Source organism: Pseudomonas rustica (assembly GCF_018336155.1).
Classification (GTDB): Bacteria; Pseudomonadota; Gammaproteobacteria; order Pseudomonadales; family Pseudomonadaceae; genus Aquipseudomonas; species Aquipseudomonas rustica.
Window position 1 is genome coordinate 340632 of sequence record NZ_JAGYHF010000004.1, and the last position, 54060, is coordinate 394691.

Annotated in this window: 56 protein-coding genes (2 of these 56 running past the window's edge); 25 read left to right on the forward strand and 31 right to left on the reverse strand. The window is 59.2% G+C overall.

The window, feature by feature from the left end; all coding sequences use genetic code 11:
* Both KFS80_RS09500 and KFS80_RS09505 read right to left on the reverse strand, forming a co-directional pair.
* Positions 1-410: the start of a putative DNA modification/repair radical SAM protein gene (locus KFS80_RS09500; protein WP_212544641.1), read on the reverse strand. Its footprint begins 811 nt before the window's first position; the window shows 410 of its 1221 coding nt (coding positions 1-410); it begins with the start codon at positions 408-410; its stop codon lies off the left edge, out of view.
* 142 nt (positions 411-552) lie between these two features.
* Positions 553-1314: an ArsR/SmtB family transcription factor gene (locus KFS80_RS09505; protein ID WP_212544642.1), complete on the reverse strand. Its 762-nt coding sequence runs from the start codon at positions 1312-1314 to the stop codon at positions 553-555.
* Positions 1315-1392: 78 nt separating this feature from the next.
* Between KFS80_RS09505 and KFS80_RS09510 the strand changes: the two genes are divergently transcribed.
* The 3 genes from KFS80_RS09510 (at position 1393) to KFS80_RS09520 (ending at position 3822) form a co-directional block, all read left to right on the forward strand.
* Positions 1393-2496, forward strand: coding sequence for a cytochrome P450 (locus tag KFS80_RS09510; protein ID WP_212544643.1), 1104 nt, complete (start codon positions 1393-1395; stop codon positions 2494-2496).
* Between the two features lie 434 nt (positions 2497-2930).
* Positions 2931-3308, forward strand: coding sequence for a DUF6124 family protein (locus KFS80_RS09515; RefSeq protein ID WP_159814693.1), 378 nt, complete (start codon positions 2931-2933; stop codon positions 3306-3308).
* A 202-nt stretch (positions 3309-3510) separates the two neighbouring features.
* Positions 3511-3822, forward strand: coding sequence for a helix-turn-helix domain-containing protein (locus KFS80_RS09520; RefSeq protein WP_212544644.1), 312 nt, complete (start codon positions 3511-3513; stop codon positions 3820-3822).
* Positions 3823-3998: 176 nt separating this feature from the next.
* Here KFS80_RS09520 and KFS80_RS09525 read toward each other — a convergent pair whose 3' ends face one another.
* Positions 3999-4337, reverse strand: a complete 339-nt coding sequence (locus KFS80_RS09525; RefSeq protein WP_053121462.1) for an FKBP-type peptidyl-prolyl cis-trans isomerase — start codon at positions 4335-4337, stop codon at positions 3999-4001.
* Positions 4338-4500: 163 nt separating this feature from the next.
* Here KFS80_RS09525 and KFS80_RS09530 point away from each other — a divergent pair, with 163 nt between their 5' ends.
* Positions 4501-5580: a sensor domain-containing diguanylate cyclase gene (locus tag KFS80_RS09530; protein ID WP_212544645.1), complete on the forward strand. Its 1080-nt coding sequence runs from the start codon at positions 4501-4503 to the stop codon at positions 5578-5580.
* Between the two features lie 8 nt (positions 5581-5588).
* On the opposite strand, the gene KFS80_RS09535 is transcribed toward KFS80_RS09530, so the two are convergent.
* Entirely contained in the window at positions 5589-5894 is a 306-nt protein-coding gene (locus tag KFS80_RS09535; RefSeq protein WP_053121466.1) for an RcnB family protein, read from the reverse strand.
* Positions 5895-6217: 323 nt separating this feature from the next.
* On the opposite strand from KFS80_RS09535, the gene KFS80_RS09540 reads away from it, so the two are divergent.
* From KFS80_RS09540 to KFS80_RS09555, 4 genes are all read left to right on the forward strand, one after another.
* Positions 6218-6820 (forward strand): LemA family protein, encoded by a 603-nt coding sequence (locus tag KFS80_RS09540; protein WP_338109592.1) that lies wholly within the window; start codon positions 6218-6220, stop codon positions 6818-6820.
* Positions 6821-6844: 24 nt separating this feature from the next.
* The gene (locus tag KFS80_RS09545) at positions 6845-8707 is read left to right on the forward strand and encodes a M48 family metallopeptidase (RefSeq protein WP_212544647.1); all 1863 of its coding nucleotides are present in this window, start codon (positions 6845-6847) and stop codon (positions 8705-8707) included.
* A 325-nt stretch (positions 8708-9032) separates the two neighbouring features.
* Positions 9033-10325: an MFS transporter gene (gene tcuC / locus KFS80_RS09550; RefSeq protein ID WP_212544648.1), complete on the forward strand. Its 1293-nt coding sequence runs from the start codon at positions 9033-9035 to the stop codon at positions 10323-10325.
* A 12-nt stretch (positions 10326-10337) separates the two neighbouring features.
* On the forward strand, positions 10338-11105 hold the full coding sequence (locus tag KFS80_RS09555) for a substrate-binding domain-containing protein (RefSeq protein WP_212544649.1): 768 nt from the start codon (positions 10338-10340) through the stop codon (positions 11103-11105).
* Here the strand turns inward: KFS80_RS09555 and KFS80_RS09560 are convergent.
* Positions 11095-12009, reverse strand: coding sequence for a LysR family transcriptional regulator (locus tag KFS80_RS09560; RefSeq protein WP_212544650.1), 915 nt, complete (start codon positions 12007-12009; stop codon positions 11095-11097). The two genes, KFS80_RS09555 and KFS80_RS09560, sit on opposite strands and share 11 nt — an antisense overlap.
* Before the next feature lie 271 nt (positions 12010-12280).
* Between KFS80_RS09560 and KFS80_RS09565 the strand changes: the two genes are divergently transcribed.
* Entirely contained in the window at positions 12281-14089 is a 1809-nt protein-coding gene (locus KFS80_RS09565) for a monovalent cation:proton antiporter-2 (CPA2) family protein (RefSeq protein ID WP_212544651.1), read from the forward strand.
* A 126-nt stretch (positions 14090-14215) separates the two neighbouring features.
* On the opposite strand, the gene hcnC is transcribed toward KFS80_RS09565, so the two are convergent.
* The 4 genes from hcnC to KFS80_RS09585 form a co-directional block, all read right to left on the reverse strand.
* On the reverse strand, positions 14216-15475 hold the full coding sequence (gene hcnC, locus KFS80_RS09570) for an NAD(P)/FAD-dependent oxidoreductase (RefSeq protein WP_212544652.1): 1260 nt from the start codon (positions 15473-15475) through the stop codon (positions 14216-14218).
* Positions 15472-16878 carry an FAD/NAD(P)-dependent oxidoreductase gene (gene hcnB, locus KFS80_RS09575; protein ID WP_212544653.1) on the reverse strand — a complete coding sequence of 469 codons (1407 nt, stop codon included), beginning with the start codon at positions 16876-16878 and terminating at the stop codon, positions 15472-15474. The genes hcnC and hcnB overlap by 4 nt, the downstream gene beginning before the upstream one ends.
* Positions 16875-17189, reverse strand: coding sequence for a cyanide-forming glycine dehydrogenase subunit HcnA (gene hcnA / locus KFS80_RS09580; protein WP_159814701.1), 315 nt, complete (start codon positions 17187-17189; stop codon positions 16875-16877). Before hcnA ends, hcnB begins: the two co-directional genes overlap by 4 nt.
* 381 nt (positions 17190-17570) lie before the next feature.
* The gene (locus KFS80_RS09585) at positions 17571-18503 is read right to left on the reverse strand and encodes a hypothetical protein (RefSeq protein WP_053121485.1); all 933 of its coding nucleotides are present in this window, start codon (positions 18501-18503) and stop codon (positions 17571-17573) included.
* Between the two features lie 309 nt (positions 18504-18812).
* Between KFS80_RS09585 and KFS80_RS09590 the strand changes: the two genes are divergently transcribed.
* Together KFS80_RS09590 and KFS80_RS09595 are read left to right on the forward strand one after the other, a co-directional pair.
* Positions 18813-19496, forward strand: a complete 684-nt coding sequence (locus tag KFS80_RS09590) for a response regulator transcription factor (protein ID WP_212544654.1) — start codon at positions 18813-18815, stop codon at positions 19494-19496.
* A complete protein-coding gene (locus KFS80_RS09595; protein ID WP_212544655.1) occupies positions 19474-20868 on the forward strand; it encodes a sensor histidine kinase in 1395 nt (464 codons plus the stop codon). Before KFS80_RS09590 ends, KFS80_RS09595 begins: the two co-directional genes overlap by 23 nt.
* Positions 20869-22250: 1382 nt before the next feature.
* Here the strand turns inward: KFS80_RS09595 and KFS80_RS09600 are convergent.
* The 3 genes from KFS80_RS09600 to KFS80_RS09610 are packed head-to-tail and all read right to left on the reverse strand — an operon-like array spanning position 22251 to position 24501.
* Entirely contained in the window at positions 22251-22661 is a 411-nt protein-coding gene (locus KFS80_RS09600; RefSeq protein WP_159814704.1) for an SRPBCC family protein, read from the reverse strand.
* A gap of 23 nt (positions 22662-22684) precedes the next feature.
* On the reverse strand, positions 22685-23482 hold the full coding sequence (locus KFS80_RS09605; RefSeq protein ID WP_212544656.1) for an SDR family NAD(P)-dependent oxidoreductase: 798 nt from the start codon (positions 23480-23482) through the stop codon (positions 22685-22687).
* Entirely contained in the window at positions 23479-24501 is a 1023-nt protein-coding gene (locus KFS80_RS09610) for an aldo/keto reductase (RefSeq protein WP_212544657.1), read from the reverse strand. The genes KFS80_RS09605 and KFS80_RS09610 overlap by 4 nt, the downstream gene beginning before the upstream one ends.
* Positions 24502-24613: 112 nt before the next feature.
* Between KFS80_RS09610 and KFS80_RS09615 the strand changes: the two genes are divergently transcribed.
* Both KFS80_RS09615 and KFS80_RS09620 read left to right on the forward strand, forming a co-directional pair.
* Complete coding sequence (locus KFS80_RS09615; protein WP_212544658.1) at positions 24614-25510, forward strand: LysR substrate-binding domain-containing protein; 897 nt, start codon at positions 24614-24616, stop codon at positions 25508-25510.
* A 205-nt stretch (positions 25511-25715) separates the two neighbouring features.
* Positions 25716-26375, forward strand: coding sequence for a methyltransferase family protein (locus KFS80_RS09620; RefSeq protein WP_212544659.1), 660 nt, complete (start codon positions 25716-25718; stop codon positions 26373-26375).
* 106 nt (positions 26376-26481) lie between these two features.
* Here the strand turns inward: KFS80_RS09620 and KFS80_RS09625 are convergent, their stop codons facing one another.
* Both KFS80_RS09625 and KFS80_RS09630 read right to left on the reverse strand, forming a co-directional pair.
* On the reverse strand, positions 26482-27147 hold the full coding sequence (locus KFS80_RS09625) for an HAD family hydrolase (protein ID WP_212544660.1): 666 nt from the start codon (positions 27145-27147) through the stop codon (positions 26482-26484).
* 56 nt (positions 27148-27203) lie between these two features.
* A complete protein-coding gene (locus tag KFS80_RS09630) occupies positions 27204-27617 on the reverse strand; it encodes a response regulator (RefSeq protein WP_053121513.1) in 414 nt (137 codons plus the stop codon).
* A gap of 199 nt (positions 27618-27816) precedes the next feature.
* On the opposite strand from KFS80_RS09630, the gene KFS80_RS09635 reads away from it, so the two are divergent.
* A complete protein-coding gene (locus KFS80_RS09635; protein WP_212544661.1) occupies positions 27817-28758 on the forward strand; it encodes a class I SAM-dependent methyltransferase in 942 nt (313 codons plus the stop codon).
* Between the two features lie 114 nt (positions 28759-28872).
* Here the strand turns inward: KFS80_RS09635 and KFS80_RS09640 are convergent, their stop codons facing one another.
* Positions 28873-29646 (reverse strand): helix-turn-helix transcriptional regulator, encoded by a 774-nt coding sequence (locus KFS80_RS09640; RefSeq protein WP_212544662.1) that lies wholly within the window; start codon positions 29644-29646, stop codon positions 28873-28875.
* Positions 29647-29939: 293 nt separating this feature from the next.
* Between KFS80_RS09640 and KFS80_RS09645 the strand changes: the two genes are divergently transcribed.
* Positions 29940-31058: a DmpA family aminopeptidase gene (locus tag KFS80_RS09645; RefSeq protein ID WP_212544663.1), complete on the forward strand. Its 1119-nt coding sequence runs from the start codon at positions 29940-29942 to the stop codon at positions 31056-31058.
* A 96-nt stretch (positions 31059-31154) separates the two neighbouring features.
* Here KFS80_RS09645 and KFS80_RS09650 read toward each other — a convergent pair whose 3' ends face one another.
* Positions 31155-31742: an NAD(P)H-dependent oxidoreductase gene (locus KFS80_RS09650; RefSeq protein WP_212544664.1), complete on the reverse strand. Its 588-nt coding sequence runs from the start codon at positions 31740-31742 to the stop codon at positions 31155-31157.
* 85 nt (positions 31743-31827) lie between these two features.
* Here KFS80_RS09650 and KFS80_RS09655 point away from each other — a divergent pair, with 85 nt between their 5' ends.
* Entirely contained in the window at positions 31828-32454 is a 627-nt protein-coding gene (locus KFS80_RS09655; RefSeq protein WP_212544665.1) for a TetR/AcrR family transcriptional regulator, read from the forward strand.
* Here KFS80_RS09655 and KFS80_RS09660 read toward each other — a convergent pair.
* From KFS80_RS09660 to KFS80_RS09670, 3 genes are all read right to left on the reverse strand, one after another.
* Positions 32451-33137: a GNAT family N-acetyltransferase gene (locus KFS80_RS09660; protein ID WP_053121525.1), complete on the reverse strand. Its 687-nt coding sequence runs from the start codon at positions 33135-33137 to the stop codon at positions 32451-32453. The two genes, KFS80_RS09655 and KFS80_RS09660, sit on opposite strands and share 4 nt — an antisense overlap.
* Positions 33138-33296: 159 nt before the next feature.
* Complete coding sequence (locus KFS80_RS09665) at positions 33297-33854, reverse strand: YceI family protein (protein WP_212544666.1); 558 nt, start codon at positions 33852-33854, stop codon at positions 33297-33299.
* Between the two features lie 91 nt (positions 33855-33945).
* On the reverse strand, positions 33946-35304 hold the full coding sequence (locus KFS80_RS09670) for an MATE family efflux transporter (protein ID WP_053121529.1): 1359 nt from the start codon (positions 35302-35304) through the stop codon (positions 33946-33948).
* A 170-nt stretch (positions 35305-35474) separates the two neighbouring features.
* Here KFS80_RS09670 and KFS80_RS09675 point away from each other — a divergent pair, with 170 nt between their 5' ends.
* Both KFS80_RS09675 and KFS80_RS09680 read left to right on the forward strand, forming a co-directional pair.
* Entirely contained in the window at positions 35475-36041 is a 567-nt protein-coding gene (locus KFS80_RS09675) for a chorismate mutase (protein ID WP_212544667.1), read from the forward strand.
* 144 nt (positions 36042-36185) lie between these two features.
* The gene (locus KFS80_RS09680; RefSeq protein ID WP_212544668.1) at positions 36186-37829 is read left to right on the forward strand and encodes a sensor domain-containing diguanylate cyclase; all 1644 of its coding nucleotides are present in this window, start codon (positions 36186-36188) and stop codon (positions 37827-37829) included.
* Here KFS80_RS09680 and KFS80_RS09685 read toward each other — a convergent pair whose 3' ends face one another.
* The 3 genes from KFS80_RS09685 to KFS80_RS09695 form a co-directional block, all read right to left on the reverse strand.
* On the reverse strand, positions 37830-38123 hold the full coding sequence (locus KFS80_RS09685; RefSeq protein WP_212544669.1) for a hypothetical protein: 294 nt from the start codon (positions 38121-38123) through the stop codon (positions 37830-37832).
* A gap of 94 nt (positions 38124-38217) precedes the next feature.
* Entirely contained in the window at positions 38218-39306 is a 1089-nt protein-coding gene (locus KFS80_RS09690; RefSeq protein WP_212544670.1) for a polyamine ABC transporter substrate-binding protein, read from the reverse strand.
* A 52-nt stretch (positions 39307-39358) separates the two neighbouring features.
* On the reverse strand, positions 39359-40660 hold the full coding sequence (locus KFS80_RS09695; protein WP_212544671.1) for an NAD(P)/FAD-dependent oxidoreductase: 1302 nt from the start codon (positions 40658-40660) through the stop codon (positions 39359-39361).
* A gap of 160 nt (positions 40661-40820) precedes the next feature.
* Between KFS80_RS09695 and KFS80_RS09700 the strand changes: the two genes are divergently transcribed.
* Positions 40821-41711 carry a LysR family transcriptional regulator gene (locus tag KFS80_RS09700; protein WP_212544672.1) on the forward strand — a complete coding sequence of 297 codons (891 nt, stop codon included), beginning with the start codon at positions 40821-40823 and terminating at the stop codon, positions 41709-41711.
* 75 nt (positions 41712-41786) lie between these two features.
* Here the strand turns inward: KFS80_RS09700 and KFS80_RS09705 are convergent, their stop codons facing one another.
* Together KFS80_RS09705 and KFS80_RS09710 are read right to left on the reverse strand one after the other, a co-directional pair.
* A complete protein-coding gene (locus tag KFS80_RS09705) occupies positions 41787-42173 on the reverse strand; it encodes a c-type cytochrome (protein WP_053121541.1) in 387 nt (128 codons plus the stop codon).
* Between the two features lie 65 nt (positions 42174-42238).
* Positions 42239-43570: an aminotransferase-like domain-containing protein gene (locus KFS80_RS09710; RefSeq protein ID WP_212544673.1), complete on the reverse strand. Its 1332-nt coding sequence runs from the start codon at positions 43568-43570 to the stop codon at positions 42239-42241.
* A 90-nt stretch (positions 43571-43660) separates the two neighbouring features.
* On the opposite strand from KFS80_RS09710, the gene KFS80_RS09715 reads away from it, so the two are divergent.
* On the forward strand, positions 43661-44554 hold the full coding sequence (locus KFS80_RS09715) for a DMT family transporter (RefSeq protein WP_212544674.1): 894 nt from the start codon (positions 43661-43663) through the stop codon (positions 44552-44554).
* Positions 44555-44557: 3 nt separating this feature from the next.
* Here the strand turns inward: KFS80_RS09715 and KFS80_RS09720 are convergent, their stop codons facing one another.
* Positions 44558-45373 (reverse strand): AraC family transcriptional regulator, encoded by an 816-nt coding sequence (locus KFS80_RS09720; protein WP_212544675.1) that lies wholly within the window; start codon positions 45371-45373, stop codon positions 44558-44560.
* A 133-nt stretch (positions 45374-45506) separates the two neighbouring features.
* On the opposite strand from KFS80_RS09720, the gene KFS80_RS09725 reads away from it, so the two are divergent.
* Positions 45507-46022, forward strand: coding sequence for a carboxymuconolactone decarboxylase family protein (locus KFS80_RS09725; RefSeq protein WP_212544676.1), 516 nt, complete (start codon positions 45507-45509; stop codon positions 46020-46022).
* A 141-nt stretch (positions 46023-46163) separates the two neighbouring features.
* Here KFS80_RS09725 and KFS80_RS09730 read toward each other — a convergent pair whose 3' ends face one another.
* On the reverse strand, positions 46164-47609 hold the full coding sequence (locus KFS80_RS09730) for a SulP family inorganic anion transporter (RefSeq protein ID WP_212544677.1): 1446 nt from the start codon (positions 47607-47609) through the stop codon (positions 46164-46166).
* A gap of 157 nt (positions 47610-47766) precedes the next feature.
* Between KFS80_RS09730 and KFS80_RS09735 the strand changes: the two genes are divergently transcribed.
* Together KFS80_RS09735 and KFS80_RS09740 are read left to right on the forward strand one after the other, a co-directional pair.
* Entirely contained in the window at positions 47767-48084 is a 318-nt protein-coding gene (locus KFS80_RS09735; protein WP_212544678.1) for a DUF7693 family protein, read from the forward strand.
* 51 nt (positions 48085-48135) lie between these two features.
* The gene (locus KFS80_RS09740) at positions 48136-48681 is read left to right on the forward strand and encodes a hypothetical protein (protein ID WP_159815208.1); all 546 of its coding nucleotides are present in this window, start codon (positions 48136-48138) and stop codon (positions 48679-48681) included.
* Positions 48682-48724: 43 nt separating this feature from the next.
* Here KFS80_RS09740 and KFS80_RS09745 read toward each other — a convergent pair whose 3' ends face one another.
* A complete protein-coding gene (locus KFS80_RS09745) occupies positions 48725-49360 on the reverse strand; it encodes a hypothetical protein (protein WP_159815207.1) in 636 nt (211 codons plus the stop codon).
* Between the two features lie 127 nt (positions 49361-49487).
* Positions 49488-49946 (reverse strand): GNAT family N-acetyltransferase, encoded by a 459-nt coding sequence (locus tag KFS80_RS09750; protein WP_212544679.1) that lies wholly within the window; start codon positions 49944-49946, stop codon positions 49488-49490.
* 142 nt (positions 49947-50088) lie between these two features.
* On the opposite strand from KFS80_RS09750, the gene KFS80_RS09755 reads away from it, so the two are divergent.
* Positions 50089-50730, forward strand: a complete 642-nt coding sequence (locus KFS80_RS09755) for a TetR/AcrR family transcriptional regulator (protein WP_212544680.1) — start codon at positions 50089-50091, stop codon at positions 50728-50730.
* A 162-nt stretch (positions 50731-50892) separates the two neighbouring features.
* On the opposite strand, the gene KFS80_RS09760 is transcribed toward KFS80_RS09755, so the two are convergent.
* Both KFS80_RS09760 and ggt read right to left on the reverse strand, forming a co-directional pair.
* Positions 50893-51429 (reverse strand): cysteine hydrolase family protein, encoded by a 537-nt coding sequence (locus KFS80_RS09760; protein ID WP_212544681.1) that lies wholly within the window; start codon positions 51427-51429, stop codon positions 50893-50895.
* A gap of 66 nt (positions 51430-51495) precedes the next feature.
* Entirely contained in the window at positions 51496-53223 is a 1728-nt protein-coding gene (gene ggt, locus KFS80_RS09765; protein ID WP_212544682.1) for a gamma-glutamyltransferase, read from the reverse strand.
* Positions 53224-53374: 151 nt separating this feature from the next.
* Between ggt and KFS80_RS09770 the strand changes: the two genes are divergently transcribed.
* Entirely contained in the window at positions 53375-53911 is a 537-nt protein-coding gene (locus KFS80_RS09770) for a methylated-DNA--[protein]-cysteine S-methyltransferase (protein ID WP_246541794.1), read from the forward strand.
* 37 nt (positions 53912-53948) lie between these two features.
* On the opposite strand, the gene KFS80_RS09775 is transcribed toward KFS80_RS09770, so the two are convergent.
* Positions 53949-54060, reverse strand: partial view of a hemerythrin domain-containing protein gene (locus tag KFS80_RS09775; protein WP_159815203.1) — the 3' portion only. It continues 332 nt past the right edge of the window; 112 of the gene's 444 nt are visible here — the last part of the coding sequence; the start codon falls outside the window, past its right edge — the gene reads right to left on this strand; the stop codon is at positions 53949-53951.

Below are 54060 nucleotides of genomic sequence, written 5' to 3' on the forward strand. Positions count from 1 at the left end.
AATTCATGTTCTTCGCGCAGCAGCTTCGCGACGCGCACCAGTTGCTCCATGGTGTAGTCCGCCGAGCGGATGATTCCGGAGCTGAGGAACAAGCCGCTGACACAGTTGCGCCGGTAGAAATCCATGGTCAGCGCCACCACTTCTTCCGGCGTGAAACGTGCGCGGGGGACGTCACTGGAACGGCGATTGACGCAGTATTGGCAATCGTAAAGGCAGAAATTGGTCAGCAAAATTTTCAACAACGACACGCAGCGACCGTCCGGCGTGTAGCTGTGGCAAATGCCCATGCCATCGGTCGAGCCCAGGCCACTCTTGCCCTCGGAGCTGCGTTTGGGCGCACCGCTGCTCGCACATGACGCGTCGTACTTGGCGGCGTCGGCGAGAATGCTCAGCTTGTCGATGATTTGCATGGCGCGGGCTCTTTACTGTTTGGATATACAGTATAGCGTCGCGAGCTTGCGCACAAGGTTGGGCACGACCCCTCGTCGGCTTGGAGCGAAGATGAAAAGATCGCAGCGTTCCGCAGCTCCTACGTAGATTCGGGATCGGGGTTCATCGGGTGTACACACCTCCTGTAGGAGCTGCCGAAGGCTGCGATCTTTTGATCTGGCCTTTATCAATCGCCACCTCAACACCAAACCGCACACTGATTTCCTTGCGCCCTACGGCCGTCAACGCCAACGCCCGACTGTCCAGATCCTGCGTCACCCACTTACGCCGCAACGCCGCTTGCAACAACGCCGCCCCTAACGAGCCACCCAGATGCGGCCGACGCATGCTCCAGTCCAGACAAGGACAAGCAAACTTGCGGCGCAACGTGCTCAAATCCTGAACCTCGATACCCAGACCTTCAAACAGCGCCGCGCCACTGTCACTCAAGCGATACGCCTGCTCGTCCGTCTCCACCAGCCATCCCGCCTCGATAAAACGGTCATGCAGCCACACCGCCAGCGTCCCCGCCATATGGTCATAGCAAGTCCGGGCGAATTGCAGACGATCCGGCGTGTGCGGCTTGAACGTCGGCGCGGCGCTTTGGCCAATCACCATCAAGGCTTCCAACGCCTGGGCGACGCGCTGATCGGCGAGGCTGTAATAACGATGACGGCCCTGCACATGCAGACGCACCAGCGCGAGATCCTTGAGTTTGGCCAGGTGCGCACTGGCCGTGGAGGCGCTGACCTCGGCGATGGCCGCCAGCTCCGTAGGGGTGCGGGCGTGGCCGTCCATCAGCGAGCAGAGCATTTTCGTACGCGCCGGTTCCGCGATGGCGGCGGCCACTTGCGAAACGCCGATGTCTTGATGTTCTGCGTGCATATTTCGCTCCCGGACGAATCGTCGCCGCTGACGACTGACGATACTCGCAACACTTTCCTGACGACAAGGCTGCGAACCATGGATCCGATCAACGCTGCGACTCATACCGATCCCTATCCTTATTACGCATCGCTGCGTGCTCAAGGAGGCTTGGTGTTTCATCAGGAACTGAAATTGTGGGTCGCCAGCAGTGCCCGTGTGGTGTGCGCGGTGTTGGCGCATGCCGATTGCCGCGTGCGTCCTGCACAGGAACCGGTGCCGAAAGCGATTGCCGGCGGCATGGCCGGCAAAGTGTTCGGCCAGTTGATGCGGATGAATGATGGCGAGCGTCAGCGTTGCCCGCGTTCGGCAATCGAGCCTGCGCTTGAGCTGATCAATAAAGCCGAGGTTCGCGCATTGGTGGCTGCACGGTTAATAAACGTGGACGCCGACGGCTTATATAAAGCCATGTTTCGCGGGCCTGTTTGCGTGGTCGCGGCGCTGCTTGGTTTTACCCCGGCGCAGGGCCGGGCGATCAGTGCGCTGACGGCGGATTTCGTCGCCTGTCTCTCGCCGTTGAGCAATGACCTTCAATTGGCGGCGGCGCATGCGGCGGCTGAGCAGTTGCGCGGGTATTTCATCGAGTTGCTGGCTGAGGCGGACAGCGCTTTGCTGACGGAAATTCAGCGGCGTTTTGAAGGGGATGAAGAAGCGCTGATCGCCAATTTGATCGGGCTGTGTTCACAGACTTATGAAGCCACTGCCGGGTTGATTGGCAATGCTTTGGTGGCGCTAAAGAGTCGGCCCGATTTGCGTGAGGCGTCGATGGAAGCGGTGTTGGCGGAAGTGCAGCGTTTTGATCCGTCAGTGCAGAACACGCGACGGTTTGTGGCGCAGTCCTGCGAGATTGATGGGGTGCGCGTTGAGGCTGGAGATGTGATTCTGCTGTTGTTGGCCTCGGCCAATCGGGATCCGGCGTTGAACGAGCATCCTGACCAGTTTTTGCCGGATCGCCCGAACCGGCGCAGTTTCAGTTTTGGCAGCGGACGGCACCAGTGTCCCGGGCAAATACTGGCGATGGAAATTGCCAGTGCGACTGTCAGAGAAATCCTCGATCACGGTGTGAATCTGGAGCGACTGGCCTGGCATTACCGGCCTTCGCTGAATGGGCGGATGCCGATGTTCAGTTTCGTGGGTGACTGATAGGCCGCCTTCGCGAGCAAGCTCGGCTCCTACAAGGATTTGCGCGTCGCCGATCAACTGTAGGAGCAAAGCTTGCTCGCGAAAGCCCCGGAAAAACGCAGCATCATTTCGGCATCATCCACAAGGCTACAGCGCCTTGCGCCTTTGCCTACAACTACGCCAGAATCCGCCGGCTTGTGCGGTTTGGGGGCTGCCGGTAACTTGGTTCGCGTCACTGAATGTTCAGTGATCGGGTTTAGTCGCTCGGTAATCCACTCAATCTGTACAACGTTCCAGACAGTGGGTATTTCGATACCTCACTCAATGGTAGCTGTGCGCAGGGCGCCTTCGGGTGCGCCGGTTTGGGTGGGTTTTCCGGTCGACTAACCTGCGTATAGCTGCCACCTCTCGTTTAGTCGCGAAGTGGTGTCAGCATCACTTTGGAAACCTCCGCAATGTTCAAAGTAACGCCGAATCCACCGGAAACAGATGCCATACCCGAATCAGATCCAACCTCCCCCTACTCCGCCCCCAATTCCAGAAAACTCCACGAAGCTGCCGAACGCGCCCTCGACCATTACCTCAAACCGCACCTCCCGTCCGAACGAAAACCCAGCACCATGTTCATCGTCGCGCCGGACATGGAAACCGAATCCCTGTTAGCCCACGCCTGCGAATCCATGGCCTCCGCCAGCATCATGCTCAGCGACTTCGCCGGCCTGCTCGAAACGCCCTACCGCAACACCCTGCTCGGCATCCAGCAAGTCGTCATGCTCGGCGAACTCGCCGTCAACCGCGCCCTCGACAACCTCGAACCGCCCACCCGAAACTGAGACTGAAAACTGTGGCGAGGGAGCTTGTCGAATCGTCGCACCGTCCCGCTCGGCTGCGAAACAGTCGCAAAACCGGTATCTGCGGTGTATCTGAATTACCCGGATCGAATGGTTTTAGGGTCGCTACGCAACCCAGCGGGAGCAAGTTCCCTCGCCACAAAAAAGCAGGCCGTCTGAAACCAAGGAAACAGGCTATGGACCCATGAAGGATCATCCAGACCACAATCAATGCTTTTCAAGTATTTGGGATGCACTGGAAGACACCCCGCAGCACGCAGCCGATATGCGTCGGCGAGCCAAACTGATGCGTACGCTTTGCGAGACCATTCGCGCCTGGGAGCTTCCTCAGAAGGACGCAGCGAAACGGTTGGGCATCACTCAACCACGCCTCAATGATGTACTCAACGGTAAAATCGACAAGTTCTCGCTGGATGCATTGGTCAATCTGTCCGCCGCTGCGAAATTAGAAGTAGATATCTGCTTTCTCTTGGCTCCGCCACTGCAATGGGCCTGATATCAGCTATCGCCTAAAGGCACTTCAACCCAACCACCGCTAGAAGTCCGCAAAGTTAGAATGCGCAGGCTTTTTGGATAACCTCAACATCATCCAGTGAGGGCAACGCTTCGCTGGATGATAGAGGCGCATTCCTTGTGTTCACGGCTCAAATAAAAACACCTAAGCCACCCACCTCAATCCTCCCGCGTCAAAACCTCCAACAACTCAATCTCAAACACCAGATTCGAATTCGGCGGAATCTTGCCCATCGTCCGTTCGCCATAACCCAAATGCGCCGGCACCAGCAATTTACGCTTACCGCCCACCTGCATCCCCATCAGCCCTTGATCCCAGCCCTTAATCACACGACCGGTGCCAATCACGCACTGAAAAGGTTTGCCACGGCTGTAGGAAGAATCGAACTCGCTGCCGTCTTCCAGCCAGCCTGTGTATTGGGTGGTGATCAGCGCGCCTTTGACGGCGGCTTTGCCCTCGCCTACCTGAAGATCGATTACCTGCAGTTCATCATTCATAACATTCGCTCTATTGTTCAGCAGGCCGCCGTTTTCCCAGAATTGCTGGCTGTTGGCAACCCGAACACGCAGATCAACGCTGTATCCGAATCGAGTGATGACGAATTAAGATAGCCAACCGCCACTACTTCACGGATCGATTCGCCATGCCGGCAGCGCCCGAATGACCCAGCTCTGGATCGGCCTCGCCGTTGGCGTGATTTTGCTGGCCGTGATAGCCGTGCTGTTCTGGCGCGAACGTGAATTGCGTCGGCAACTCGCCGATTACCGAGAGCTGCTGACCCGCGCAGCCGATGGCCAGAACATCCATCAGGACGGCGATGCCGAGCGCTTTAAACGTAGCCAATATTTCGCGCGAATTGGCACTTGGGATTGGGAGGTCGATACCGATCGGTTGTACTGGTCGGACGCCATCTACGGCATGTTCGGTTTCAAGATCGGTGACATCACCCCGTCCTACGCCCTCTTCTGCTCCTGCGTACACCCGGATGACCGCGTGCGGGTGCGCGAAGGTGAGTTGCGTTGCCTGGAAACCGGGGAAAACCATGACGAGGAATACCGCGTGGTCTGGCCCGACGGCACGATTCGCTGGCTGCGCGAGACCGGCAACGTAGTGCGCAACGACCATGATGCGGTGATCAAAATGATGGGCGTGGTGCGCGACATCACTGAAGAAAAGGCCTCGGCCAGCTACCTCCAGCACCTCGCCCACTTCGATCCGCTGACCGGTTTGCCCAATCGTCTGGTGCTGGAGCAACGGCTGTCCGAAGCACTGGATCAGGCGCGACAAACTGAAACCCGCGTCGCGCTGGTGTTCGTCGACCTCAACGGTTTCAAAAACATCAACGACCTCTACGGCCATGCCGCCGGCGACCGCGTTTTGATCACCACCGCCACCCGCCTGAAACGCATCCTGCGCAGCACCGACACCGTCGCGCGGATTGGCGGTGACGAATTCGTGGTCATCCTGCAGGGCCTGTCACCAAGCCTCAACCTGCAGGACGAAGCCCGCAGCATCTGTCAGAAAATTTTCATCGAACTGTCGCCACCGATCAGCATCGGCAACAACCAGCGCCACATCGGCACCAGCCTTGGGGTGGCAGTGTTTCCGGATCATGCGACGGCGATGGATCGGCTGCTGCACATTGCCGATCTGGCGATGTATGAGGCTAAGCGCAGTGGGAATAATCAGTATCGATTGGGCGGGGAAAGCCCTGCGCGAGTGCATGCGCAGGGCTTTTGAATCTCAACTTAACGCGGAACCGGTTTCATCTCGACAATCGTCCCGTTGGTAATCATCACCATGACGTACTGATCATTGATCTGCACCCATTGCGCCTGCTCAACCGGTTTTTTCAGGCCTTTGGCTTTCCAGTCGATGGCTTTTTCGCTGCGTTGATAGATATCCGGGGCGCGGTCGTTGACCTTCAATTCGCGGTCGCTGACCGGGGATTGAACGGAGGGATCGCTTGAGGTTTGCGCCGCTTGAACAAGTGGACTGATCCCGGCAATGCCGGCGACGAGGGCCAGGCTGGCGATTAGGGTTTTGCTGTTCATCGGTGAACCTCTATTGATGTGTGATACCTGAACTCCGACTGCGGGGCGCGGGAATCATTCCGTGTTTTTGCTATGGCTGGCCGGGAAATTGTAGTCGCCGGTCATGCCGCCTTCGCTGGCAAGCCAGGCTCCCACAGGATTTTCATGTGTCCGTAAATTTCGTGAACACAGCAAAACCTGTGGGAGCGGGCTTGCTCGCGAATGCGGTAGCCCAGGCAATATATCTAGCGACTGACACACCGCTTTCGCGAGCAAGCCCGCTCCCACAGGAGTGATGTTTTTGCGCTACCATGCCGCGCAATTTCCCGCCGAGTGAAAAGGACATCACCGTGAACACCTATCTCGTCGTCAATCTGGTTTTGCTGGCGCTGTGCGCCCTCTACGCCATGCGCGTGTTCAACTCGCTGGTGGCGCGGCGCAACGAAATCAAGAACGCCTTCGCGCAAGTCGAAGTGCAGCTCAAACGTCGTTATGACCTGATCCCCAATCTGGTGGCCATCGCCAAAGGTGCGATGGCCAACGAACGCGAAACCCTCGAAGCCGTGATCGTCGCGCGCAATGCCGCAGTGGCGGTGCTTGCAGCCGCACAGTCGCAACCGGGCAAGGCGCAAAACATCGAACAATTGGGTCAGGCCGACAGCGCGCTCAACGGCGCCGTGGATCGTTTGACCGTGACGCTCGAGGCTTATCCGGATCTGAAAGCTTCGCAGAACATGCTGCAACTGAGTGAAGAGTTGAGCAGCACCGAGAACAGAGTGAGTTTCGCGCGCCAGGCTTACAACGATGCGGTGATGGCTTACAACACGCTCAAACAGAGTTTTCCGGCGGTGCTGCTGGCGACCAGTTTTGGCCACGGCACCGATGCCGCTCCCCTTAAATTCGCTGACACATTGGCCATCAAGGTCGCTCCAAAAGTGTCGTTCTGATCCTCTTTGCCAACGGATGGCTTCATGAATTTTTTTGAACAACAGCGTCAGGCTCGACATCAGACTGCGCGGCTGATCTTGCTGATGGTCATGGCAGTTGCCTGCCTGATTCTGCTAACCAGCCTGCCCTTCGTCATCGGCGCCTTTGATCGCCGACACAACAGCGACATGGGCGCCGCCTGGCGTGCGTTGGCGTTCACCGCAACATGGGTGTCGGGCATTGTGCTGGCGGGCAGTCTGTACAAATTCTTTCAACTGCGCGGTGGCGGCAAAGTCGTTGCGCAGACGCTTGGCGGGCGCTCTGTTAACGAAGACGTGCGCACGCTGGAAGAGCGCCAGTTAATGAATGTAGTCGAGGAAATGGCGCTGGCCTCTGGTGTCCCTGTACCGGCGGTTTACCTGCTGCCGGATGAGAGCATCAACGCTTTCGCCGCCGGATTCACGACCGAAGATGCAGCGATCGGTGTGACTCAGGGTGCAATAACACTGCTGACTCGCGATGAGTTGCAAGGCGTCATCGCTCATGAGTTCAGCCATATCTACAACGGCGATATGCGCCTCAACACGCGGTTGGTGGCAGTGGTTCACGGAATACTGGTGCTGGGTTTGGCAGGCGCTTCCTTACTCGCAGGGCTAGCCAATACCGGCAAGGGTGAAAAGCGTGATGGCCGGTTGGTTTTCGTACTGGCTTGTCTCGGACTGATACTGTGCGCGGCCGGTTTTGCCGGTAGTTACTTTGGCAATCTGATCAAGGCAGCGGTCAGTCGCCAACGCGAGTTTTTGGCGGATGCCAGTGCCGTGCAATTTACGCGCAACCCCCAGGGCCTTGCCGGTGCGCTGAAAAAGATTGCCAGTCAAGGTTCGTCCTTGAGTTCACCACGAGCCCAGCAGTTCAGTCATCTGTACTTCAGCGACGGCTCAGCAAAGCCGTTGAAAAACCAGCTAGCCACTCACCCTGATATTGGCGAGCGCATTCGGCGGATTGATCCTCTTTGGGATGGCAGTTTTACCAATATCCCGGGATCAATCCAAGCGCGAACCGAGCCTCGAACCTTTCCGCATCTGTCTGACGTCTTCAGCATGGTTCCTGATTCAGCCATGGCTGTGCTTTACGAGATGAATGCGGATCAGGCTCCCATTTCTACCATCGGCGTCATCCCCCAAACTCTTAAAGATGCCGCTCACAGCACCGGTGGCGCACAGGCCATCGTCTATGGATTGCTAATTTCCCGCTCGCCTTCACTCTCGGCAATTCAACTCGATGCACTGCGAGATGATATCGACACCACAATATTCGACACCCTCAACCAGCTACATGAACCGTTATCGACGCTCAATCCCGGACTGCACCTACCGCTTCTGGATCTCGCTATCCCCAGCCTCAAGCACCTGGACAAGAAGCCCTTCGCGGCGATGAAGCAAACCATGAACCGGCTGATAAATGCCGACAACGAAACCGAGCTACTGGAGTGGACACTGCTGCGCATCGTCGAACGCAATGTCGAGGGCGCGCCTGCGGTTCAGTTCAAGTTCGGTTTGTTCCAATGCGCGGAACAATTGCTGGTTTTGCTCAACGCCATGGCCCGCGCCGGGCAGCAGAATCAACAGGCAGCCTTGCAGGCGCTGCATTTTGCCTGGGAAGGACTGACGTTCGAACCGCCGGAAGAACTGCCGATTGAACTGGAAGAACTGGCAGGACTGGAAGCGGCGATCAAGCGTCTGCGCCATCTTATGCCGGAAGAGCGGCCCGCCCTGCTCAACGCGATGACTCGTTGTGTGATGCATGACGGCGTAATCACCGTGGCTGAGGCGGAAATTTTCCGCGCGGTGGCTGATTTGCTCGATTGTCCGTTGCCACCGTTTCTGGTCGCAACTGCTGACGCGTAGACCGCCATCGCTGGCAAGCCAGAATGCCACAGGATTGCGGGGTGCTCGCAAAATCTGTGGTCACCCCGATCAACTGTGGGAGCGGGCTTGCTCGCGAATGCGGTAGCCCAGGCAATATATCTAGCGACTGACACACCGCTTTCGCGAGCAAGCCCGCTCCCACAGGGTTGTGCGATGTCGTTAAGGGTATTGATCCGCTTTACACATCAATGCATGCCAACAATGCAATTAACATATTGTTACACCTGCGCCACCATCCGCCCCAATAACATCCGTGCGCAGACTCTCCGTGGCGCACGTCATAAAAGCGGTGGAGTACTTTGCTATGACAGCCACAATCCCTCACGGCGGCTCGCGGGCCGGCGCCATTTTCCGGGTGACCTCGGGCAACTTCCTCGAACAGTTCGACTTCTTTCTGTTCGGCTTCTATGCCACACAAATCGCGTCGGTGTTCTTCCCGGCGAGCAGTGAATTCGCGTCCCTGATGATGACCTTCGCGGTGTTCGGCGCAGGCTTTTTGATGCGTCCGCTGGGGGCAATCGTGCTCGGTGCGTACATCGATGACGTCGGTCGCCGTAAGGGTTTGATCGTCACGTTGTCGATCATGGCCAGCGCCACGATATTGATTGTGTTGGTGCCCGGATACGAAACCATCGGCCTGTTTGCGCCGGCGCTGGTGCTGATCGGGCGTCTGTTACAAGGCTTCTCCGCCGGTGCGGAATTGGGCGGGGTTTCGGTGTATTTGTCCGAAATCGCTACGCCGGGCCGCAAGGGCTTTTTCACCGCGTGGCAGTCGGCCAGTCAGCAAGTAGCGATCATCGTTGCCGCTGCGTTGGGCTTCGCGCTGAACGCATGGATGGCGCCGGACGTGATTGCCGATTGGGGCTGGCGCATTCCGTTTTTCATCGGTTGCATGATCGTGCCGTTCATCTTTCTGTTGCGTCGTAATCTGGCGGAAACCGAAGAGTTCGCCTCGCGCAAACACCGTCCAAAAATGGGCGAAGTGTTCCGCACCCTTGGCCAGAACTGGGTGGTGGTGCTCGGCGGGATGTTGATGGTCGCCCTGACCACCACCGCGTTTTACCTGATCACCGTGTACGCGCCGACCTTCGGCAAAACCGTGCTGCACCTGAGCACCTCGGACGCGCTGCTGGTGACTTTGCTGGTCGGCGTGTCGAACTTCTTCTGGCTGCCGATCGGCGGCATGTTGTCGGATCGCATCGGCCGTCGTCCGGTGCTGATCGCGATGTCGCTGCTGGCACTGGCCACGACTTATCCGGCGCTGTCGTATCTGGTGCAGGCGCCAAGCTTCAGCCACATGTTGCTGTCGCTGTTGTGGCTGTCGTTTATCTACGGCATGTACAACGGCGCGATGATTCCGGCGCTGACCGAGATCATGCCGGTCGAAGTGCGTGTGGCCGGATTCTCTCTGGCGTATAGCCTGGCGACCGCGATTTTCGGCGGTTTCACCCCGGCCATGTCGACCTTCCTGATTCAGTACACCGGCGACAAAGCCGCGCCGGGTTACTGGATGAGCATCGGCGCGCTGTGCGCATTGTGCGCGACGCTGTACCTCTATCGCCGCGCGGGCGGCCGTCTGCAACCGGTTGCCGCATAAGGAATAATGACCATGAAAAAACTCTTCAACCTCACCGCCCTCGCCCTCTTCGCGTTCAGCGCTCTGGCACACGCCGAACAACTGAACGTGATGACGTCGGGGGGCTTCACCGCTGCCTACAAAATCCTCGGCCCGAAATTCGCTGCCGCCACCGGTAACACCCTCGACACCCAACTCGGCCCGTCGATGGGCAAGGCACCGGAAGCGATCCCCAATCGCCTCGCGCGCGGTGAACACGCCGACGTGGTGATCATGGTCGGCTACGCCCTCGATGACTTGATCAAACAAGGCAAGGTCGACCCGGCTTCCCGCGTTGAACTGGCAGACTCGCGGATCGGCCTGGTGGTACGCGAAGGCGCGGCGAAACCGGACATCAGCAACGTCGACGCTCTTAAGAAAACCCTGCTCGACGCACAGTCGGTGGCCTACTCCGACAGCGCCAGCGGCGTGTACATCGAGCAGCAGTTGTTCAAGAAACTCGGCATCGAGGATCAACTGAAACCGAAAGCTAAGATGATCCCGAAAGTCCCGGTGGGTTCGGTGGTGGCCACCGGCGACTATCAACTGGGCTTTCAGCAAGTCAGCGAATTGCTGCCGGTGCCGGGGGTGAGTTTTGTCGCGAAGATTCCAGAATCGGTGCAGTCGGTGACGCGTTTTGCTGCCGGTATTCCGGTGAACGCAGAACACCCGGCCGAGGCGAAAGCCTTGCTCGCTTATCTCGCCGCGCCCGCCGCCCAGGCTGACGTGCAAGCGACCGGGCTGGATTCGGTCAAGCGCTGACGGTCGGCGACACGACTTTCATTTCCACCACCAGCCGCTCCAGTTCCAATGCTGCCGGGGTCAACGTACGATCCCGGCGCTTGATGATGCCGACACTGCGCATCACCTGCGGATCGGTCAACGGCACCCGCGTCAGAATCGGATGATCCGGCCCCGGCATCGCCATCAACGGCACCGCCGCCACGCCCAACCCGGCCTCCACCAAACCGATCATCGTCGTCACATGCAGGGTTTCGCAGATACTTTGACGCTGCGGCACCACCCGGCTCAACGCTTGATCTAGCAAAAAGCGATTGCCCGAGGTCTTGTCCAGCGAGATGTAATCCTGCTGATAAAACTCGTCCCACGTCACGCTGCTGCGCCCGGCCAGCGGGTGATCGCGGCGACAAGCGACCACGTAGCACTCCTGCACAAGCGGTTCGAAATCGACTTTGGCATCCTGCGTGCCCATAAAACTCAAACCGAAATCCGCCTCGCCGTTGACCACGGCGGTAAGGACATCGTGGGCGCTGGAGTCGAGGACTTTGACTTTGATTCGCGGAAATTGCTGGTGATAGCGGGCGACCACGCGCGGCATGAAGAAGTAGGCCGCAGACGGCACGCAGGCGACGGTGACATGACCCAATCGGGTCGAGGCGACTTCGCTGATGCCGAGCAGCGCAACATCCAGATCATCCAGCAAACGCTCGACGCTGGGCAGAAACCCGCGCCCGGCCTGAGTCAGGCTGACTTTGCGCGTGGTGCGCTCGAACAGCTTTACCCCGAGCGCGTCTTCGAGCTTTTCGATACGTCGGCTCAACGCCGGTTGCGACAGCCGCACGGTGTCGGCGGCCTTGCGAAAACTGCCCTGCTCGACCACCGCCCGAAAGGCTTGCAGGTCGTTGAGGTCGAAGTTGATGGCCATGGCGGACTCGCAGGGATTGATACGCAGGGGTTATAAATGTAACCAATTGATGCAAATTATTACAGAGCACATCTGGATCCCTGTAGGAGCTGCCGAAGGCTGCGATCTTTTGATCTTTCATTTTTGGAGGCAAAACAAAGATCAAAAGATCGCAGCCTTCGGCAGCTCCTACAGGGTGTGTCCAAGGGATGCGATGCGCGGCTTTGTGGTGCATCGCGAGGCCAGCCCTTATCCTTGCCGCATTCGCCGTACCGTTGTCAGGAGTAAACCCATGCCCCATGAAGGCAATTTGTTACAAGCCATCGTCGTCTTTCTATTGGCGGCGGTGCTTATCGTGCCTTTGGCCAAGCGTCTGCAATTGGGCGCTGTGCTCGGTTATCTGTTTGCCGGGGTGATCATCGGCCCGTCCGTGCTGGGGCTGATCGGTAACCCGCAAAGCGTCAGCCATATTTCTGAATTGGGCGTGGTGTTGCTGCTGTTCATCATTGGCCTTGAGCTGTCGCCGCGACGGTTGTGGGTGATGCGTAAATCGGTGTTCGGCGTTGGCCTGGCGCAGGTGCTGCTGACGGCGTCGGTGATCGGTGTGTTGGCGTTGTTCGCTTTCGGCCAACCGCTCAACAGCGCGATTGTGCTCGGCCTCGGTCTGGCCTTGTCGTCAACGGCGTTCGGCCTGCAAAGCCTGGCCGAGCGCAAAGAGCTGACCAGCCCTCACGGTCGGCTGGCGTTTGCGATTTTGCTGTTTCAGGACATTGCGGCGATCCCGTTGATTGCGCTGGTGCCAATGCTGGCCGGCGGCGATCACACCACCAGCGCCGCTCAAGACCTGAACCACGGTTTACAGGTGCTGGGCAGTATTGCCGTGGTCGTGGTCGGCGGCCGTTATCTGTTGCGCCCGGTGTTTCGTATTGTCGCGAAAACCGGCCTGCCGGAAGTCTCGACCGCCACCGCGTTGCTGGTGGTGATCGGCACGGCGTGGCTGATGGATCTGGTCGGCGTGTCGATGGCGCTGGGCGCGTTTCTCGCCGGCCTGCTGTTGGCGGATTCGGAATATCGCCATGAGCTGGAAGCGCAGATCGAACCGTTCAAAGGCTTGCTGCTCGGCCTGTTTTTCATCAGCGTCGGCATGGGCGCCAACCTCAGTTTGCTGCTCAGTGCGCCAATTACTGTACTGGGGCTGACGCTGCTGTTGATTGGTCTGAAACTGCCACTGTTGTTTGTCGTGGGACGCCTGGCCGGCGGGCTGAACAAGGTCAGCGCAATTCGTCTCGGTATCGTGTTGGCGGCCGGCGGTGAGTTTGCCTTTGTGGTGTTCAAGATCGGTCGCGACCAAAACCTGTTCGATCCGCGCCTGTACGATTTGCTGGTGCTGACCATCACCCTGTCGATGGCGGTGACGCCGTTGCTGTTGTTGATCTGCGCCAAAATGGTCAGCCCGAAAGTGCAGCCGGTGGAAGTGCCGGAGAAATTCCGCGAGATCGATACCGACAGCCCGCGCGTGGTGATCGCTGGCATGGGACGGATGGGTCAGATCGTCGCGCGCATTTTGCGTGCGCAGAACATCAAGTTTGTCGCCCTCGACACGTCGGTGGAAACCATCGAACTGTCGCGCAGCTTCGGCGGTGTGCCGGTGTTCTACGGCGACCCGATGCGCGCGGAAATTCTCAACGCGGCGAAGGTCGGCGAGGCGGAATACTTCGTGATTGCCACGGACGATCCGGAGACCAACATCAAGACCGCCGAAGTGGTGCGCAAACTGTATCCGCACATGAAAATCATCGCTCGCGCGCGTAACCGTCAGCATGTTCACCGTTTGGTGGATGTCGGCGCTGAGGCGATTCGTGAAACGTACTACTCAAGTCTGGAAATGAGCCGGCGCACGTTGGTGGGGCTTGGGTTGACGCAAGCGCAGGCTGATGCGCGGATCAAACGCTTCAAGCATCACGACGAACAGGTGCTGGAAGCGCAACATGCGGTTTATGACGATATGGCCAAGGTGCTGCAAACCGCCCAGGAAGCCAGGGCCGAGCTGGCGCGGCTGTTTGAGTCGGATCAGCTGGAAGAGGAATCGCGTAAGGTTTAAACCTCTGCACAGATCCAAATGTGGGAGCGGGCTTGCTCGCGAATGTGGTGTGCCAGATGCAGATAGGTGCACTGACACTCCCTTTTCGCGAGCAAGCCCGCTCCCACATTTTGGATTGGTGTTGGCTTAAGCCAACTCCAGTTCCTGTACTTGCTTGACCGGCACGGCTTCAAAGCGATCCGCCAGAAACGGCGTGATGTCCAACGGCAACGGTTCATCATTGACCAGTTTGTCCAGCAATACGCCGGTAATCGCCGAGGTCAGAATCCCGGTGCGGAAGTGCCCGCAGGCATTCAAATACCCTTGCACGCCGCGCATCGGCCCCAGAATCGGCAACTCATCCGGCGAACCCGGGCGCAATCCCGCCCACGTGCGTTTCAGATTCACATCCTTGAGCTCTGGCAAACAGCGCACCGCGCCCTGCACCAGCCCGGCAATTTCCGGATAGGTGGTGGTGACGTCGAAGCCTTTGTCTTCGGTGGTGCTGCCAATCAGGATTTCACCGTTGTCCTTTTGCGCCACGTAGCAATCACTGGTGGTCAGGCAGCCGTTGAGGATTTTCGGCAGGCGTTCGGTCAGCAGAATCTGGCCCTTCACCGGTTTTACCGGAATACGGATGCCGGTCGCCCACTCGCTCAAATCTGCCGCCCAGGCACCGCCCGCGTTGATCAGGGTTTTGCAGTGGAACACGCCTTCTTCCGCCGTTTGCACGCCGGTCACCCGCGAACCGTGATGCAACACACCGGTCACGTTAGTGTTGACGTAGATATCGACGCCGTTCTGCCGCGCACCTTCGGTGTAGGCATCGGCGAGACGGAACGGGCTGACCTGATGGTCGCAGAGGAATTCAAGCGCTCCGCGTGCTTCGTGACTGACGCTCGGTTCAGCTGCGCGCAACTCAGCTTGATCGAGCCAGCGCACTTGATCGGCCAGATGCGGAATGCAGCCAACAATGTGCTCGGCGTACAACCGATCCTCGTCGTCATAGATAACGAATTTCAACCCGGTTTTTTCGAACTTGAAATCCATCCCGTGGTTGTCCTTCAACTCACGGTGCAGCGCCGGGTACAGCGCGTTGGATTGCAGGGCAAAGTCGAAGAATGACGGCGGCAGAATGTGCGGCGTGCTCGAGTCGACTGCAACAGCGGCGCCTTGGGTTTCGCGCTTGCGGTTGGCCGACATCATGCGAAAAAAGATCACCCCGCAACCGAGGCCGACCGACTCGCCAATCGCCCACAAACCACCGGCGGAAGCACGGGTGGCGTTGCCCGGGCGCTTGGCGTCGATCAGCGCGACTTTAAGATTTTTGCGTTTTGATAATTGATAGGCGCAGGACGCGCCGATCACGCCACCACCGGCGATGATCACGTCGTAGAACTTACTCATGGGAAACGGCCTCCGTGCCGACGGCACTGAAACGCGGAAAAGGGAATCGGATCAATCGGGAAACGCGGGCGCAGCCAGCCGACATCCTTACGTCCGGTGGCCTGGCGCAAACGGTCGCTGCAATAGCCGACGCACATGCGCCCCTGACAATCGCCCATGCTCACGCGGGTGCGCATTTTCAGACTGGCGATGTCTTGCACGCCTTGCTCCAGCGCCAGATCGATGTCGGCACGGGTGGCGTGTTCGCAGCGGCAGATAACCGTGTCGGCCGCGGGCAATGCCGTCTGGCCAGCCCCGCGTTCGGTGTAGCGATCGACCGCCGCGCGAAACCGCACAATGGCTTTGAGTTTGCTCAGAAAGCGGTCGCGGCGAATCTGCGCCAGTTCCTCTTCGAAGACGCCGCGTTGCAAGAGGATCGACGTGGCGGCAATTTTGCCGGCGAGCATCGCCGCTTCACCGCCGCGAATCCCGCCCATGTCACCGGCCAGATGCACGTGAGGCTGATTGCTTTGCTGCCAGATATTCGAATGGGCACGCAGATAACCGTCGTCACTGAAACCGTGATCCAGGCCCATTTGCTGACTGAGCTGCGTACGCGGGATAAAGCCGTAACCGACGGCCAATGTCTGCGCTTCAAAACGCTCGACGCGGGCCATGTCCGGTTCCCACGTGGCCGAATACGGCGCGACGCTGACGCTTTTCAGCCCACCCTCGCCGTGGGCTTCGACCACGCCCCAGCCGTAGTGCATCGCAATGCCGTGCAATTTGAGATAGGCCAGCATGCTCAACCCGTCGAGAAAAAGCTGTGGTTTGTTTAGCAGCGCCAGACTCTCCCGGGCGATCTTGCCGAACGCACAGGCCTCATAAACGCCAGACACCTTGACGCCGGACGCATGCAGTTGCGTCGCCACCAACGGCAGCAGGGGCCCGGTGCCGGCAATGATCACGGGGCTTTGGGGTTTGACCACGCCACTTTTAATCTGCAACTGCAGGCCGCCGAGCATGATCACGCCCGGTAGCGTCCAGCCAGGAAACGGCACGCTGCGTTCGTGGCAACCGGCCGCCAGCAACAGCTGCGGGTATTCGATTTCGTGGAGTTGTTCATCACCATCAAGCACCACCAGCGCGCGAGTACCTTCGGCACCGACCACGCGATGGTTGAGCCGGACGTCAATCAGTTCGGCATGCTGCTGAAATTCACCGTGCAATTTGCCCAGCGCTTCCGCGTACTGCGGCCCGAGGTAATCCAGTTGCACGCCATCGCGCAATGGCCCGCGATAGACCACACCGCCCAGACGCGAAGCCTCTTCCAGCAGCGTGCAACGCACGCCGTGGCGAGCCAGTTCGATGGCCGCTGCCATGCCTGCCGGTCCACCGCCGACAATCACCGGATGCCTGTTCATACGACCTCCTGCTCGGTGATGCGGTTGACGCCGGTTTCGATCTGCATGCCGTCGCGCACCACCGTCTGGCAGGCGCGGCGCTTATGCCGACCATCGATTCTCACCAGACAGCACTGGCACACGCCCATGCCGCAGTAGGCACCGCTGATCTGGTCATGATCGTTACGTGCAATCTGGCGCAAGCCGAGGGATTGAATGACGCTGAGAACGGTTTCGCCAATGGCGGCGTCGACCGACTGGCCGTTGATATGGACAGTCATATCCGCCTGCGCCAAGGGCTGGATATCGAAGGTTCTTTCTAGGCAGTGCATTGCAATTCATCCGTGAAAATTTCAGGGGAGTTGTGCGTCAGCTCCTTGCTGCACTACAGCGTGTCGACGTGTTTACTTCATCTGATTCGTGCGTCGTTTCGGCTACTACGTCAGCGCAGTATTTGCGCCTGATTCACTGTAGCTCACGCCCAGCCAGGGTCTGGATCAAATACGTTAGTGAATATTCCAGACGGAAATATTGATCCAGATCGGTAACCGATCATTCAGGCAGAAACGAAAAAGCCGCTTGCACCCGAAGGTGCAAGCGGCCGAGGCATAAGCCCCAATAGATCAGTGTACGAAAAGGGCGATCAGAATAATGATCGGGATCGGTACGCCGAGAAAAAACAGTAGAAGTGAGCGCATGGTGATGCTCCTTGTTTAACGGACTGGAGTGGTCGTGGTGTAGGTATCGACTTCAACGTACTCGACTGCATCGCGACGACGACCGCCAAAGGTGGCCGCGAGGCTGGCGAAGAAGGCACCGGCCAGCAGCGCGATGAACATCCACAGCGAAGTCCAGGCAGCGACTTTCGCAGCGGTGTCAGCCGCTTGTTGAGCTTTGACTTTGGCGTCGGCGATGGCTTTCTGAGTGCGGGCATAGACTTCATCTACGCGGCGCTCGGCATCAGCCTGCGACAAGTTAGTACGTTGAGCGACCAACTGCGCCAGGTAGGTACGATCCTCGGCACTCAGCTGACCGTTGGCCAGGCTTTGCGCAAAGATGCGGGCCACGGCGCCGTGGGCAGCGTCATCGCTGACCGAAGCCGGGCGATCATCACGGAACAGGCTGTCGATGAAGTAACCGTACTGGTTGCTGTCGGTGTTCGCCGCAGCGGTACCGGCCGCCTGGGTCATGGCACTGGCTGCACCGCCCGCCACGCTGGCACCGGCCTGCACACCGCCGCTGACAATGCTGCTGACCGAGCCGACCACCAATGTTGCGGTGACCAACGTTGCCACACACCAGGCGAGGAAACCGTGCGCGGTGTCGCGGAAGTACACCTCGTCACCGTGCATGTTCGCCCACTTGACGCGCAGACGCCCGGCCACATAACCGCCCATGCCGGAAGCGATAATCTGCGTCGCCGCCAGCCACACGATCGTTGAAATACCCAGGCCCTTGGCACTCACGCCCTCCCCGGCCCACGGTGAAACAGCGGAGAAACCCAAACCGAAACCGAGCAGTACAAGGATCAACGACAATGCCGCAGCCGCCGCCGCGCCAGCGAAGATCGCGCCCCAGGACACCCCTGAGACGTTGCTCGAATCTCCTTCAAAGGCAGGATAAAACCCATCAGAGGATCTATTCATTGTTGTTCTGCTCCAGGCATGAAAAATGGTGTTACAACTCGTTCGAGAGAGGAATTGCAGCGACCGTGCCAGATGCAGAGATTAAATAAATCGTTTATTTTCAATCAGTTATAAAGAATGAACTTCCTAAGACCATGCAAATTGCAACAAGCTGTGAATTACAGCGGGTTTTATGCATTAGTCTGCATTGACCCGCAGCAAGCGAATCTGCGTTTCTGACAGCCCTTACATGAAAGTTAATTTAAAGCGTCAGGCAAAAATCTTGGCAAAATGCTGCCATTCCGTTTCAACCGATCAGCAGGCCTGCCCATGACTCGCATTTTGACCATCGAAGACGACGCCGTGACCGCCCGGGAAATCGTTGCCGAACTGAGCAGCCATGGCCTCGACGTGGATTGGGTCGACAATGGCCGAGAAGGCCTGGATCGTGCCGTCAGCGGCAACTACGACCTGATCACTCTTGATCGCATGCTGCCCGAACTGGATGGCCTGGCCATCGTCACAACGCTGCGCACCATGGGCGTATCGACACCGATTCTGATGATCAGCGCCCTCTCCGATGTTGATGAACGCGTGCGCGGTTTGCGCGCCGGTGGTGATGACTATCTGACCAAACCGTTCGCCACCGATGAGATGGCCGCGCGGGTTGAAGTGCTGTTGCGCCGCCAAAGCAGCGCCGATACGCCACCGACCACGTTGCAAGTCGCCGACCTTGAGCTGGATTTGATCAGCCACGAAGCACGCCGCGCCGAGCAAGTGCTGACGCTGCTGCCGACCGAATATAAATTGCTCGAATTTCTGATGCGCAACAGCGGCCAGATTCTGTCGCGGATGATGATTTTCGAGGAAGTCTGGGGCTATCACTTCGACCCGGGCACCAACCTGATCGACGTGCACATCGGCCGCTTGCGCAAGAAAATCGACGCGGTGGGCAATGTTCCACTGATCCGCACGGTACGGGGCTCCGGTTATGTCATTGCCGAACCCGTCTGACGGTTGGCGCTCTTCCAGCAGCCGCTTGCTGGCGCTGTACAGCTCGTTGTTCGTGGCCTGGAGCGCGATCCTCATGGGGGTCATGTATTACGAGGTGTCCAGCTACCTCGATAACCTCGCCAAGCATTCGCTGATGCAACGTCAGCATCTGTTCTCGCACTTTCGCGGCGAACAATTGGAAGACGCCCTCGCCGCGAGCATGACTTTCGACATTCGTGGCATCGACGCTTATGGCCTGTTCGACGTCGAAGGCCGCTACCTTGGCGGCGCCCTGCAACAAATCCCCGAAGGTCTGCCGCTGGACGGCAAGATTCACATGCTCGCCGACTGCGCGGGCTCCGATGATCCGACCCTGCCCAACGACAGTTGCGACGCCGTCGCCACGCAAACCCGTGACGGCCGCTGGCTGGTGCTGCTGCGCGATAACGGTTCGCTGTTCGCGGTGACGCGGATCATTCTGCATGCGTTGTTCTGGGGGGTGTCATTCACGATTCTGCCGGGGATCGCCGGTTGGCACTTGCTGCGACGCCGACCTTTGCGGCGGATCAGAGCGATTCAGGACAGCGCTCAGGCGATCGTCGCGGGCGACTTGACCCATCGCCTGCCGCTGTCCAACCGCCGCGATGAACTGGACATGCTCGCCGCCATCGTCAATGCCATGCTTGAACGCATCGAACGTTTGATGAACGAGGTCAAGGGGGTTTGCGACAACATCGCCCATGACTTGCGCACACCGTTGACCCGCTTGCGCGCGCAGTTGTATCGCATGCAGCAACAGGCGGGTGAAGGCTCGCAGGAAGCAGCGCAACTGGATTTGGTGTTGGCTGAGGCGGACACGCTGATGGCGCGGTTTCGAGGGTTGTTGCGGATTTCCGAACTGGAAGATCGCCAGCGCCGCTCCGGTTTTGTCGAGCTGGATCCGGTGCAATTGCTGCAGGAACTGCATGAGTTTTATCTGCCGCTGGCTGAAGAAGATGAGCTGCATTTCGAACTGAACATGCCGGAAACATTGCCGGCGCTGAATGGCGACCGGGCGTTGTTGTTTGAGGCGCTGGCGAACCTGTTGAGCAACTCGATCAAGTTCACGCCGGCGGGCGGAACTGTGATTTTGCGCGGTGTGAATGTCGATGGGCAGACGCGCATCGAAGTGCACGATTCGGGGCCGGGGATTGCCGAGTCCGAGCGGGAGGCGGTGTTTCAACGCTTCTATCGCACCGAGGGTGGACAGCCGCAGAGCGGGTTCGGATTGGGGCTGTCGATCGTTGCGGCGATTGTCAGCTTGCACGGCTTCAACCTTGAAGTCGGCACCAGCGACCTCAGCGGCGCGAAACTGGTGCTCGACTGCCGGCAGAGCCTGATCACCCATTCTTGAAGTTCATGTGGAATGCAATCCCTGTGGGAGCGGGCGCACCACAAATCAGTGTAGGAGCTGAGCTTGCTCGCGAAAGCGCTGTGTCAGGCAACAAATGTATCGACTGACCCACCGCATTCGCGGGCAAGCCCGGCTCCCACAGGGTCCTCGGCTATACACAAAATCCCGGGCACACCACAAATCAGTGTAGGAGCTGAGCTTGCTCGCGATGGCGGTGTGTCAGGCAACAAATGTATCGTCTGATCCACCGCTTTCGCGAGCAAGCTCGGCTCCTACAGGGTTCTTAGTCGCACAAAAAATCCCGTGCACACCACAAATTAGAGTAGGAGCTGAGCTTGCTCGCGAAAGCGGTGTGCCAGGCAACAAATGTATCGTCTGATCCTCCGCTTTCGCGAGCAAGCTCGGCTCCTACAGGGTTCTTAGTCGCACAAAAAATCCCGTGCACACCACAAATCAGTGCAGGAGCTGAGCTTGCTCGCGATGGCGGTGGGTCAGGCAATAAATGTATCGTCTGATCCACCGCTATCGCGAGCAAGCCCGGCTCCCACAGGGTTCTTAGTCGCACAAAAAATCCCGTGCACACCACAAATCAGTGTAGGAGCTGAGCTTGCTCGCGAAGGCGGTGTGTCAGGCAACAAATGTATCGTCTGATCCTCCGCTTTCGCGAGCAAGCTCGGCTCCTACAGGGTTCTTAGTCGCACAAAAAATCCCGTGCACACCACAAATCAGAGTAGGAGCTGAGCTTGCTCGCGATGGCGGTGGGTCAGGCAATAAATGTATCGTCTGATCCACCGCTTTCGCGAGCAAGCTCGGCTCCTACAGGGTTCTTAGTCGCACAAAAAATCCCGTGCACACCACAAATCAGTGTAGGAGCTGAGCTTGCTCGCGAAGGCGGTGTGTCAGGCAACAAATGTATCGTCTGATCCACCGCTTTCGCGAGCAAGCTCGGCTCTTACAGGGTTCTTAGTCGCACAAAAAATCCCGTGCACACCACAAATCAGTGTAGGAGCTGAGCTTGCTCGCGAAGGCGGTGGGTCAGGCAATAAATGTATCGTCTGATCCACCGCTTTCGCGAGCAAGCTCGGCTCCTACAGGGTTCTTAGTCGCACAAAAAATCCCGTGCACACCACAAATCAGAGTAGGAGCTGAGCTTGCTCGCGATGGCGGTGGGTCAGGCAATAAATGTATCGTCTGATCCACCGCTTTCGCGAGCAAGCTCGGCTCCTACAGGGTTCTTAGTCGCACAAAAAATCCCGTGCACACCACAAATCAGTGTAGGAGCTGAGCTTGCTCGCGAAGGCGGTGTGTCAGGCAACAAATGTATCGTCTGATCCTCCGCTTTCGCGAGCAAGCTCGGCTCCTACAAGGGATTTTGCGGTGGCTTAGGTTGGGTAGTTGGCCCGCAGGGCTTCGAGGCCGCCTTGATAGATGCCGGTGAACAGCGCCACCACTTCTTCATCGCTCACGCCTTTGGCGGTGAAGCGCCCTGACCACGTCACCCGTGCGCCCTGCCCCTGAGCTTCAACCTTGATCGTCGCCAGATAATCCGTTGCCGGAAACGGTGCCTGCTCGATCGAGTAACTGTAGGTCTTGGCGGCGTTATCGAACGCTTGCAGGCGTTCGATGACCACGGCGCCGTCAGCGGTTTGCAAGGTGCGAACACGGCCGCCGTCGCTCAGTTCACTCTTGGGAATGAACGGCAGCCAGTCCGGCAGCGTGTTGAAGCCGCCGATCAATTGCCAGACCTGATCGGCCGAGGCCGGGATGTCGATATGTGCAGATGCAGATGCCATGGATAAACGTCTCTCTCAAGAATTCAAATAGTCAGGCTGTCGACCACGCCGCCATCGACGCGCAACGCAGCGCCCGTGGTAGCCGAGGACAGCGGCGAAGCAATGTAAGTCACCAGGTGCGCGACTTCTTCAACATCCGCAACACGCTGGATGATCGAGGTCGGGCGGGCCTTGAGCACAAAGGCGTCGGCCTCATCGCGCAAGTTGCGGCCAGACTCGGCGGCGGCATCCTTGAGCATGTCTTGCAGGCCATCGGTGAACGTCGGCCCCGGCAAAATCGCGTTCACCGTCACACCAGTGCCCGCCAAGCGCTTGGCCAAACCGTGGGACACCGCGAGGTTGGCGCTTTTGGTCACGCCATAATTGATCATGTCGGCCGGCGTCGCCACCCCGGATTCCGAGGACAGAAAGATCACCCGTCCCCAGCCCTGCTCGACCATCGCCGGCACGTAATGCCGCGCCAGGCGCACACCGGAAATCACGTTGACCTCATAGAAACGCGTCCACTCGCTGTCCGGCGCATCGAAGAAATCGACGGCGTCGAAGATGCCAAGGTTATTCACCAGAATGTCCGCGCGCGGTTCGGCGGCGAACAGTGTCTGCGCGCCCTCCGCCGTGCCGAGGTCGGCCGCCAGACCGCGTAATTGCGCGCCCGGCACTTTCTCGCGAATGCTCGCCAACGCCTGCTCGACCTTGCCGTTGTCGCGGCCGATCACCACCACCGTGGCGCCGGCTTCGGCCAGCGACTGGCTGATGCCCAGACCGATCCCAGCGGTGCTGCCGCTGACGATGGCCAGTTTTCCACTCAGATCAATCTTCATGCTTTCACCTCATCGATGGGTAATGGTGCACGTTCAGAAACCAGTTTTGCCTCACGCATGGCCTGCCAGAACCCGGCAGGAATCACCGCCGACAACGCCGCGACATCTTCAGCGATGCGGTCGGGTTTGCTCGCGCCGGGAATCACCGCAGCAACGGCAGGATTTGCCAACGAAAATTGCAGCGCGGCAGCTTTCACATCAACGTTGTAAGCGGCGGCGATGCGTTTGATCTGTTCAACTTTGGCGATCACTTCCGGGCTGGCCTTCTGGTATTCGAAGTGCGAACCACCGGCCAGAATGCCCGAGCTGTAAGGGCCGCCGACGACGATTTCAACGTTCTGCGCCCGCGCCGAGTCCATCAAACGTTGCAACGGACGTTCGTGATCAAGCAGCGTGTAGCGCCCGGCCAGCAGGAAGCCATCAGGCTGCGCTTCGGTCAGATCGAGGGTCAACTCGCACGGTTCGACTTTGTTCACGCCCAGGCCCCAGCCCTTGATCACGCCTTCTTCGCGCAAACGGGTCAGCACTTTGAACGCGCCAGTGCGGGCCTGATTGAAGTATTCCAGCCATTGATCGCCGTAAAAATCCTGAGCGATGTCGTGTACCCAGACGATGTCGAGACGATCGGTTTGCAGACGCTTGAGGCTGTCTTCGATCGAGCGCAGGGTCGCGTCGGCGCTGTAGTCGTTGACGATTTTGTTCGGGCGGCCGTGTTCGAACACGCCGCTTTTTTCGCCGAGATCGCGGGCTGCAGCGTCTTCGACTTCATCGAGAATCACCCGGCCAACCTTGCTGCTCAGCACATAGTCGTCGCGCTTGTATTGCTTCAAGGCTTCGCCGAGGCGAATTTCCGACAGGCCCGAGCCGTAAAACGGTGCGGTGTCGAAGTAACGCACGCCGGCATCCCACGCAGCATGCACAGTGGCCTGCGCTTCTGCTTCGGGAATGGCGCGGAACATGTTGCCCAGTGGCGCGGTGCCGAAGCCCAGTTGGCCGGGCAGTTTGTCTTTCAAGCTCATCGGATTGTCCTCATTCGTTGGTGGTCTGCGTGACCGTTGAGCAGATCCTAGATTGCGACACCGAGACCGTCCAAGACATAATGCGCAGCACTTGAGTCCCTATAGGTCTGACATGATCGACTTCCGCCAATTGCGCTACTTCGTCGCCGTCGCCGAGGAAGAACACGTCGGCCGCGCCGCCGAACGGCTGCATATTTCCCAGTCGCCACTGAGCCGGCAGATCGCTCAGCTTGAAGAGCGCCTCGGCCTGACGCTGTTCGAACGCAGCCAGCAGCGCATTCGCCTGACCCGCGATGGCCAGACCTTTCTCGCCGAAACCCGCGCACTGCTCACGCACGCCAATCGCCTCGAATCCCTCGGTAAACGCTTGGGTCGTGGCGAAGAAGGCGGTTTGTGCATCGGCTATATCGAGAACGCCATGCACGCCGGGGTTTTGCCCAATGCCTTGCGTGTGTTGCGGGTCGATCGGCCGAATGTTCACGTCGCGCTGTACAACTTGAGTTCCTCCGAGCAACTCGAAGGCCTGCGTCAGCGTAGTCTCGATATCGCATTGGTGAGTGAGCCGCCGACCGATGACGACCCGGATCTGCTGGGTTTTCAGGTGCTGGATGACCCGATGCTGCTGGCGCTGCCGGAACAGCATCCGCTGGCGCAGCAGGCGGTGTTGAGCCCGCAGGATCTGGCGGATCAGGAATGGATCGGCGTGCAGCCACGGCAGGACGCGAGTGATGAGTTTGTCAGCGCGTGCATCAGAGCGGGTTTCACGCCGGATGTGCGCATGCAGGCGACTGAGCCGTTCACCGCGCTGGGGCTGGTGGCGTCGGGGCTGGGGATTGCGATGATTCAGAAAGGCCTGAGCCATAACGCACCGCCCGGAGTGGTGCTACGCGAGGTGCCCTGGCTGGCGTTTACTACGCCGTTGTGGGCGGCGTGGCACCGGATTAATTTGCGGCCGTTGGTGGAAACCTTCCGCACGGTTTTGACAGGCAATGAGATTTGCGCTGACTGAGCGGGCCTCTTCGCGAGCAAGCCCGCTCCCATAGGGGTTGGTGGCGTACGCAAATTCTGTGTGCACCGCAATTACCTGTAGGAGCTGCCGAAGGCTGCGATCTTTTGATCTTGTTTTTAAAAGAACAGGATCAAAAGATCGCAGCCTTCGGCAGCTCCTACGGGGATCTACACTGCAAGAGTGTGTATGCCGCCGCGAGAACGCCATGAGAATGTCAGCGCAAATGACCGTAGTCGCCGTGCTCGCCACCCTCGCCTATCTAGGCCTGGCGGTGTGGGGCATTGGTGGCGTGGGGATGTTCTTTTCCCACGGCTCGCTGGTGGTGGTGGCGCTGGCCACCGTGGCGATGGTGATCGCGTCGTTGTTTACCGAGGTCAACCTGAGTTCCGGCGAACGCGAGGATCGCGCCAATCGCTGGGTGCTTCCGGCGTTTGGCGTGATTGGTTTGCTCAGCGGTTTTCTGCCGGCTTACTGCGACCGGATCAATTTCTGGACGTTTGGCGGCGAAGGTGTGCGCTGGCTTGGCGCATTGTTGTTCATCATTGGCGGGGCGCTGCGCTTGTGGCCGGTGTTTGTCTTGGGCCACCGATTCAGCGGGTTGGTGGCGATTCAGCCGGGGCATCGGTTGGTCACGGATGGGATTTATCAACACCTGCGCAACCCGAGTTATCTGGGGTTGGTGGTGAATGCGCTGGGATGGGCGCTGGCGTTTCGCTCGAGTGTCGGGTTGTTGCTGGCGGCGCTGACGTTGATCCCGCTGATTGCGCGTATTCATTCTGAAGAGGCGCTGCTGCGCGGTCAGTTTGGCGCCGAGTATGACGCCTACTGCGCCCGCAGCTGGCGCTTGTTACCGGGTGTCTACTAACGCCGCACCCCCTGTAGGAGCTGCCGAAGGCTGCGATCTTTTGATCTTGGTCTTTTAAAAACAAGATCAAAAGATCGCAGCCTTCGGCAGCTCCTACAGGGACAGCTCAGGCCGGTTGTAGGTGCAGGCCGTCGTTGTCGATTTGGACGCGGATCGCGTCGTAACTGGCCAGTGTCGCGTGCTCGGTTTCAAGCGGATGTTGATGCGTCGTGGTGATGATCATCAACGACGCGCCCGCCGCTTCAGCGGCTTGAATCCCAACGGTTGCATCCTCAAAAATCAGACAATCCGCCGGCTCCAGCCCCAAGCGTTGAGCCGCCAGCAGATAACCCGCCGGATCCGGCTTGCCCGCCTTCACATCCTCAGCCGTAATCATCACCGCAGGCTCGGGAATCCCCGCCGCCGCCATCCGCCGCAATGCCAGATCGCGCGGCGCCGACGTCACCATGGCCCAACGATCCTTTGGCAATTGATTGAGAAACGCCGCCGCCCCCGGAATCTCGACAATGCCTTCAACATCCTCGATCTCCGCTGCGGTAATAAACGCCGCTTGTGCCTCCGCGTCCACGCCCGGCAGGTTCAGGCGATTGATCGTGTCGATCGCCCGCGCGCCATGAATGGTCGGCAGAAACGCCTCGACATCGACGCCATGGCGCACGGCCCAGGCTGACCAGATCCGCTCGGCGGCGGCGATGGAGTTGAGGACGGTGCCGTCCATGTCGAACAGGAACGCGCCGAACGCGCGGTCGAAAAGATCATTGTGAGCAGACAAAGGGTCGCATCCTCTGGCAAGGGGCCGGGCAAATTTGCCCGGCAATGTAGCACTTGTCAGTGCAGACGCGGAGCCTTGGACTTGAAGGCACTCTCGACGCAATCGAGCAACTGGCCGATCGCCCAGGGTTTCTTGATGAACGCGACCGAGTGCTTGACCCCAGACGTCTCCGGCGTTTCATAACCGGACATGACCATCACCGGTTTGTCCGGCCAGCGATCGCCGACCAGGTTGGCCAGATCGGCGCCGTTGAGGGTGCCGGGCATGGTGATGTCGGTCAGCAATAGATTCACTTCCGGCGCGTGCTCGTCCAGATATAACTTGGCTGCGTCGGCGCTGCTATGCGGCTCGACCTTGAAACCTTCCTCCTGAAGAATTTCGCAAAGAAACTCCAGAATCAACGGATCATCCTCAACTACCAGAATCAACCCGCCAGGAAGGTGCGCGTCCGCCGTTGGTGATGGGCACATGAAACTGCACTCCCTGAATAGCATTAACGATTTAGCGGCTTGAATCCGCTGCTTATCTGGTATGAGCAGCGCGTTCTGTAGAAATTCATTTTTGATACAGGAGTTTTCCAAATGGTCGGATTGGCAATCCTGAGACAAACGTTCGAAGTGGCGTAATTGTGGTTAAAATGCCGGCCCATTTGCTTGCCGACCGTGACCGATGAACCCTGAAGCCCTCGCCACCCTCCACGCTCATTTGCTGCCGGCGCTCGCCAGCGCACCGGGCGAAACCCGTCGCTTGTTTCATGGGCGCGGGCGTTGCTGGCCGGGTCTGGAACAGGTCACGGTGGACTGGCTGCAAGGCGTGGTGCTGGTGTCGCTGTTCAAGGAGCCGGCGCCGGAGCAACTGGAAGATCTCAAGCGTGTGTTGCTCGACATCACCGCTTCGGCCGAATGGCAGCAGTCCAAAGCGCACACGTTGCTGATCCAGCACCGTTATCTGCCGCAAAGCACCGCCGAATGGCTGATGGGCGATGAGATCGATGAAATGACCATCGTCGAGGGCGGTCTGCAATACCGCGTCGATCTGGGCCGCAAGCAGAACGCCGGGCTGTTTCTCGACATGCGTTACGGGCGCAACTGGGTGCGCGAACAGTCCGACGGCAAGCGCGTGCTGAACCTGTTCGCCTACACCTGCGGTTTCTCCGTGGCGGCCATTGACGGTGGCGCCAGCCATGTGGTCAATCTCGACATGTCCCGCGCCGCGCTCAGCCGAGGTCGCGACAACCACCGTTTGAATGGCCATGACACCGGCAAAGTCAGCTTCCTCGGCCACGACCTGTTCAAGTCCTGGGGCAAGGTGATCAACAGCGGCCCGTACGACCTGGTGATCATCGACCCGCCGTCGTTTCAGAAAGGCAGTTTTTTGCTGACCAAGGATTATCAGCGCGTGTTGCGCCGTCTGCCGGAGTTGCTCACGGCGGACGGCACGGTGCTGGCCTGCATGAATGATCCGGCGTTTGGTTCGGACTTTTTGATTGATGGCGTGACGCAGGAGGCGCCGAGTTTGCGCTTTGAACAGCGGCTGGAGAACCCGCCGGAATTTCCCGACATCGATCCCGAAAGCGGCCTGAAAGCCCTGGTCTTCAAACGCACTTCCTGACACAACCCAAATCCCTGTAGGAGCTGCCGAAGGCTGCGATCTTTTGATCCTGATCTCTTAAAAACAAGATCAAAAGATCGCAGCCTTCGGCAGCTCCTACAGGGGGGTGGAGAGTCAGTTCGGGCGCAGCACCAGGGCGAACAACTCACCATGTCCGGTGACATTGAGCTTTTGATAGAGATTGCGCCGATGTACTTTCACCGTTTCCGGCGATATGCCCATCTGCTGGGCGATCGCCTTACTCGAGAAACCCTGCAAGATCAGCCGCGCCGTGTCGTTTTCACGCACCGTCAGCCGCGCATCAAAACGATCCAGCAACGTCGCCAGATCGCCGACCAGCACTTCAGCAACCGCCCCTTGCGGCGGCAATAGCTGCACATGCCGGCGCATCGCCGCCAGCACCCAGTCGCGCACACACAGCAACCGGCCCTGCTCGGCCATTTCGAACGGCGTCGAACGTCCCATCGATAAGCCCAACACGCTGCCATCGACGTTAATCATGAACTGCAGTTCATCCGCGCCCACCACCGAGCGAAAGTAGCTCTGGTAGTACTCACTCTGTAAAAACTGGTCAGGCGCCACCGACGCCAGGCTGTGCAAGCCATCAGCGAGCCCCGCCGAAGCGGCCTGATAAAACGGATCGAGCAGGTACATGCCGGCGGTGTAATCGGCGAGGTTTTCCTGCTCCTCGACAGCGCCCTTGCTGTCGATATCAATTAGCAATTGCGGCGCCTGGCCCGCCTTCATCACCGCGACCAAGGCGTTATCCATCGGCACCAGCAGGCGCAAGGTATCGACCAGCGCCCGCCAGAATCCGTCCTGCCCGACACAGGTGAAGACCCGCGCCAGACTTTGATGCACAGGCAATTCCTGCAACAACGCGTCCACGCTCTACCCCTTTTGTGTAACCCATGATGGGAATGGGTCAGGCGCGATCAGATCGATAGGCTGACCGCACTTGATCAACACCGGCCGTAGCGACCAGAAGTGCCGAATCATGCGGGGTCATCGAGGGGATATCAACCGGTGACCACTGATCAGCAAGACCAACGCATTTCCTGTAGGAGCTGCCGCAGGCTGCGATCTTTTGATCTGCAAAAAAACGTCAAAAGATCGCAGCCTGCGGCAGCTCCTACAGAGATCGCGACACATGTAAGATTTTTATGGAGAGACAGAAATCAATGAAACCTCGTGCCCGTGACCTCAACATCCGCATTGGCCAGATGCAGCCCGGCCCGCTCAATGCGATCACCGACGTGCCCGGTGTGCGTGTCGGCCACAGCAACGTGCGCGGTAAAAGCACGGCCGGTCGTGACATTTGCACTGGCGTCACCCTGATCGAACCGCGTCAGGGTTCGACCAACCAGCAACCGTGTTTCGCCGGCGTGCATGTGCTCAATGGCAACGGTGACGCCACCGGTCTTGAGTGGATTCGCGAGGCGGGTTTGTTGACCAGTCCAATCGCCTTCACCAATACCCACAGCCTCGGCGTGGTGCGCGATGCGCTGATTGTGCTGGATCGTCAGCAGCAACCGGACGATGGCCGTCTCTACTGGAACATGCCGGTGGTGCTGGAGACTTACGACGGGTTGCTCAATGACATCAATGGCTTCCACGTCAAACCTGAACATGTCGCCGAAGCCCTGCACAACGCGGTCGACGGCCCGGTTGTGGAAGGCGCGGTCGGCGGTGGCAGCGGCATGATCTGCCATGAATTCAAGGGCGGCATCGGCACTTCGTCGCGGCGATTGAGCGCTGCGCAGGGCGGCTGGACAGTGGGCGCGATCGTCCAGGCCAACCACGGCATTCGCAACGAATTGCGGGTCGACGGTTACCCGGTCGGGCGCTTTATGGAACAGAAAGATTCACCGTTTTTGCGCGCGGCGCTGCCGCATCCGGGCATGGGCTCGATCGTGGTTTGTCTTGCCACCGATGCGCCGTTATTGCCGCATCAATGCACGCGTCTGGCGCAACGGGCGAGCCTCGGTCTGGCGCGCACCGGTGGCGGCAATGAGGATCACAGTGGCGACATCTTTATCGCATTCGCCACAGGTAACGATCACGTGCCGCCGGCGGCTTATGAAGGCAAAGGTGCGGCGACATGTGATGGCTTGCGGATGGTCAATAACGATCACATCAGCGAGCTGTTTCTGGCGGCCACCGAGGCGGTTGAGGAAGCGATCATTAATGCCTTGCTGGCCAGCGAGAGCACTGAAGGCAATGGCCATTCGGTTCAGGGGCTGGATGCACAAACCTTACTCGCCGCCCTCGAAAAGGCAGGCTGGCCTGGCTCGCGATAACCCCCCAAATCCCTGTAGGAGCTGCCGAAGGCTGCGATCTTTTGATGTTGTTTTTCAAGATCAAAAGATCGCAGCCTTCGGCAGCTCCTACAGGGGTTATGTGAACATCTGATAACCGAGTTTCCGGGCCACTTGGAGTTGCACCTGCGGCTCGCGCAATTCCGACTCCGGCAGCAACGTCGAGCTCAGCACCGTCGCCCCGCTGTAATCGAAAATCCCGTGTTCTATCTGCGCCTTCATCGCCGCACCGTAACCGTGACGTTCATAGGTGCGTTCGTCCGCCCCGGCGAGTTGTACAAGGTGCACGCGCAAACGCTGCAGCAACTTCACATGCTTCAAGTCACCCGCAAAATCGAACGCCCAGCCATTGCTGAACACCCGATCAATCCAGCCCTTGAGCAGTGCCGGCATCGACCACCAATACACCGGGTAAACCAGCACCAACGCATCGGCGCGATCAATGCGTGCCTGTTCCGCCAGCACATCCCCCGGCGGCGGGGCCTCGCGATGATGAACGGCAAAATCGTTAGCACCGAAACGCGGTTCGAAGCCTTCAGCGTAGAGATCGGTGATCTCGAAGGTGTTGGCCGGATCGGCTTCGGTCAGGCCGGCAGCAATTTGTGTGGCAACGCTATGGGTCAGTGAGCGCGGATCGTGATGAGCAACAACAATCAATGCGTGCATGGCAATTCTCCGGTTGGTAGGACTGACCAAGGCTTATATACTCTTGGTAAGTTACGAAGCCTAAGTTACCTTTGGTATATAAACCATGTCAACTGATCAACTGACCGAACAGAATTCCCCCGCGCAACCGCGCAAACGCCTTTCCCGTGAGGATCGCCTGCGCCAGTTGCTTGATGTCGCCTGGCAGATCATCCGCGCCGAGGGCACCGATGCGCTGACCCTCGGCTATCTCGCCGAAAAGGCCGGCGTGACCAAACCGGTGGTCTACGACCATTTCGTCACCCGCGCAGGATTACTCGCGGTGCTGTACCGCGATTTCGATGCACGCCAGACCGTGGTGATGGACGCCGCGATCGCCGAATGCGAGCCGACACTCGTCGGCACCGCCTCAGTGATTGCCAAGGCGTATGTCGATTGCGTGATGTTTCAGGGAACGGAAATTCCGGGGATCATCGCCGCGCTGGCGAGCACTCCGGAACTGGAGAAGATCAAGCGGGAGTACGAGGCGATCTTCCTCGAAAAGTGCCGCCGCGACCTGGCGCCCTACGCTAATGGTGGACTGATTACCGCAGCCGCTTTGCGTGCAATGCTCGGCGCCGCCGAAGCGCTGTCGCACGCTGCCGCCAACGGTGAAATCAGTGCCGAGGACGCGATCAACGAGTTGTTCGCAACCATCATCGCAATGGTCGAACGCGCCGCTGTCAGGAGCTAGTGCAGAGTCAAACGCTGGCGGACAAATTCTTCCGTGTGGCGAGTGGTTTGATCCAGATGGCGATCGCGCTGCTTCTCGGCATCGAGCATCGCGCGCTTGCTGTTTTTCTGTAGCAGATACGTGTGAATCTGCTGCACTTCCAGTGAGCGGTAAATCGGCGTGGTGTCGATGAAACCGCGCAAGCCGTTGCTGCGGTAATGCCGGGTGCTCATCAGCACTTGAGTTTCACGCGAGCCGATCACCTCAAAGCCCAGCGCTTCGAAATACGGGACTTTGCCGACGGTGCAGCCCAGCTCCGCATGCGGATAACGGCCGAGCATTTCGCCGATCATCGCCCGCGCCACGCCTTGCCGCCGGTGCCCTTCGCGCACCGCCATGTAGGCGACGCTGCACGCTTCCCAGTCGCCCTGCACCGGCAGGTACAAAAGGAAACCGATCACCTGTTCCGGATCTTCATCGGCGGTCGCCACCAGCAACTCGACTTCGGTGCCCTTGTCGCCATTCAACGCTTCCAGATACAAATGCACCTCGTAGCCCACCGCGTACTGATACACGTTGTACAGCAGGTTGCTCGGGCCCAGGCCAACCGCGCTGATGTCGGTCAGGTAGTCGACGACCATTTGCAGAATCTGGCTGTTGACGCCTTCGGGGCATGGGGATTTGTAGTGGGTGATGCGAGGCATGGCAGCTGAACTCCGGCAGAAAACCGCGACATCATACCTTGTCCCTGCGCCAACCCCTGTAGGAGCTGCCGAAGGCTGCGATCTTTTGATCTTGTCTTTTAAAAACAGGATCAAAAGATCGCAGCCTTCGGCAGCTCCTACATTGGGAAAATCGGGGTATTACTGCTGCGGTGCCACCACTTTGATTTTGATCGCGATGTCCTTCGACACCACCGTGTCCGCCCATTCCCCCGCGCCGAGCCCAAACTCGTCGCGCTTGAGGAGCAGCTCACCGTCAAAAATGCCGATGGCGTTCTCCGGCTTCAATTCAACCGGCACCTGCACGTCGCGGGTGATGCCTTTGAGGGTGAGCTGGCCGGCGATCAGGTAGCGGTTTTCGGCCACTTGCGTGAAATGGCTCGATTCGAATACCGCGACGGGGAATTTTTCCGTGTCGAACCACGCCGGTTTCACCAGTTCGGTATTGGCGTCTTCGCTGCCGGCATCAATGCTGGTGAGGTCGATGTGTAGCGTGGTGCGGGCGTTGGCGATGTTGTCGGAATCGAAGCTCAGCGTCGCCTCGAACTTGCCGAACGTGCCGTACATCCGCGAGCCCATCTGGTTATAGGTGAAGCTGATCTGACTGGCGGTCGTGTTGACCCGGTTGTATTCGACCGCCTGGGCAATCGGCACGGCGCACAGGCAAAGCGCGGCAGCGAGCAGCAATCGGATCGACATGGGATTCTCCGGGCAGCGCTTACCGTCGAGGGCCTCGATTGACTTAAGCAAACATCCGCCGGTTACGCCACTTCGGATCAGGGTTTGAAGTTCAAACCATCCGCTCGATCTTCTGATGCTTCCACACCAGTTTGTAATACAGCGTCTGCAACACCAGCATCCCCAGATACGCCACCGGAAATGCCATCCACACACCCTGCAAACCGTACTGGCCATCAAGCCAATACGCCGCCGGCAACTGCACGCCGACCACACAAATAATCGCAATGATCACCGGCACCAGCACTGTGCCACTGGCGCGCATGATCCCGCCGATGATCGCCTGGAAGCCGAACACCAACAGGCTCCAGAGCATGATGTGCAGCAGATGCTCGGCCATCGCCCGGGTTGAGTCTTCGGTCAGGAACAAGCCAAGCAACCAGTGCGACAGCAGGTAACCCAGCACAATCAACCCACCGGTCAGGCACACGTTGATCAGCAAACCCGTGCGCAGAATCGGCGCCATGCGCTCCAGACGCCCGGCACCAATCGCCTGTGCGCCCAGAATCGACGCAGTGATGGCAATCGATAACGCCGGAAACTGCACGTAGTTAACGATCTGCGTCACCGCGCCATACGCCGCCGTTGCCTGCGAACCGTGCTGATTCACCAGCGCCAGAATCACCAGTTCCGACAACGACAGGACAATCATCTGCACGCCGGTCGGCAGGCCGATGCGCAGCACCTTGCCGAGGATTGCACCGTTGAGCCGCAGCGCTGCAAAAAACTCTCGATCCGGCGCCAGCGGATGGCCCTTGCGGATCAAGCGCCACGCCAACCACGCCATCGCCGCGAGGTTACCGGCGAGGCCCGCGTACGCCGCACTTTGAATGCCCAGTTGCGGCAGACCAAACCAGCCGCGAATCAACGCCGGAGTCAGCGCCAGGCCTACACTGGTCGAGACGATCAGCGCCAGCAGCGGCGACAACGTGTCACTCACCCCCCGCAGCAATTGCGTGAATAGCACAAACACCAGCATCGACGGCAGAATCCACATCATCACGTGCGCGTAGGCCACCGCATCGTCCAGCACATCCGCCGGCGTGCCCAATCCAGTCAACGCCTGCCGCGCGAACACACTGCCGAGCACCGCCGCGATCAAACCAATCAGCACACCCAGCAACAACGTTGCGCCGGCGATGGCTTTAACCATATGCGGCTCGCGCGCGCCCCACGCCTGACCGATCAACACGCCCGCGCCCGCACCAAGGCCGATGACCAGCGCGATAAAGAAGAAGATGATCGGAAACATCCCCGACACCGCCGCCAGCGCCTGAGTGCCGAGCATCTGGCCGATGTAAATGCTGTTCACCGTGCCGGACATCGATTGCAGGAAATTCGACAGCACCATCGGGGCGAGGAACAACAAATACGTTTGCCAGAGGGGTTTGGTGACGGCTGGGGTTTGCATGGGGCAGGAGGTCCATCTCGACGGCAGGAAGGCTTAAGGAGGATAGCTTCGATGAGTTGTCGGCGGGGCGCAATTAACATTTAAGCTTCGTGTTTAATTTCGCCCTGAAGCGATGCCGGAGTCTGTGGTAAACAACACTCCACCCATTGTTCGTGATTGAGATTTTGCTCATGCCGCACGTTACAAATCTGCTGACCAGCGCCCTCCTTGTTCTCCTCGCCGGCAGCGCATGCGCCGCCACGCCCAGCGCTGCTCCCGAAGCCTTGAAGCCGTTGTTGATGACGTTGAACGAGCGCCTGAACATCGGCGATCTGGTAGCGCTGACCAAGTGGGACAGCGGCAAGCCGATTCAGGACAGCCCGCGTGAAGCGCAGGTGATTGCCAATGCGCGCACGCTGGCCGCCGAGCGCAAACTCGATGCTGAAGACGTGGCGCAATTGATTGCTGCGCAAATGGAGGCCAATAAACTGGTGCAGTACGGTTTGCTCGCACAATGGCAAGCGGCGGGTGTGGCGCCGGACACTGCACGCCCGGATCTGGGCAAGCAGATTCGGCCGCGACTGGATGAGCTGCAGAGCCGATTGTTGCAGCAGTACGCTGATTTCGCGCCTTACCGTCGGGATCCGAATTGTTCGAGCTGGCTGGCGGAGGCGCGCAAGGGGTTGGCGCAGGATGCGCTGCACGAGTTGGCGTTGATGCGGAGCACCGGTGAATTGTGTGTGCGGGCGGCGAGGTAATAAAGTCAAAAGATCGCAGCCTGCGGCAGCTCCTACAAGGGTCAGCGACGGGTCTGACAAATCCTGGCGCAAGTGACGACTGGCGGTCGGTCGATCATTGCGCATACCATCCGGCCACAACTTCAAAACAGAATTCGCTCGCCCATGCTCAAAGCCAGTCTGCGCAGTCATCTCACTCTTTGGTTTGCCGGTTTATCCCTGCTGACGCTGCTGAGCGTGGGTTTCTACGTCGGTCATATCGCCACCGAGCAGATGAAACAGGCCAGCGGCAATGCGCTGCTGAGCACCGCGCGCTCGGCGGCGGCATTGCTCGGCGAACAGTTGCGCGAGCGGCAACTTGAGGTTTATTTGCTCAGTCGAGCGCCGCATCTGGAGCGCGGCGATCTGGACAACCCGGCGATTCTCAAGTCGATGCAGTTGCGCACCCAGGCCCGGGCCGAATACGCGTGGATGGGTGTGGCTGATGCCGAGGGCCTCGTGCATCAAGCCGTCAATGGTTTGCTGGTCGGTCAATCGGTGCAACAACGCCCGTGGTTCCAGGCTGGTCTGCGCAATGAGTACACCGGTGATCCGCACGAAGCCGTGTTACTCGCCAAATTGCTGCCGGGATTGCCGAATGGCGAACCGTTGCGCTTCATTGACTTCGCCGCGCCCATTCACAACGCCGACGGTCAGGTGATTGGTGTGCTGGGGGCTCACGCACACTGGAGCTGGGTGACGCGGATTGTCGAATCGGCGGCGGTGTCGCACAAGGATTCGGCGCCGGATCTCGAAGCGCTGATCATCGATCATGACGGTAAAGTGCTGTACCCGGAGGCGTTGATGGGCCAACAGGTCGCGGCCAACGATCCGAACTCCCCGGGCTGGACGGTCGGCGATGGTTATCTGACCAGCCGTGTGACCGTACCGACACCGTCGAGCACTGCATTGTCGTGGTCGATTGCTGTGCGCCAACCGCTGGACACTGCCCTGCAACCGGCGCGCCTGCTGCTCTACAAACTGTTGCTGCTGGGGGTTATCGCGGCAATCGGTTGTGGCTTGGTGGCGTACTACCTGGCGCTGTACCTCAGCCGCCCGATTGAACAACTCGCTCGCTCGGCCAAACGCGTACAGAACAATCAGCCCGGCGCACACTTCCCACTGCAACATCCAGTGCAGGAAATTGCCCAACTCGGCCAGTCGATCGATGCGATGACGCAATCACTGCTCGGCAAAGAACGTCAGTTGCAGGAGGCCAATGCCTCGCTGGAAGCCACCGTCGCGCAACGCACTGCGGCCCTCACCCAAGCCAACGCCGAACTGCTCAGTCTGGCGACCCACGATTCCCTGACCGGCGTTTTCAACCGTCGTCGCTTCGACGAAAAGCTTACCGAGTACAACCTGCTGTTCCGCCGTACCGGCCGCCCGTTTGCCTTGCTGCTGATCGACGCCGATCATTTCAAACGGATCAACGACACCTACGGCCACGCCATCGGCGATGACGTGCTGCTACAACTGGCGCAACTGATTCGCGAGAGCACCCGCAGCACCGATTTCGTGGCGCGCTATGGTGGTGAAGAGTTCGCGGTGTTGTTGCCGGAAGTCGCGCAACCGGATACCCCTGAAGTGGTCGCCGAGAAAATCCGCACAGCCATCGCCAACGCGCATTTCCCTCATGTCGGCAACATGACCGTCAGCATCGGCATCGGCCTGGCGGATCCGGCTGACAACAGCCAGACCCTGCTGATCAAACGCGCTGACCAACAGCTGTACCGGGCAAAAGCCGCCGGGCGCAATCAGATCGCCTGATCAGCCCTGCTTCACTTCGCAGATCCCGTTGGCCTTGTTCTTCCCGGTGTACGACACCCCCGGTGAGCCATCGGGATTGATGCTCAGCGAAATGGTCACGCCCGCGCCTTTGGCCTCGAAATAGTTGTCGTTGAATTTCTTCAACTTGGCTTCCTTGCCATTGATGTAGATCGGCCCGCCCTCATCCGCGTGAACTTCGATCTTGCCCGGGCAAGTGGCATTGAGCATCGGGATGCCAGCGTGGGCCACCGATGCGATGATCAACAAAGGTGCTGCCAGCAACAAAGATTTCATGGAAAGCTCCTTGGTTTCGGCGACATGCCGAGCTGTCAGCAATAACCCAAAATCGTCCATCCCACCAGTGTCGCCATTGTCGCGGGGGGGGGGGTCAGGTATTGGTCTTCAACTTCGTCCACAACCGCGTCGTCAGCCGCGCAATCGCTGCCGGCAGTTCTTCGACGGTGAACAATTTGTCCATCACTTCTTTTGGCGGATAAATCGCCGGATCGCCGATCACGTCCTGATTGAGAAACTCATTGGCCGCCGCATTCGGGTTGGCGTAATGGATGCTGTTGCTGATGTTGGCAATTACCTTCGGTTCGAGCAGGTAGTTCATGTAGGCGTAGCCGTTCTTTTCATGCGGCGCGCTTTTCGGCATGACCATCATGTCGAACCACAACGTCGTGCCTTCGGTCGGGATCGAATAGGCGATGTCGATGCCGTTTTTGGCTTCCTTGGCGCTCGCCGCCGCTTGAACGATGTCGCCGTTGAAACCGATCACCGCGCAGACGTTGCCGTTGGCCAGGTCGCTGATGTATTTCGAGGCGTGGAAATACTGGATGTACGGGCGGATTTTCAGCAAGGCTTGCTCGGCTTGTTTGTAATCGGCCGCTTCGTGGCTGTGCGGCGGCAAGGCGAGGTAGTTGAGGGTGATCGGCAGCACCTGTGTCGGGTTGTCGATGATCGCCACACCGCACTGGCTCAGTTTCTTGATGTTCTCTTCGTCGAAAAACATCTTCCACGAGCGGGTGATGTCGGTGTTGCCGAAGATCGCTTTGATTTTTTCGACGTTGTAGCCGATGCCGGCCGTGCCCCACATGTACGGGTAGCCGTACTGATTGCCCGGATCGTTGACTTCGAGTTTCTTCATCAACACCGGGTCGAGGTTTTTCCAGTTCGGCAGTTGCGACTTGTCGAGTTTCTGGATCGCCCCGGCCTTGATCAGGCGCGAGAGAAAGTGGTTCGACGGGCTGACCACGTCATAACCGGTGTTGCCGGTCATCAACTTCGACTCCAGCACTTCGTTGCTGTCGTGGATGTCGTAAGTGGTCTTGATGCCGCTGGCCTGGGTGAAATTGGCCAGCGTGTCCGGGGCGATGTAGCTGTTCCAGTTGGAAATATTCACGGTTTCGTCGGCACAAGCGGCCGCCGACGTTGCAGCGAGGGCGATCGCCAGGGTGAGCGTATTGATGCGCATGTTCTATCACCTGAAAGGAAGTGGCTTTTGTTCTTCTGCGGTTCGCGGATTTTCAGATTTCTGTTCTGGCCCTGACCGCCTCCACGCGCATGCGAAGCATGGCACCGATGTCGAAGAAAGGACGCGGCGGCAACCAGCCGGGTTCGGCGCGCTGCATCACTGATTGCAGCAGTGGCGAGTCAACGCCCGAGGCCAGTTCTGCCAGCAGTCGGCCCCACAAGGTCCCGCGCGCAACGCCGGAACCGTTGCAGCCCGCCACGGCGTACACGCCCTCTTCCACCCGGTCGAAATACGCCTGACCGCTGCGGGTAGCGCTCAAGTGGCCGGTCCAGGTGAATTGAATGTCGCGCTCGTCGAGGAAGGGAAAACGCCGCTGCAATCCAAGCACATGGTGCTGGCGACGTTGCGCGAGTGCGCCGTTGGACAGGTCGCGCGTGCGGTATTCGGCGGTGTTGCGGATCATCACGCGGCGATCCGGGGTCAGGCGCACGGTGGCGCCGAGCGGCCGGGTCGACAGCACGCCCCACGGCTCGACCGCGCCAATCGCCTGAAACTCGTGATCGGTCAGCGGCCGCGTCAGGCTGGCGCTGAGTTCCATGGGGAATGTGCCGCTGTCGTTGATGCCGACCCGAGGAATAAACGCGTTCAGGCACACCAGCACTTTCTTCGCTTCAACGCTGCCGTTCGCCGCGTTGGCGCGCAGCCCGCCCTGACTCAGACGCTCGACACTGGCGATGTCGGTGTCCTCATACACGGTGATGTTGCCCGGCAGTGCGTTGAGCAAACCTTTTACATACTTGGCCGGTTGCAGCAGCGCATTGCCGTGGCCACACCAGATCGCGGCGGCGTAGTGACGGGTACCGAGCTTTTGCGCCAACTGTTCGCCCTGCAGAAATTCGGCCCGGGCACCGAGCGCGCGCAACGTCGCCAGTTTGGCCTCGACATGATCAAGCTTGGCCGCGTCATTGACCGCAAAGTAATAACCGCTGTCGCGAAAGTCGCATTCGATCGCGTGCTGGCCGATGCGCTGACGGACTTCTTCGCTGGCCGCCCGGGAAATCATCGTGTCGGTTTCAAATCCGGCAAACCCGGCGGTGCCGATCAATTCACTGTGCGCCGGGTGTTCATGAGCAACGACGAACCCCGAGTTACGCGCCGACGCGCCTTGCGCCGCGCGCTGCCGGTCGACCACGACGATGCGCGCCTGCGGGTGCATGTCGGCGAGCGTGTGTGCGGCACTGAGTCCGGTAATTCCGGCGCCAATCACCAGCCAATCGGCCTTCTGCGCGCCGCTCAGGCGACCGCGCTCCGGCGAATGGCCAGCCTGCGCGATCCAGCCGCATATGTTTTCCATGCATCACCTCATAGGACTGTCGTTCAACGGCTTGCTTGTGCGTAAAGTGCATGCGTGAATCGCATGGACACCTTGAGAAGATCGCCGCCAGAGCTAGAATCTATAAGGTCTTCGTCAGACCGACCAACGTTATAAAATCATCGAGCCATTCTGAAATCGCATGGATAAAATTCGCCACGTACCGTCCCTTCAAGCCATGCAGGCACTGGTCGAAGTCGCCGATTGCGGCAGCTTCACTCTGGCGGCGCAGAAGCTGTGCCTGACCCAAAGCGCAGTCAGTCGGCAGATCCAGCAATTGGAGGGTCACTTCAATGTCGCGCTGTTTATCCGCACCAGCCGCAGCCTGCGCCTCACCGCAGAAGGCGAGCAGGTGCTGGCCAGCGCGCGCAGCATTCTCGAACAACTGAAAAATCTCGAAGAGCGCCTCGCCCCACAGGAGCGGCCATTCCGCATCCGCATGCACGTGTCACTGGCGGTGCGCTGGCTGCTGCCCAAACTCAGCGACTTTTACCTCAGCCATCCCGAGGTTTCCTTGGCGATTGAAACGGTCGCCACCGAAGTGGTTGAGCCGGCCAGCGACAGCGACGCGTACATTTTGTATCTGCCGCAAGCGACCAGCGACCCGGCGTATCTGACGCTGTTTGCAGAAACGCTGGTGCCGGTGTGCGCGCCCAATCTGCCGGGCGCACCGCGATCAGTGGACGAGTTGCAGCGTTTTGCCTTGCTGCATCGCTCGGCTGATCGTCAGGCGTGGTTCGAATGGCTGGCGGCGAATAATGGAAAACCGCTGGAGGATTACCGACACATCCCGTTCAACCTTGATGAGTTGGCACTGGATGCGGCGGCGCGCGGGTTGGGCGTGGCGGTCACTGACATGACGCTGGCCGCGGAGTCGCTGGAGCGCGGTGTGTTGCTGGTGCCGTTCGGCCCACCGCTGAAAACCGGCGGCATTTATTCGCTGTGCTTACAGCCGTCAGCGGCGACGCATCCGGCGTGTGCATCGGTGATGCAATGGTTCACCAAACAGACCGACACCCCACAATCCCCGTAGGAGCTGCCGAAGGCTGCGATCTTTTGATCTTGCCCTTAAAAAACCAGATCAAAAGATCGCAGCCTTCGGCAGCTCCTACGGGTGTTCCGAGAAGGTCTGCAGGTAGGCGAGCAGGTTGTCGAGTTTCTCTTCATCGCTCAGGCCCCAGAAAATCATCCGCGTGCCCGGCACCACGCCTTTCGGGTCTTTGAGATACGCCCTCAACGTGTCGGCATCCCACGTCACGCCGGAGTTTTTCATCGCGTCGGAATAGACGTAATTGGCCGAAGTACCGGCAGGTCGACCGACGATGCCGTTGAGTTCCGGGCCGAAACCGGGGCGGGCCGACTCACCGACCTGATGGCAACCACCACACAAACGCGGGAAGATTTTTGCCCCCGCTTCAGGGTCGCCGGCGGCTTGGGCAGTTGAACAGGTGGCGATAAGGCTCAAGGCCAGGGACAGTAAGGCAGTGGTTTTCATCGAACGATCCAAAAACAGGCGCTACACAATTGCGGCAAGCCTAACATTTTGTGCAAGGCAGTTTTTTACAGGTAAGCGCCGATGATCTTTCTGACGGTGATCAATGCCTGACGCAAAACGGCCATGTCCACCGAGCCCAGCGCCAGCCGAATCGCATGCGGCACATGGGCGGACACGGCAAACGGTTCGGCAGTGGTGACGGAGATCTGGTGCTGCTGCAGTTCCACGACGATCTGATCGGCGCGCACATCTTCCGGCAGCGGCAGCCACAAAAAATACGAGGACGGATGGCCGATCCACGACAGTCCTTTGAGCAACTCGGCGGCCAGAGTTTGCCGTGCTTTGGCGTCATTGCGCTTCTGTTCCTCAAGCTCAATGACGGTGCCATCGTCGAGCCAGCCGCAGGCAATCGCAGTCATCACGCCGGGCGTGTTCCAGGTCGTGGCGCGAATGACGCGTTCCAGCGCCGGCACCATCCCCACGGGCGCGGCGATAAATCCGACGCGCAAACCGGTGGCGATGTTTTTCGACAGTCCCGACACGTACACAGTGCGCTCCGGCGCCAGATCAATCAGCGGGCGCGGTGGGTTTTCCACCAGAAAGGCGTAGGCCGCGTCTTCGATGATTGTCAGATCATGCCGTCGGGCGATCGCCACCAGTTGCTCGCGCTGCTCATGCGGCGTCACCCAACCCAACGGATTGTGCAACGTCGGCATGCTGTAAACGGCGCGCACCGCACGCTGCCGGCAGAGCGTGTCCAGCGCAGGCAGATCCGGGCCGTGTTCGGTCGTGGGGATCGCCACCACTTCCAGATGCAGCGCTTCGGCCAGCACTTTGAACCCGGAATAGGTCAACGCGTCAGCGGCAATCACATCACCCGGTTTGAGCAACGCCATCAGCGTCACCGCCAGCCCTTGCTGCGCACCGTTGACGATCAGCACTTGCTCGGCCTCGACCTGCACGCCACGGCTTAGCAGATGTTGCGCAACCGACGCGCGCTCATGAGCGCGACCGGCGTGCGGCTGATAGCGCAGCAACGCTTCGAGATCGCCCGACAATGCCAACTGCCGCAGCGCCGTGCGCAACAGATCCGCCTGACCGGGCAACGACGGGTAGTTGAAATTGAGGTCGATCATGCCGACCGCGACGTCCTTCTGATCGATGCCCTGCCCCGGTGACAACGAGGTTTCTCGCACAAAGGTGCCGCGCCCGGCCTCGCCACTGACCAGGCCCATCGCCTCCAGTTCGGCATAAACCCTTGAAGCGGTGACCAGCGCCAGCCCTTCGCTCGCCGCCAATTGCCGGTGCGTCGGCAGGCGCGTGCCCGGCGACAGGCGACCCGAGCGAATGTCATCGGCGAAGGTATCAACCAGCGTCTTGTATCGGGAGCGCGGCATGTCGGCTGTATCCATGACAATTCTTTGATTGTCCTGATTCTCAGCCATAGGATTGAAATGACGCAACCCCACTTTTGAGCGCGACCTGGCATGGAACGAACCTCGAATCTGACAAACCCGGCACTGGAAAAAACCAGCGGCTGGATCAACGGCTTTATTGGCGTGGTGATTTTCAGCGGTTCACTGCCGGCCACGCGATTGGCAGTGCTGGAATTCGAACCGGTGTTTCTCACGGTATTGCGTGCCGCTATCGCTGGGGTATTGGCCGTGGCACTGCTGTGGCTGTTTCGCGAACGGCGCCCCACACGCGATCAGTGGCTGTCGTTGTTCATCGTGGCGATGGGCGTGGTGCTCGGATTTCCGCTGCTGACTGCGTTGGCTTTGCAACACGTGACGTCAGCACATTCGATTGTCTTTGTAGGATTGCTGCCACTGGCGACAGCGATTTTCGGCGTGTTGCGCGGTGGTGAACGGCCGCGTCCGGTGTTCTGGATTTTCTCGGTACTCGGCAGTGCGCTGGTGGTGGGGTTTGCGATCTCTCAAGGCCTGACCGCTTCGCCAACCGGCGACTTGCTGATGCTGGCCGCCATCGTCGCCTGTGGTCTGGGCTACGCCGAAGGGGCGAAACTGTCGCGCAGCCTCGGCGGCTGGCAGGTGATTTGCTGGGCGCTGGTGTTGTCGTTGCCGCTGATGGCGGTGCTCAGTCTGTGGTTGGCGCCCGCCTCGTTCAGCACCATCAGCCTGTCGGCGTGGTTGTGCCTGGGCTATGTGTCGCTGTTCAGCATGTTGATCGGTTTTGTGTTCTGGTATCGCGGTCTGGCGCAGGGCGGGATTGCGGCGGTGGGTCAGTTGCAGTTGTTGCAGCCGTTTTTTGGCCTGGCGCTGGCGGCGACGCTGCTGCATGAACACGTCAGCGTCGGCATGCTCGCGGTGACGTTGGGCGTCATTCTGTGTGTCGCCGGGGCGAAGAAGTTCGCCAAATAATCCCTAAGCGCCCGCCTTCCACTCGCGCGGGCTGAGCCCGGTCTTGCGGCGAAACGCGCGAGCCAGCGCCGAAGGGCTTTCGTAACCGACCTCTGCGGCGATCAGCGCAATTGGCTTGCCCTCGCGCAAACGTTTCTGCGCCAGGCTGACCCGCCAGCTCAGCAGATAATCGGCCGGCGTCTGCCCGACCACGCGGCGAAACTGCTCGGCAAAACTGGCGCGCGAGAGGTTGGCGACGCTGGCCAGCTCGGCCACGCTCCACGGTTTATGCGGCTGCTCGTGCATCTGGATCAAGGCCCGCGACAAACGCGGATCGGCCAGCCCGGCCATCATCCCCGGTTGTTGATCGCGACTGCTGATGAGGTGGCGCAACAGCAGAATCACCAGCAGTTCAAACAGCCGATCCATCACCGCAACCCGCCCGCAGTGTCCTTCGAAGGCTTCCTTGAACAACCACTCCAGCGTGCTGCCGAGTTCGGGAATGTCGCTGAGTTTCAGCACCAGATAATCCGGCAACGCGGTGGCGAGTGCATTGCCCGAACCGCCGTCGAACGTCAGCGTGGCACAGACCACGCGGGTGTCCATGGACTCGTCGGCAGACATTCGATGGGGAAACGGTCGCGGAAAGAAAATAAGCGAAGGTTCACTCAGCCTGAGCTCGCGTTCGTTAGCCGGCCTGAGCAGCAACTCGCCCGCCTGCAACAGATGCACATGCCCGCACGGCTCGCCCTCATGCACGCTGATGCCGCAAAACGCGCCGCTGTGAAAGGTGCCGGCATTCACACCGAAGTGGCTGAGCAAAGTAGAAAGGCGATCCATTGGGCGACTCCTGCGGGCGAATCCGGACGATCTGCCGCATATCGTCGACGATTTGCCGCCAAAGCACCAGCCGTGATCCCTACCATTCACTCCATCGCCGACGCAGTTCGCGCCGGACTTTCGGAGAATCACCATGAGCCGCATCAACGCCATCAGCCTCGAAACCGCCACCGACGCCACCCGCCCCGTGCTGGAAGGTGTGAAGAAGAAAATCGGTTTCCTGCCGAACCTGTTCGCCACACTGGCCAAGGCGCCGGTCGCGCTCGACACCTACGTGCAGGCATCGGCGACACTGGGCAAATCGTCGCTTAGCGCCAAGGAAAAAGAAGCGGTGTACCTGGCGACCTCGCAGGTTAACGGCTGCGATTATTGCCTGGCGGCGCACACCTTTTTCGGCAGCAAGGCCGGGTTGTCGGCCGAGGACATTGTCGCGGCGCGCCAAGGTGAACTGAACGCCTACGCCGCCCTCGCCTATCAATTGACGGAAAGCCGTGGCCACTTGAGTGACGAGCAGATTGCCGCCGTTCGCGCTGCGGGGATTGATGACAGCAAGATCATCGAAGTGATTGCCGTGGTCGCGGTGCAGACCCTGACCAACTACCTGAACAACGTGGCGATGACCGAGATCGACTTCCCGGCCATTAACTAAACACACAATCCCATGTGGGAGCGGCGGTGCGACGATTCGACTTGCTCGCGAATGCGGAGTATCAGTCGACATCTTTGTTGTCTGACACACCGCTTTCGCGAGCAAGCCCGCTCCCACATGTAGTCCGCGTTCATCACTGTGTCACTCGTGATCGACGCCGGCGCGCTTGAGCAGTTTTTTACAGCGCTCGGACAAGTGGAACACCTGCAGATCCTTACCTGCTTTGGCGTAACGCTCACGCAAGGTTTTCAGCGCGGCAATCGCCGAGTAATCGACAAAGCTCAGATGCCGGCAATCGAGGGTGACTTTTTGCGGATCGGTCGCCGGGTCGAACTGGTTGAGGAACGGCGTGGTCGAGGCAAAGAACAGCGTGCCGTGCAGGCGATAGAGTTTGCTGCCATCCGCTTCCAAATGCTCATCGGCGTACAACTCGCGCGCCTGCTGCCAGGCGAAATTCAGCGCAGCGATGATGATGCCGCACAGCACAGCGGTGGCCAGATCGGTGAACACGGTGATGGTGGTCACGGCGATGATCACCAGAACATCGTTGAGCGGGACTTTGTTGATGACGCGCAACGAAGCCCAGGCGAAAGTTTGCTGCGAGACAACGAACATCACGCCGACCAACGCCGCCAGTGGAATCCGCTCGATCAGCGGCGACAGAAACAGAATGAACAACAGAATCAGCACACCCGCCACGACGCCGGACAAACGCCCGCGCCCACCGGAGCTGAGGTTGATCACGGTCTGGCCGATCATCGCGCAACCGCCCATGCCGCCGAATGCGCCCGAGACAATATTCGCCGCGCCCAACGCCACGCATTCACGATCCGGGTAGCCACGGCTTTCAGTGATTTCGTCGGTGAGGTTCAGCGTCAGCAGGGTTTCCAGCAGCCCGACCAGCGCCATCAGAATCGCGTAGGGAGCGATGATGCGCAGGGTTTCGAGAGTCCACGGGATGTCCGGCAAAGCGAAAGTCGGCAGACCACCGGCGATGTGCGCCATGTCGCCGAGGGTGCGGGTCGGCAGGCCGAACAGATAGACCAGCAGGCCGACGCCAAGAATCGCTACCAGCGCCGGCGGCACCGCTTTGGTCAGGCGCGGCAGGATGTAAACGATCGCCATGGTCAGCGCCACCAGCCCTGCCATCAGGTACAACGGCGTGCCGCTGAGCCATTCCTCACCGTTCTTGAAATGCTCCAGTTGCGCCAGGGCAATGATGATCGCCAGACCGTTAACGAAGCCGAGCATCACCGGGTGCGGCACCATGCGCACCAATTTGCCCAGACGCAGCAAACCGAACGCCATCATGATCAAACCGCCGAGCAGCACGGTCGCCAGCAGGTATTGCACGCCGTGCTGCACCACCAGCGCAACAATCACCACCGCCATCGAACCCGCCGCCCCGGAGACCATGCCCGGCCGACCGCCGAACAAAGCGGTCAGCGTGCAGATGATGAAAGCACCGTACAGGCCCATCAGCGGATTGAGGTGTGCCACCAGCGCGAAGGCGATGCATTCGGGCAACAGGGCAAACGAGGTGGTGAGTCCGGCCAGGACATCGGCGCGCAGACGAATCGGTTTCATGGCTTACCTGACTGAGCGGCCAACGTCGGTGACCGCAGGTGTTCGGGGAAAAGTGGGTTGCGGATGTTACGGAATTGTCCCCGCAGCGGCCAGTGATCGCTGACAGTTATCGACCTGCGCTTTATGCTGGCGCGCTCAGTCTTCATCGAGTTCGAACATGTCTGCATTTTTAACCGCTCGCGAAGTTTGCCAACGTTTGCGTGACGCGGCGCTTGAGGTGCTCGTTTTTAAAGTATGCGAGGCGCCTTCCGCGTCCGGGCTGGTTGCCGTCGATATCGAAGGCTGGCGCTTGCTGCTGGATTTTGACGGCGGCCGGTTGCATCACTGTGAATACGCGCGCGATACCGATGGACGCGAAGGCGCGCTCGAGGGTTGGCAGCGTTATGGCACTGATCCGGTGAGTTTGCTCAGCACTTGGGAATTGGCGCAGATCGAACGATTGCTCGCAGCAGCAACGAACACGGTTGCTCGATGATGGCACTCTGCCCATAATCCGCATCCCTACATTCCCACGCAAGGAACTGCCGTGAAGAAGTCGCTGTTGTTGATCCCGCTGTTGGCGTTGTTGCTACAAGGTTGTGGCATGACCATGACCCGCTACGAGCCGAGCTACGAGAACGTGCAGAAGCTCAAGCAAACGCCGCCGCTGCATGCGATCAGCAATCCTCAGGTAACCGCCGAATCCGGTGAGGGTTCGTTGTCGGTACGCGCCAACCCGATTCGCTCGCCGTCGGGCAGCATCCCGGCACACATCCAGGATGCCATCACTGAAGAGCTGCGCAAGGCCGGTCTGCTTGATCCGCAAGCTCAGCGTCAGTTGAAAGTATTGGTGGTAAAAAACGAAATGTCCGCCGGCATGGGCACGGGTAACGGCAAACTGGCCGCGCGCTTCACCCTGCTTAACGGCAATGACGTGGTCTACGACGCGACCAAGGCTGTCAGCAGCCAATGGAGCAGCAGCTTCTTTGGTTTCATCGCGATCCCGAACGCGGTCAATGCTTACAACCCGATGTTGCGTGATCTGCTGAAGGATCTGTACAGCGATCCACAGTTCATTCAAGCGCTGAAGTAACAGACAAAAAAAGAGCCGCAATCGCGGCTCTTTTTTTTTCGCCTCACGCCCGTGGAATGCGGGTTTCGAGTGCAGAGTATTTCAGGCTGTTGCTTTCGACCATCTGCTTGAGCAGCGCGTTGACCTGACGGGTGAACGTGTCACTCATCGCATCTGCCGGCGTATTCGCCATCAACGGGATGAACCAGATCCCCAACCAGGTGCCAATCGCATCGTGGTTGCTCGCGGCGGTCAGGGGTTGACCTTGCGGATCGAGATTTTCCAGGCTCATGCTGTACTGATCGGTAGCATAAGCCGGAATGATGGTCATGCTGAACCCACTGATGAACGCCAGCACCATTTGCCCACCGTTAGGCGGATGGTTGTACACCTTCAAACGCAGATTGTAATCGCCCGGCTGCTTCTGGAACTCGTCCAGCGTGACACGACCGAACAGACCGGAATCGCTGAGGATTTTCTGCAACTGCGGCTTGAGGTGATCGCGCGCCTGCGGCACTTCAACGGCGGAAGCGCTTTTCGGCTCGCCCTGATAGAAGTCGAAATCCACGTAGACGTTTGGCTTGTTGGCGTAGTTGGCCATCGATGGCAGTTTCACCGGCGCCACTTCGTCTTTGGTGAAACTGGCACAACCGCCCAGTGTGAGCACCAGGCCCAAGGCCAGAATTTTCCCGAATTGCATGATATCCGTCCCTAAGTAAACACCGCCAAATGATGGCAATGAGCCTCCATCAAGGAGGCCGAGCGGATTCTAGAGAGACCTGTTGCTCGGGGAAAGCCTCAATTCGGGATTTTTCAGAAATAATTTCTCAACTTTCACGCAAGTCGAGCATATAGGTGTAGTAACCCGTATCGCGCACATACCCCAACGACTCGTACAAACCCTGCGCGGTGAAGTTGTCGGTGGCGGTTTCCAGCACCAGCCCCTTCGCGCCGGTTTCCAGGGCAAACGCGCGGGCGGTGTTCATCAGCAATCGGCCAACGCCGCGACCCCGGGCGGCTGGCGTGGTGAACAGATCGCTGAGCAGCCACGTGCGGTGGGCGTCGATGGAGGAAAACGTCGGGTACAACTGCACAAATCCCAGCGCTTCACCGTGCTCATCCTGCGCCAGAAAAATCGCCGACTCACCCGCCGCCATGCGTTCGGCGATGAAGGCGCGCGACTGTGCCAGATTCGACGGTTGCTCGTAGAAGCCTCGATAGGCGTCGAATAACTGCGCCACAGCGTCCAGCTGTGCGGTATCGGCGCGCAAAGCCTTAATCGTCATGATCCATTCCTCGTTTATTCAATGATCGAAGCAGCATAGCGCTGTCTGTCGAGTAAGCTGGCCTCACCGCTATATAGTTTTGTATATTGCGAAACCGAAATCGCCAGAATCTTTCCATGTTGTTTATTCAGACTGTTTTTCCATGAGCGCCATCCGCGTACGCAACGAGCAGTTGATCCTCAACGCTGCCAGTCAAGAATTCGCCGCCAACGGCTTCGACGCCACCCAGACCCGCGACATCGCCGCCCGCGCCGGCGTGCCCAAGGCGAACCTGTATTACTACTTCCAGACCAAGGAAAACCTCTACTCGAAAGTCTTGCTGGGGTTTGTCGAACCGTTGCTGGAGGCGTCGGCGGTGCTGCGTGAAAGCGATGATCCGCTGGTGGGTTTGCGCGCTTACGTCGCTGCGCGGATTCGCATCGCCCGCGAGCATCCGGCGATAGCCAAGGTTTTCAGTGGAGAGTTGTTGCTCGGCGGGCGGCAGTTGCCAGACGAGTGCCGCGACCTGCTTCACGCTGAAGCGCGACGGAATGTCGAGTGTTTGCGCAGCTGGATCGAACGAGGCTTGCTGGCACCGGTGGATCCGGAGCATTTGATGCTGTTCATCTGGTCGGCGACGCGCACGTACACCAACATTGGCTGGCAGATGGGCCGAATCATGGAACGCGAAGAGCCGCTGGATGAGGATTACGAACGGGCGGCGGAGACGATTACGCGGTTGGTGCTGGAGGGGGTTATGGCGCCGAGGGTTGGGGAGATTCGCGGGGTGTTGTTTGCGACTTGATCGCAGATTGGCCGCGACAGATCAGACAAAACCGTGACTGTAGGAGCAAAGCTTGCTCGCGAAGGCGTAGGCATTGCGGGTATCTGCGGTGTTTGATCTACCGCTTTCGCGAGCAAGCTCTGCTCCTACAATGAGCAAGCTCTGCTCCTACAACGGGCGGGATTATCCGAAAACGATGTCGGCAGCGGGTTTCACGTCTATGCGGGCGACGGAGCCGGTCAAATGCGCGAGATCTTTGTTGTGTTCGGCGATGATGTCGTCGGCGCTCATCGGGCCGTTGTCGACGGTGGAGTGTGCGTCAGCGGCGAGCACTACGTCGTAGCCCAGTTCATGGGCCTGGCGCACGGTAGCGTTGATGCAATAGTCGGTTTGCAACCCGCAAATGACCAAGCGTTCGAAATCCTCGCTCGGCAGCAGTTTGCGTAAATCAGTCTGATAGAACGAATCGGGCGTGGTCTTGCGTACGCGTAAATCCTTACTCGACGTTTCCAGCCCTTCGGCCAGTTGCCAGCCTTCCCCGCCATGAGCCAACGGGCTGTCCTTTTCTTCATGCTGAATCAGCACCACCGGTACCCCGGCCGTGCGCGCTCGGCGGCTGAGGCCGTTGATGGTGTCGATCACCCGGTGAATGTCGTGGCACTCATACTCGCCCGAGCAGAGAGCGCGCTGGACGTCGATGATCAGCAATGCGGTGGTCATGATGAGCCTTCCTTGATCAGTCCTTGAAACAGGGGCGGACATGAGCCCACCCCGTTTTCACGCGCCTTAGTAACCCAATGACAACCCGGTATTACGCCGTGGATCGTTGGCACCGTAGAAGCGGTTTTTGCCAACCGGTTTACCACCCAGCGACGGTGCACCGACCAGAATCGCGGCAATGTGGTTGGCATCCTGCGGGCCGGCAAACTTGTGGCCCCAGCTCTCGAGAATCTTCTTCGTGTCGGGACTCGCCGCGAAGTCTTCGAGGTTGGTTTCCTCCGGCATCCACTGCTGGTGGAAGCGCGGCGCATCGACTGCTTCCTGCAGGCCCATGCCGTAGTCGATGACGTTGAGCATGGTCAGCAAGGTCGCGGTGATGATCCGGCTACCGCCCGGCGTGCCCACCACCATCACCACTTTGCCGTCTTTGGTGACGATGGTCGGGCTCATCGACGACAGCGGTGCCTTGCCCGGCGCGATCGCGTTGGCTTCGCCCTGCACCAGACCGTACATGTTCGGCACGCCGACCTTGGAGGTGAAGTCGTCCATTTCATCGTTGAGGATCACCCCGGTCTTGCTCGCCATCACGCCCGCGCCGAACCAGTCGTTGAGGGTGTAAGTGACCGAAACCGCGTTACCCCACTTGTCGACGATCGAATAATGCGTGGTGTTGCTGCCTTCATGCGGTGCGGTACCCGGTTTCAGCTCGGCCGAGACGCCAGCCTTCTGCGGTTGAATCGCGTCGCGCAGTTTCGTTGCGTAGTTCTTGTCGAGCAGGTGTTCGATCGGGTTTTTGACGAAATCCGGATCACCCAGATAGCTGTTGCGATCCACGTACGCGTGGCGCATCGCTTCGATCTGGTAGTGCATGCCCTGGGCCGAATGGAAGCCCAGATCCTTCATCGGATAGCCTTCAAGAATATTCATGATCTGGCAGATCACCACACCGCCGGAGCTTGGCGGTGGCGCGGAAACCACGTGGTAGCCACGGTAATCACACTCGACCGGAGCCAGTTCGCGGGTCTTGTATTTGTCGAGGTCGGCCTGGGTGATGATGCCCTTGTTGGCCTGACTCGACGTCACGATCGCATCGGCGACCCAGCCTTTATAGAAGCCGTCGGTGCCTTTTTCGGAAATGGTGCGCAGGGTTTTAGCCAGATCCTTCTGCACCAGTTTCTGCCCGACCTGCATCGGCTCGCCGTTGTGCAGGAAGATCGAGCCGGAATCGCGCATGTCCTTTTTGAACACATCGGTGGCATATTCCAGCAGCTCGACGTCGCCCTGCTCCAGCTCGAAACCGTCTTCAGCCAGTTTGATGGCCGGGGCGATCATGTCTTTGCGCGGCTTGGTGCCGTACTTGCTCAGCGCCAGTTCCATGCCGGAGACGGTGCCCGGTACGCCGACCGCCAAGTGGCCGCGCGTGCTCAGATCAGGAATGACGTTGCCTTCCTTGTCCAGATACATATTGGCGGTCGCGGCCAACGGCGCTTTTTCACGGAAATCGAGGAAGGTCTTGCGCCCGTCGGCCAGTTGAATGGTCATGAAACCGCCACCGCCGAGGTTGCCCGCTGCGGGGTAAACCACCGCCAGCGCGTAACCCACCGCGACGGCGGCATCCACCGCGTTGCCGCCGCTTTTCAACACATCGACGCCGACGTGGGTCGCCAGATGTTGCGCGGTGACCACCATGCCGTTTTCGGCAGCGACCGGTGCGACCGAGGCCGCGTGAGCCATCAGACAGCTGAGTGCCAATGAGGTCGCTATCAGCGATTTGGCCAAAGGTTCGTACTTCATGAGTCGATCTCTTTTTTGTTTTTAGGGTCTGTGCAAAACAGAGGCGAACGCTTCAAGAGCAACAAGCAGTATGGTCGCGATTGCGCATTGCGCCTCCCCACGCAGGCAGTATGCTGAGCGCCATCGATGCCCTGAACCGGAGCTGACCTGCATGGCTTTTACCTTCATCACCCTGCCCTCGCCCGTCGGCGAGTTGAAGCTGGTCGCGAACGGTTCACGACTGGCGGCCATCCTCTGGGAAAACGACAAACCGAACCGCGTGCGCCTCGGGCCGATGAGCGCAGCACCAGACAATCCGATCCTGATAAAAACCGCTCGGCAGCTGCAAGAATATTTTTCCGGCACCCGCGATCGCTTCGATCTGGAGCTGGATTTTGTCGGCACTGAGTTTCAGAAACAGGTGTGGGCAGCGTTGCTGACGATTCCGTTTGGCGAGACGCGCAGCTACAGCCAGATTGCCGCGCAGATCGGCAATCCTTCGGCCGTGAGGGCAGTAGGCGCAGCGAATGGACGTAATCCGATTTCGATTGTCGCGCCGTGCCATCGGGTGATCGGTGCGTCGGGGAAACTCACCGGGTTTGCGGGCGGGCTGGAGGCCAAGGAGCATTTGCTGACGCTGGAGGGAGCTTTAACATCAAAAGATCGCAGCCCGCGGCAGCTCCTGCATTTGCAATTCGATCTCCTGTAGGAGCTGCCGAAGGCTGCGATCTTTTGATCTACCCAAACTATTTGCTTTCGACCTGCTCCTGATACTCTTTTTCATACTGCCCGGCGAGCTGCACCTTCTGCTTCTCATTGAGCAATTTGCCGGCCATCTGGAAGAACTTCTGCTCTTCT

What these genes read in the sequence shown, in the direction of transcription:
- KFS80_RS09505 (WP_212544642.1), bottom strand. Translation starts at nt 1,314, where the DNA reads ATGCACGCAGAACATCAAGACATCGGCGTTTCGCAAGTGGCCGCCGCC.
- KFS80_RS09510 (WP_212544643.1), top strand. Translation starts at nt 1,393, where the DNA reads ATGGATCCGATCAACGCTGCGACTCATACCGATCCCTATCCTTATTAC.
- KFS80_RS09515 (WP_159814693.1), top strand. Translation starts at nt 2,931, where the DNA reads ATGTTCAAAGTAACGCCGAATCCACCGGAAACAGATGCCATACCCGAA.
- KFS80_RS09520 (WP_212544644.1), top strand. Translation starts at nt 3,511, where the DNA reads ATGAAGGATCATCCAGACCACAATCAATGCTTTTCAAGTATTTGGGAT.
- KFS80_RS09525 (WP_053121462.1), bottom strand. Translation starts at nt 4,337, where the DNA reads ATGAATGATGAACTGCAGGTAATCGATCTTCAGGTAGGCGAGGGCAAA.
- KFS80_RS09530 (WP_212544645.1), top strand. Translation starts at nt 4,501, where the DNA reads ATGACCCAGCTCTGGATCGGCCTCGCCGTTGGCGTGATTTTGCTGGCC.
- KFS80_RS09535 (WP_053121466.1), bottom strand. Translation starts at nt 5,894, where the DNA reads ATGAACAGCAAAACCCTAATCGCCAGCCTGGCCCTCGTCGCCGGCATT.
- KFS80_RS09545 (WP_212544647.1), top strand. Translation starts at nt 6,845, where the DNA reads ATGAATTTTTTTGAACAACAGCGTCAGGCTCGACATCAGACTGCGCGG.
- tcuC (WP_212544648.1), top strand. Translation starts at nt 9,033, where the DNA reads ATGACAGCCACAATCCCTCACGGCGGCTCGCGGGCCGGCGCCATTTTC.
- KFS80_RS09555 (WP_212544649.1), top strand. Translation starts at nt 10,338, where the DNA reads ATGAAAAAACTCTTCAACCTCACCGCCCTCGCCCTCTTCGCGTTCAGC.
- KFS80_RS09560 (WP_212544650.1), bottom strand. Translation starts at nt 12,009, where the DNA reads ATGGCCATCAACTTCGACCTCAACGACCTGCAAGCCTTTCGGGCGGTG.
- KFS80_RS09565 (WP_212544651.1), top strand. Translation starts at nt 12,281, where the DNA reads ATGCCCCATGAAGGCAATTTGTTACAAGCCATCGTCGTCTTTCTATTG.
- hcnC (WP_212544652.1), bottom strand. Translation starts at nt 15,475, where the DNA reads ATGAGTAAGTTCTACGACGTGATCATCGCCGGTGGTGGCGTGATCGGC.
- hcnB (WP_212544653.1), bottom strand. Translation starts at nt 16,878, where the DNA reads ATGAACAGGCATCCGGTGATTGTCGGCGGTGGACCGGCAGGCATGGCA.
- hcnA (WP_159814701.1), bottom strand. Translation starts at nt 17,189, where the DNA reads ATGCACTGCCTAGAAAGAACCTTCGATATCCAGCCCTTGGCGCAGGCG.
- KFS80_RS09585 (WP_053121485.1), bottom strand. Translation starts at nt 18,503, where the DNA reads ATGAATAGATCCTCTGATGGGTTTTATCCTGCCTTTGAAGGAGATTCG.
- KFS80_RS09590 (WP_212544654.1), top strand. Translation starts at nt 18,813, where the DNA reads ATGACTCGCATTTTGACCATCGAAGACGACGCCGTGACCGCCCGGGAA.
- KFS80_RS09595 (WP_212544655.1), top strand. Translation starts at nt 19,474, where the DNA reads ATGTCATTGCCGAACCCGTCTGACGGTTGGCGCTCTTCCAGCAGCCGC.
- KFS80_RS09600 (WP_159814704.1), bottom strand. Translation starts at nt 22,661, where the DNA reads ATGGCATCTGCATCTGCACATATCGACATCCCGGCCTCGGCCGATCAG.
- KFS80_RS09605 (WP_212544656.1), bottom strand. Translation starts at nt 23,482, where the DNA reads ATGAAGATTGATCTGAGTGGAAAACTGGCCATCGTCAGCGGCAGCACC.
- KFS80_RS09610 (WP_212544657.1), bottom strand. Translation starts at nt 24,501, where the DNA reads ATGAGCTTGAAAGACAAACTGCCCGGCCAACTGGGCTTCGGCACCGCG.
- KFS80_RS09615 (WP_212544658.1), top strand. Translation starts at nt 24,614, where the DNA reads ATGATCGACTTCCGCCAATTGCGCTACTTCGTCGCCGTCGCCGAGGAA.
- KFS80_RS09620 (WP_212544659.1), top strand. Translation starts at nt 25,716, where the DNA reads ATGAGAATGTCAGCGCAAATGACCGTAGTCGCCGTGCTCGCCACCCTC.
- KFS80_RS09630 (WP_053121513.1), bottom strand. Translation starts at nt 27,617, where the DNA reads ATGTGCCCATCACCAACGGCGGACGCGCACCTTCCTGGCGGGTTGATT.
- KFS80_RS09635 (WP_212544661.1), top strand. Translation starts at nt 27,817, where the DNA reads ATGAACCCTGAAGCCCTCGCCACCCTCCACGCTCATTTGCTGCCGGCG.
- KFS80_RS09645 (WP_212544663.1), top strand. Translation starts at nt 29,940, where the DNA reads ATGAAACCTCGTGCCCGTGACCTCAACATCCGCATTGGCCAGATGCAG.
- KFS80_RS09650 (WP_212544664.1), bottom strand. Translation starts at nt 31,742, where the DNA reads ATGCACGCATTGATTGTTGTTGCTCATCACGATCCGCGCTCACTGACC.
- KFS80_RS09655 (WP_212544665.1), top strand. Translation starts at nt 31,828, where the DNA reads ATGTCAACTGATCAACTGACCGAACAGAATTCCCCCGCGCAACCGCGC.
- KFS80_RS09660 (WP_053121525.1), bottom strand. Translation starts at nt 33,137, where the DNA reads ATGCCTCGCATCACCCACTACAAATCCCCATGCCCCGAAGGCGTCAAC.
- KFS80_RS09665 (WP_212544666.1), bottom strand. Translation starts at nt 33,854, where the DNA reads ATGTCGATCCGATTGCTGCTCGCTGCCGCGCTTTGCCTGTGCGCCGTG.
- KFS80_RS09670 (WP_053121529.1), bottom strand. Translation starts at nt 35,304, where the DNA reads ATGCAAACCCCAGCCGTCACCAAACCCCTCTGGCAAACGTATTTGTTG.
- KFS80_RS09675 (WP_212544667.1), top strand. Translation starts at nt 35,475, where the DNA reads ATGCCGCACGTTACAAATCTGCTGACCAGCGCCCTCCTTGTTCTCCTC.
- KFS80_RS09680 (WP_212544668.1), top strand. Translation starts at nt 36,186, where the DNA reads ATGCTCAAAGCCAGTCTGCGCAGTCATCTCACTCTTTGGTTTGCCGGT.
- KFS80_RS09685 (WP_212544669.1), bottom strand. Translation starts at nt 38,123, where the DNA reads ATGAAATCTTTGTTGCTGGCAGCACCTTTGTTGATCATCGCATCGGTG.
- KFS80_RS09690 (WP_212544670.1), bottom strand. Translation starts at nt 39,306, where the DNA reads ATGCGCATCAATACGCTCACCCTGGCGATCGCCCTCGCTGCAACGTCG.
- KFS80_RS09695 (WP_212544671.1), bottom strand. Translation starts at nt 40,660, where the DNA reads ATGGAAAACATATGCGGCTGGATCGCGCAGGCTGGCCATTCGCCGGAG.
- KFS80_RS09700 (WP_212544672.1), top strand. Translation starts at nt 40,821, where the DNA reads ATGGATAAAATTCGCCACGTACCGTCCCTTCAAGCCATGCAGGCACTG.
- KFS80_RS09705 (WP_053121541.1), bottom strand. Translation starts at nt 42,173, where the DNA reads ATGAAAACCACTGCCTTACTGTCCCTGGCCTTGAGCCTTATCGCCACC.
- KFS80_RS09710 (WP_212544673.1), bottom strand. Translation starts at nt 43,570, where the DNA reads ATGCCGCGCTCCCGATACAAGACGCTGGTTGATACCTTCGCCGATGAC.
- KFS80_RS09715 (WP_212544674.1), top strand. Translation starts at nt 43,661, where the DNA reads ATGGAACGAACCTCGAATCTGACAAACCCGGCACTGGAAAAAACCAGC.
- KFS80_RS09720 (WP_212544675.1), bottom strand. Translation starts at nt 45,373, where the DNA reads ATGGATCGCCTTTCTACTTTGCTCAGCCACTTCGGTGTGAATGCCGGC.
- KFS80_RS09725 (WP_212544676.1), top strand. Translation starts at nt 45,507, where the DNA reads ATGAGCCGCATCAACGCCATCAGCCTCGAAACCGCCACCGACGCCACC.
- KFS80_RS09730 (WP_212544677.1), bottom strand. Translation starts at nt 47,609, where the DNA reads ATGAAACCGATTCGTCTGCGCGCCGATGTCCTGGCCGGACTCACCACC.
- KFS80_RS09735 (WP_212544678.1), top strand. Translation starts at nt 47,767, where the DNA reads ATGTCTGCATTTTTAACCGCTCGCGAAGTTTGCCAACGTTTGCGTGAC.
- KFS80_RS09745 (WP_159815207.1), bottom strand. Translation starts at nt 49,360, where the DNA reads ATGCAATTCGGGAAAATTCTGGCCTTGGGCCTGGTGCTCACACTGGGC.
- KFS80_RS09750 (WP_212544679.1), bottom strand. Translation starts at nt 49,946, where the DNA reads ATGACGATTAAGGCTTTGCGCGCCGATACCGCACAGCTGGACGCTGTG.
- KFS80_RS09755 (WP_212544680.1), top strand. Translation starts at nt 50,089, where the DNA reads ATGAGCGCCATCCGCGTACGCAACGAGCAGTTGATCCTCAACGCTGCC.
- KFS80_RS09760 (WP_212544681.1), bottom strand. Translation starts at nt 51,429, where the DNA reads ATGACCACCGCATTGCTGATCATCGACGTCCAGCGCGCTCTCTGCTCG.
- ggt (WP_212544682.1), bottom strand. Translation starts at nt 53,223, where the DNA reads ATGAAGTACGAACCTTTGGCCAAATCGCTGATAGCGACCTCATTGGCA.
- KFS80_RS09770 (WP_246541794.1), top strand. Translation starts at nt 53,375, where the DNA reads ATGGCTTTTACCTTCATCACCCTGCCCTCGCCCGTCGGCGAGTTGAAG.